Source organism: Pseudomonas sp. CGJS7 (assembly GCF_036961695.1).
Map to the genome: position 1 here is coordinate 57,672 of NZ_JBAMDI010000020.1, position 54,428 is coordinate 112,099.

58 protein-coding genes and 3 pseudogenes (1 of these 61 only partly in view) are annotated in these 54,428 nt (G+C 60.9%); 39 read left to right on the plus strand and 22 right to left on the minus strand.

Annotation, left to right across the window (positions count from 1 at the left end; genetic code table 11):
• Positions 1–522: 522 nt before the first annotated feature.
• Positions 523–2,418 (plus strand): penicillin-binding protein 2, encoded by a 1,896-nt coding sequence (mrdA, locus tag V7787_RS14690; RefSeq protein WP_064493046.1) that lies wholly within the window; start codon positions 523–525, stop codon positions 2,416–2,418.
• A gap of 42 nt (positions 2,419–2,460) precedes the next feature.
• On the opposite strand, the gene V7787_RS14695 is transcribed toward mrdA, so the two are convergent.
• Positions 2,461–3,087 carry a glutathione S-transferase family protein gene (locus tag V7787_RS14695; RefSeq protein ID WP_064493045.1) on the minus strand — a complete coding sequence of 209 codons (627 nt, stop codon included), beginning with the start codon at positions 3,085–3,087 and terminating at the stop codon, positions 2,461–2,463.
• Between the two features lie 281 nt (positions 3,088–3,368).
• Between V7787_RS14695 and V7787_RS14700 the strand changes: the two genes are divergently transcribed.
• A complete protein-coding gene (locus tag V7787_RS14700) occupies positions 3,369–3,686 on the plus strand; it encodes a DUF2388 domain-containing protein (RefSeq protein ID WP_003256154.1) in 318 nt (105 codons plus the stop codon).
• A gap of 60 nt (positions 3,687–3,746) precedes the next feature.
• Here the strand turns inward: V7787_RS14700 and glcC are convergent, their stop codons facing one another.
• A complete protein-coding gene (glcC, locus tag V7787_RS14705) occupies positions 3,747–4,511 on the minus strand; it encodes a transcriptional regulator GlcC (protein ID WP_049586553.1) in 765 nt (254 codons plus the stop codon).
• Positions 4,512–4,705: 194 nt separating this feature from the next.
• On the opposite strand from glcC, the gene glcD reads away from it, so the two are divergent.
• From glcD to pdxR, 6 genes are all read left to right on the plus strand, one after another.
• On the plus strand, positions 4,706–6,205 hold the full coding sequence (gene glcD, locus V7787_RS14710; protein WP_198747304.1) for a glycolate oxidase subunit GlcD: 1,500 nt from the start codon (positions 4,706–4,708) through the stop codon (positions 6,203–6,205).
• Positions 6,205–7,257 carry a glycolate oxidase subunit GlcE gene (gene glcE / locus V7787_RS14715; protein WP_336088565.1) on the plus strand — a complete coding sequence of 351 codons (1,053 nt, stop codon included), beginning with the start codon at positions 6,205–6,207 and terminating at the stop codon, positions 7,255–7,257. The genes glcD and glcE overlap by 1 nt, the downstream gene beginning before the upstream one ends.
• A gap of 9 nt (positions 7,258–7,266) precedes the next feature.
• Entirely contained in the window at positions 7,267–8,502 is a 1,236-nt protein-coding gene (gene glcF, locus V7787_RS14720) for a glycolate oxidase subunit GlcF (protein WP_336088566.1), read from the plus strand.
• Positions 8,495–8,893, plus strand: coding sequence for a heme-binding protein (locus tag V7787_RS14725; protein ID WP_003256164.1), 399 nt, complete (start codon positions 8,495–8,497; stop codon positions 8,891–8,893). Before glcF ends, V7787_RS14725 begins: the two co-directional genes overlap by 8 nt.
• A gap of 139 nt (positions 8,894–9,032) precedes the next feature.
• A complete protein-coding gene (locus tag V7787_RS14730; RefSeq protein ID WP_336088574.1) occupies positions 9,033–9,371 on the plus strand; it encodes a hypothetical protein in 339 nt (112 codons plus the stop codon).
• Between the two features lie 91 nt (positions 9,372–9,462).
• Positions 9,463–10,896 (plus strand): MocR-like pyridoxine biosynthesis transcription factor PdxR, encoded by a 1,434-nt coding sequence (gene pdxR / locus V7787_RS14735; RefSeq protein ID WP_336088567.1) that lies wholly within the window; start codon positions 9,463–9,465, stop codon positions 10,894–10,896.
• On the opposite strand, the gene V7787_RS14740 is transcribed toward pdxR, so the two are convergent.
• The gene (locus V7787_RS14740; protein ID WP_336088568.1) at positions 10,889–12,085 is read right to left on the minus strand and encodes a CynX/NimT family MFS transporter; all 1,197 of its coding nucleotides are present in this window, start codon (positions 12,083–12,085) and stop codon (positions 10,889–10,891) included. The two genes, pdxR and V7787_RS14740, sit on opposite strands and share 8 nt — an antisense overlap.
• Before the next feature lie 200 nt (positions 12,086–12,285).
• On the opposite strand from V7787_RS14740, the gene V7787_RS14745 reads away from it, so the two are divergent.
• Complete coding sequence (locus V7787_RS14745) at positions 12,286–12,723, plus strand: carboxymuconolactone decarboxylase family protein (protein ID WP_064493037.1); 438 nt, start codon at positions 12,286–12,288, stop codon at positions 12,721–12,723.
• Positions 12,724–12,802: 79 nt separating this feature from the next.
• Here the strand turns inward: V7787_RS14745 and V7787_RS14750 are convergent, their stop codons facing one another.
• The gene (locus tag V7787_RS14750; protein ID WP_064493036.1) at positions 12,803–13,891 is read right to left on the minus strand and encodes an AraC family transcriptional regulator; all 1,089 of its coding nucleotides are present in this window, start codon (positions 13,889–13,891) and stop codon (positions 12,803–12,805) included.
• A 168-nt stretch (positions 13,892–14,059) separates the two neighbouring features.
• On the opposite strand from V7787_RS14750, the gene V7787_RS14755 reads away from it, so the two are divergent.
• The 3 genes from V7787_RS14755 to V7787_RS14765 are packed head-to-tail and all read left to right on the plus strand — an operon-like array spanning position 14,060 to position 16,700.
• Positions 14,060–15,244 carry an acetyl-CoA C-acyltransferase family protein gene (locus V7787_RS14755; RefSeq protein ID WP_064493035.1) on the plus strand — a complete coding sequence of 395 codons (1,185 nt, stop codon included), beginning with the start codon at positions 14,060–14,062 and terminating at the stop codon, positions 15,242–15,244.
• A 13-nt stretch (positions 15,245–15,257) separates the two neighbouring features.
• A complete protein-coding gene (locus V7787_RS14760) occupies positions 15,258–16,106 on the plus strand; it encodes a 3-hydroxybutyryl-CoA dehydrogenase (RefSeq protein ID WP_104886205.1) in 849 nt (282 codons plus the stop codon).
• Positions 16,107–16,118: 12 nt separating this feature from the next.
• Positions 16,119–16,700, plus strand: a complete 582-nt coding sequence (locus tag V7787_RS14765; RefSeq protein ID WP_010954588.1) for a TetR/AcrR family transcriptional regulator — start codon at positions 16,119–16,121, stop codon at positions 16,698–16,700.
• A gap of 48 nt (positions 16,701–16,748) precedes the next feature.
• Here the strand turns inward: V7787_RS14765 and V7787_RS14770 are convergent, their stop codons facing one another.
• The 5 genes from V7787_RS14770 to V7787_RS14790 are packed head-to-tail and all read right to left on the minus strand — an operon-like array spanning position 16,749 to position 23,248.
• On the minus strand, positions 16,749–17,126 hold the full coding sequence (locus V7787_RS14770; RefSeq protein ID WP_003256176.1) for a response regulator: 378 nt from the start codon (positions 17,124–17,126) through the stop codon (positions 16,749–16,751).
• A 44-nt stretch (positions 17,127–17,170) separates the two neighbouring features.
• On the minus strand, positions 17,171–18,397 hold the full coding sequence (locus tag V7787_RS14775; protein ID WP_129933632.1) for a hybrid sensor histidine kinase/response regulator: 1,227 nt from the start codon (positions 18,395–18,397) through the stop codon (positions 17,171–17,173).
• Positions 18,391–18,966, minus strand: coding sequence for a chemotaxis protein CheB (locus V7787_RS14780; protein ID WP_010954590.1), 576 nt, complete (start codon positions 18,964–18,966; stop codon positions 18,391–18,393). The genes V7787_RS14775 and V7787_RS14780 overlap by 7 nt, the downstream gene beginning before the upstream one ends.
• Complete coding sequence (locus V7787_RS14785) at positions 18,963–19,784, minus strand: CheR family methyltransferase (RefSeq protein ID WP_010954591.1); 822 nt, start codon at positions 19,782–19,784, stop codon at positions 18,963–18,965. The genes V7787_RS14780 and V7787_RS14785 overlap by 4 nt, the downstream gene beginning before the upstream one ends.
• Positions 19,781–23,248 (minus strand): response regulator, encoded by a 3,468-nt coding sequence (locus tag V7787_RS14790; RefSeq protein ID WP_336088569.1) that lies wholly within the window; start codon positions 23,246–23,248, stop codon positions 19,781–19,783. The genes V7787_RS14785 and V7787_RS14790 overlap by 4 nt, the downstream gene beginning before the upstream one ends.
• Positions 23,249–23,495: 247 nt before the next feature.
• Between V7787_RS14790 and V7787_RS14795 the strand changes: the two genes are divergently transcribed.
• The gene (locus V7787_RS14795) at positions 23,496–23,846 is read left to right on the plus strand and encodes a response regulator (protein ID WP_010954593.1); all 351 of its coding nucleotides are present in this window, start codon (positions 23,496–23,498) and stop codon (positions 23,844–23,846) included.
• A 69-nt stretch (positions 23,847–23,915) separates the two neighbouring features.
• Here V7787_RS14795 and cobF read toward each other — a convergent pair whose 3' ends face one another.
• A complete protein-coding gene (gene cobF / locus V7787_RS14800) occupies positions 23,916–24,665 on the minus strand; it encodes a precorrin-6A synthase (deacetylating) (RefSeq protein ID WP_064493032.1) in 750 nt (249 codons plus the stop codon).
• Between the two features lie 67 nt (positions 24,666–24,732).
• Entirely contained in the window at positions 24,733–26,022 is a 1,290-nt protein-coding gene (locus V7787_RS14805; RefSeq protein WP_064493031.1) for an OprD family porin, read from the minus strand.
• A gap of 361 nt (positions 26,023–26,383) precedes the next feature.
• Between V7787_RS14805 and V7787_RS14810 the strand changes: the two genes are divergently transcribed.
• The 3 genes from V7787_RS14810 to V7787_RS14820 all read left to right on the plus strand — a co-directional run bounded on the left by V7787_RS14810 (position 26,384) and on the right by V7787_RS14820 (position 27,835).
• Positions 26,384–26,743: a histone-like nucleoid-structuring protein, MvaT/MvaU family gene (locus tag V7787_RS14810; RefSeq protein ID WP_010954596.1), complete on the plus strand. Its 360-nt coding sequence runs from the start codon at positions 26,384–26,386 to the stop codon at positions 26,741–26,743.
• 224 nt (positions 26,744–26,967) lie between these two features.
• Positions 26,968–27,495, plus strand: a complete 528-nt coding sequence (gene gloA / locus V7787_RS14815) for a lactoylglutathione lyase (RefSeq protein WP_020192077.1) — start codon at positions 26,968–26,970, stop codon at positions 27,493–27,495.
• 97 nt (positions 27,496–27,592) lie between these two features.
• The gene (locus V7787_RS14820; protein ID WP_003256190.1) at positions 27,593–27,835 is read left to right on the plus strand and encodes a hypothetical protein; all 243 of its coding nucleotides are present in this window, start codon (positions 27,593–27,595) and stop codon (positions 27,833–27,835) included.
• 58 nt (positions 27,836–27,893) lie between these two features.
• Here the strand turns inward: V7787_RS14820 and V7787_RS14825 are convergent, their stop codons facing one another.
• On the minus strand, positions 27,894–28,715 hold the full coding sequence (locus tag V7787_RS14825) for a shikimate 5-dehydrogenase (RefSeq protein WP_064493030.1): 822 nt from the start codon (positions 28,713–28,715) through the stop codon (positions 27,894–27,896).
• Between the two features lie 161 nt (positions 28,716–28,876).
• On the opposite strand from V7787_RS14825, the gene V7787_RS14830 reads away from it, so the two are divergent.
• Together V7787_RS14830 and V7787_RS14835 are read left to right on the plus strand one after the other, a co-directional pair.
• Positions 28,877–29,230 carry a hypothetical protein gene (locus V7787_RS14830; RefSeq protein ID WP_003256193.1) on the plus strand — a complete coding sequence of 118 codons (354 nt, stop codon included), beginning with the start codon at positions 28,877–28,879 and terminating at the stop codon, positions 29,228–29,230.
• 94 nt (positions 29,231–29,324) lie between these two features.
• Complete coding sequence (locus V7787_RS14835; RefSeq protein WP_010954600.1) at positions 29,325–29,507, plus strand: hypothetical protein; 183 nt, start codon at positions 29,325–29,327, stop codon at positions 29,505–29,507.
• 90 nt (positions 29,508–29,597) lie between these two features.
• On the opposite strand, the gene V7787_RS14840 is transcribed toward V7787_RS14835, so the two are convergent.
• On the minus strand, positions 29,598–29,912 hold the full coding sequence (locus V7787_RS14840; protein ID WP_014590512.1) for a hypothetical protein: 315 nt from the start codon (positions 29,910–29,912) through the stop codon (positions 29,598–29,600).
• Between the two features lie 164 nt (positions 29,913–30,076).
• Between V7787_RS14840 and V7787_RS14845 the strand changes: the two genes are divergently transcribed.
• Positions 30,077–30,901, plus strand: coding sequence for a S24 family peptidase (locus V7787_RS14845; RefSeq protein WP_104961397.1), 825 nt, complete (start codon positions 30,077–30,079; stop codon positions 30,899–30,901).
• Between the two features lie 38 nt (positions 30,902–30,939).
• On the opposite strand, the gene V7787_RS14850 is transcribed toward V7787_RS14845, so the two are convergent.
• Positions 30,940–31,263: a DUF1654 domain-containing protein gene (locus tag V7787_RS14850; RefSeq protein ID WP_336088570.1), complete on the minus strand. Its 324-nt coding sequence runs from the start codon at positions 31,261–31,263 to the stop codon at positions 30,940–30,942.
• Positions 31,264–31,497: 234 nt separating this feature from the next.
• Here V7787_RS14850 and V7787_RS14855 point away from each other — a divergent pair, with 234 nt between their 5' ends.
• Positions 31,498–32,172, plus strand: a complete 675-nt coding sequence (locus tag V7787_RS14855; RefSeq protein WP_064493027.1) for a polysaccharide lyase family 7 protein — start codon at positions 31,498–31,500, stop codon at positions 32,170–32,172.
• 860 nt (positions 32,173–33,032) lie between these two features.
• Here V7787_RS14855 and V7787_RS14860 read toward each other — a convergent pair.
• Entirely contained in the window at positions 33,033–33,476 is a 444-nt protein-coding gene (locus V7787_RS14860) for a MarR family winged helix-turn-helix transcriptional regulator (protein ID WP_064493026.1), read from the minus strand.
• Between the two features lie 80 nt (positions 33,477–33,556).
• Between V7787_RS14860 and V7787_RS14865 the strand changes: the two genes are divergently transcribed.
• On the plus strand, positions 33,557–34,723 hold the full coding sequence (locus tag V7787_RS14865) for an aminotransferase-like domain-containing protein (protein WP_012051938.1): 1,167 nt from the start codon (positions 33,557–33,559) through the stop codon (positions 34,721–34,723).
• 229 nt (positions 34,724–34,952) lie between these two features.
• Here V7787_RS14865 and V7787_RS14870 read toward each other — a convergent pair.
• A pseudogene (locus tag V7787_RS14870) lies at positions 34,953–35,123 on the minus strand (FAD-dependent oxidoreductase); the annotation flags it as partial.
• A gap of 510 nt (positions 35,124–35,633) precedes the next feature.
• Here V7787_RS14870 and V7787_RS14880 point away from each other — a divergent pair.
• From V7787_RS14880 to V7787_RS14900, 5 genes and pseudogenes are all read left to right on the plus strand, one after another.
• Positions 35,634–36,176: a redoxin domain-containing protein gene (locus tag V7787_RS14880; protein ID WP_019751018.1), complete on the plus strand. Its 543-nt coding sequence runs from the start codon at positions 35,634–35,636 to the stop codon at positions 36,174–36,176.
• Positions 36,177–36,187: 11 nt separating this feature from the next.
• The gene (locus tag V7787_RS14885) at positions 36,188–36,727 is read left to right on the plus strand and encodes a DsbA family protein (RefSeq protein WP_019751019.1); all 540 of its coding nucleotides are present in this window, start codon (positions 36,188–36,190) and stop codon (positions 36,725–36,727) included.
• Positions 36,728–36,825: 98 nt separating this feature from the next.
• Positions 36,826–37,926, plus strand: a complete 1,101-nt coding sequence (locus V7787_RS14890; RefSeq protein ID WP_336088571.1) for a low temperature requirement protein A — start codon at positions 36,826–36,828, stop codon at positions 37,924–37,926.
• A 228-nt stretch (positions 37,927–38,154) separates the two neighbouring features.
• Positions 38,155–38,457, plus strand: coding sequence for a putative quinol monooxygenase (locus V7787_RS14895; protein WP_336088572.1), 303 nt, complete (start codon positions 38,155–38,157; stop codon positions 38,455–38,457).
• Between the two features lie 194 nt (positions 38,458–38,651).
• Positions 38,652–38,834, plus strand: a pseudogene (locus tag V7787_RS14900) (monovalent cation:proton antiporter-2 (CPA2) family protein); the annotation flags it as partial.
• 38 nt (positions 38,835–38,872) lie between these two features.
• On the opposite strand, the gene V7787_RS14905 reads toward V7787_RS14900, so the two are convergent.
• The 3 genes from V7787_RS14905 to V7787_RS14915 all read right to left on the minus strand — a co-directional run bounded on the left by V7787_RS14905 (position 38,873) and on the right by V7787_RS14915 (position 41,991).
• A complete protein-coding gene (locus tag V7787_RS14905) occupies positions 38,873–39,856 on the minus strand; it encodes an LLM class oxidoreductase (RefSeq protein WP_064493024.1) in 984 nt (327 codons plus the stop codon).
• A gap of 516 nt (positions 39,857–40,372) precedes the next feature.
• Positions 40,373–41,293: a bifunctional helix-turn-helix transcriptional regulator/GNAT family N-acetyltransferase gene (locus V7787_RS14910; RefSeq protein ID WP_064493023.1), complete on the minus strand. Its 921-nt coding sequence runs from the start codon at positions 41,291–41,293 to the stop codon at positions 40,373–40,375.
• A gap of 266 nt (positions 41,294–41,559) precedes the next feature.
• Positions 41,560–41,991 carry a GFA family protein gene (locus tag V7787_RS14915; protein ID WP_012051932.1) on the minus strand — a complete coding sequence of 144 codons (432 nt, stop codon included), beginning with the start codon at positions 41,989–41,991 and terminating at the stop codon, positions 41,560–41,562.
• Positions 41,992–42,032: 41 nt separating this feature from the next.
• Between V7787_RS14915 and V7787_RS14920 the strand changes: the two genes are divergently transcribed.
• Positions 42,033–42,989, plus strand: coding sequence for a LysR family transcriptional regulator (locus V7787_RS14920; RefSeq protein ID WP_012051931.1), 957 nt, complete (start codon positions 42,033–42,035; stop codon positions 42,987–42,989).
• Positions 42,990–43,079: 90 nt separating this feature from the next.
• On the opposite strand, the gene V7787_RS14925 is transcribed toward V7787_RS14920, so the two are convergent.
• Positions 43,080–43,694, minus strand: a complete 615-nt coding sequence (locus tag V7787_RS14925) for a tyrosine-type recombinase/integrase (protein WP_336088573.1) — start codon at positions 43,692–43,694, stop codon at positions 43,080–43,082.
• Between the two features lie 417 nt (positions 43,695–44,111).
• On the opposite strand from V7787_RS14925, the gene V7787_RS14930 reads away from it, so the two are divergent.
• Positions 44,112–44,681 carry a DJ-1/PfpI family protein gene (locus V7787_RS14930; RefSeq protein WP_081273290.1) on the plus strand — a complete coding sequence of 190 codons (570 nt, stop codon included), beginning with the start codon at positions 44,112–44,114 and terminating at the stop codon, positions 44,679–44,681.
• Between the two features lie 107 nt (positions 44,682–44,788).
• Here the strand turns inward: V7787_RS14930 and V7787_RS14935 are convergent.
• Positions 44,789–44,944: pseudogene (locus V7787_RS14935) on the minus strand (DNA polymerase V subunit UmuC); the annotation flags it as partial.
• Positions 44,945–44,961: 17 nt separating this feature from the next.
• Between V7787_RS14935 and V7787_RS14940 the strand changes: the two are divergent.
• Both V7787_RS14940 and pbpG read left to right on the plus strand, forming a co-directional pair.
• Entirely contained in the window at positions 44,962–45,276 is a 315-nt protein-coding gene (locus V7787_RS14940; RefSeq protein ID WP_231114308.1) for a hypothetical protein, read from the plus strand.
• A gap of 193 nt (positions 45,277–45,469) precedes the next feature.
• On the plus strand, positions 45,470–46,396 hold the full coding sequence (gene pbpG / locus V7787_RS14945; protein WP_010954624.1) for a D-alanyl-D-alanine endopeptidase: 927 nt from the start codon (positions 45,470–45,472) through the stop codon (positions 46,394–46,396).
• A gap of 384 nt (positions 46,397–46,780) precedes the next feature.
• On the opposite strand, the gene V7787_RS14950 is transcribed toward pbpG, so the two are convergent.
• Positions 46,781–47,227, minus strand: a complete 447-nt coding sequence (locus tag V7787_RS14950; protein ID WP_020192949.1) for a hypothetical protein — start codon at positions 47,225–47,227, stop codon at positions 46,781–46,783.
• Between the two features lie 174 nt (positions 47,228–47,401).
• On the opposite strand from V7787_RS14950, the gene V7787_RS14955 reads away from it, so the two are divergent.
• The 9 genes from V7787_RS14955 to V7787_RS14995 all read left to right on the plus strand — a co-directional run.
• The gene (locus tag V7787_RS14955; RefSeq protein ID WP_010954626.1) at positions 47,402–48,736 is read left to right on the plus strand and encodes a lysine N(6)-hydroxylase/L-ornithine N(5)-oxygenase family protein; all 1,335 of its coding nucleotides are present in this window, start codon (positions 47,402–47,404) and stop codon (positions 48,734–48,736) included.
• Positions 48,737–48,911: 175 nt separating this feature from the next.
• Positions 48,912–50,105: a PepSY-associated TM helix domain-containing protein gene (locus V7787_RS14960; protein WP_064491483.1), complete on the plus strand. Its 1,194-nt coding sequence runs from the start codon at positions 48,912–48,914 to the stop codon at positions 50,103–50,105.
• On the plus strand, positions 50,102–50,635 hold the full coding sequence (locus V7787_RS14965) for a hypothetical protein (protein ID WP_014590504.1): 534 nt from the start codon (positions 50,102–50,104) through the stop codon (positions 50,633–50,635). Before V7787_RS14960 ends, V7787_RS14965 begins: the two co-directional genes overlap by 4 nt.
• A complete protein-coding gene (locus V7787_RS14970; protein WP_020192951.1) occupies positions 50,632–50,952 on the plus strand; it encodes a hypothetical protein in 321 nt (106 codons plus the stop codon). The genes V7787_RS14965 and V7787_RS14970 overlap by 4 nt, the downstream gene beginning before the upstream one ends.
• Positions 50,949–51,518, plus strand: a complete 570-nt coding sequence (locus tag V7787_RS14975; protein WP_064491485.1) for a DUF6162 family protein — start codon at positions 50,949–50,951, stop codon at positions 51,516–51,518. Before V7787_RS14970 ends, V7787_RS14975 begins: the two co-directional genes overlap by 4 nt.
• 16 nt (positions 51,519–51,534) lie before the next feature.
• Positions 51,535–52,437 (plus strand): metal ABC transporter substrate-binding protein, encoded by a 903-nt coding sequence (locus tag V7787_RS14980; RefSeq protein ID WP_020192953.1) that lies wholly within the window; start codon positions 51,535–51,537, stop codon positions 52,435–52,437.
• Positions 52,434–53,180 (plus strand): metal ABC transporter ATP-binding protein, encoded by a 747-nt coding sequence (locus V7787_RS14985; RefSeq protein ID WP_020192954.1) that lies wholly within the window; start codon positions 52,434–52,436, stop codon positions 53,178–53,180. Before V7787_RS14980 ends, V7787_RS14985 begins: the two co-directional genes overlap by 4 nt.
• Positions 53,180–54,079, plus strand: coding sequence for a metal ABC transporter permease (locus V7787_RS14990; RefSeq protein ID WP_064491487.1), 900 nt, complete (start codon positions 53,180–53,182; stop codon positions 54,077–54,079). Before V7787_RS14985 ends, V7787_RS14990 begins: the two co-directional genes overlap by 1 nt.
• Positions 54,076–54,428 carry the 5' end (the start) of a metal ABC transporter substrate-binding protein gene (locus V7787_RS14995; protein WP_064491488.1) on the plus strand. Its footprint extends 511 nt past the window's final position, so 353 of the gene's 864 nt are visible here — the first part of the coding sequence; it begins with the start codon at positions 54,076–54,078; its stop codon lies beyond the right edge, outside the window. Before V7787_RS14990 ends, V7787_RS14995 begins: the two co-directional genes overlap by 4 nt.

The following is a 54,428-nucleotide window of genomic DNA, read 5'->3' on the forward strand; positions in this document are numbered from 1 at the left end:
GGAACGATGCGCACGCGCAGGCGCAACGGGAGGAACCCTGACGGTTCAGTGCCGCTGGATAGCCATTCATGACTGGACCCTTTTTGTAATTGTTATCGCATACGGCAGGAGGGCTCCGGCCGTTGTCAGGCGCTAATCAACCAGATAATGGATCCACAGACAACGTGACGAAAGCACCGCCTAACGATCAGGCGCGACCAATTTCAGTTCATTGCTAGGAAAAGTCATATTTTTATAAATAAATTCAATAGCTTATAAATTTACAACCAACGAAACTTGATGTTCGGTTACCGAACAGAATCGATTTGTGGATCCACAAATCATCAAAAACCACCCCTGACTCGCCATCATGACTCCGCAATGAACAAATCTTCATATTCCCCCTCAGCGCCCTGATCATGGGGCACACAGCCGATGCCAGCCAGCGGGCAGCCGGGGCTCGTCTTGAGGGTACGGTACGGGTTGCGTAGCATCCGCGGCCCGATCGCGCGCGTATTGCCACCCCTCAGGATCGATTCACAGATGCCGCAACCCATCCCGCTAAAGGACCACGAAAAGGAAAAGCACCTGGTCAACCGTCGGCTTCTGGCCTGCGCTGCCATGGTGTTCAGCCTGTGTGCCGTCCTGGTGGGCCGGCTCTATGTACTGCAAGTGCTGCAGCACGACCAACAAACGGCCGTGTCGGAAAACAACCGCGTGCACGTGCTGCCCATTGCCCCCGAACGCGGGCTGATCTACGACCGCAACGGCGTGGTACTGGCCGACAACAAGCCCAGCTTCGACCTGACCATGACCCGCGAGCGGGCCGGCGGCGACTCGGCCAAGGTGCTCGACACCCTGACGCAGGTGCTGGGCCTGACCGAAGACGACCGTAAGCAGTTCGACAAGGACCTGCGCCGTGGCCGCAAACCGTTCGAGCCCGTAACCCTTATGGTGGGCTTGAGCGAGGAGCAGATCGCCCTGGTAGCGGTGAACCAGTTCCGCCTGCCGGGCCTGGAGGTGGAGCCGCAGTTCATCCGCGAGTACCCACTGGCCGGGCATTTCGCGCATTCAGTGGGCTATGTGGGGCGCATCAACGAGAAAGAAGCCAAGACGCTCGACAGCACTGAGTACCGCGGCACCCAATCGATTGGCAAGACCGGCATCGAGCGCTTCTACGAAAGCCAGCTGCATGGCCACGTGGGCTACGAAGAGGTCGAGACCAACGCTCAGGGGCGGGTGATGCGCGTGCTCAACCACAAGGACCCGACCCCTGGGCAGGATATAGTCCTCACCCTGGACGCCCATTTGCAGATAGCCGCAGAAAAAGCGCTGGGTGACCGCCGTGGCTCGGTGGTGGTGCTGGACCCGGCCAATGGTGACGTACTGGCGATGGTCAGCAACCCCAGCTTCGATCCCAACCTGTTCGTCAAGGGCATCAGCTTCAAGCAGTATGCTGCGCTGCGCGACTCCATCGACCGCCCACTGTTCAACCGCGTCCTGCGCGGCCTGTATGCGCCCGGCTCGACCGTGAAGCCTGAAGTGGCCATCGCTGGCCTCGACAGCGGGGTGATCACCCCTGCCAGCCGGGTGTTCGACCCGGGCTACTACGAACTGCCCAACTATGACCACAAGTACCGCAACTGGAACCGCAGCGGCGACGGCTGGGTGGACATGTACACCGCCATCATGCGTTCCAACGACACCTACTTCTACGACCTGGCGCACAAGTTGGGCATCGACCGGCTGCACGACTACATGGCCGAGTTCGGCCTGGGCCAGAAGGTGTCGCTGGACATGTTCGAAGAAGCCTCCGGGCTGATGCCCTCGGCCGAGTGGAAGCGCGCCACACGACGCCAGGCCTGGTTCCCGGGCGAGACGCTGATCCTTGGCATTGGCCAGGGTTACATGCAGGTCACCCCCCTGCAGCTGGCCCAGGCCACCAGCCTGCTGGCAAGCAAGGGCGTGTGGCACCGCCCGCACCTGGCCATGACCGTGGGCGGCGATACGCCGATCGACCCAAACCCCATGCCCGACATCGTGCTGCACGACAAGCATGCCTGGGACCAGGTCAGCCAGGGCATGCAGATGGTCATGCACGACCCGCGCGGTATTGCCCGCGCCGCGGCCGCCGGTGCCCAGTACCGAATTGCAGGCAAAAGTGGTACCGCGCAGGTGGTGGCGATCAAGCAGGGTGAGCGTTACAACCGCAACAAGACCCTCGAGCGCCACCGCGACAACGCCCTGTTTGTCGGCTTTGCTCCGGCTGAGCACCCCAGTGTGGTGGTGGCGGTAATGATCGAGAACGGTGAGGCTGGAGGCCGGGTCGCAGGGCCGGTGGTGCGGGAGGTGATGGATGCTTATCTGCTGGATGAGCAAGGGCACCTGAAGCCGGAGTATGCGGGCGGCGCACCCACTCGGGGTGTGCCACACACATGATTTCGCCGGGCCGCCGTGGTGGCGGTTTTAGCCGCGAATGGGTCAGGATGCCGTGCGCGGCATCAGCTCATACGGGTGTTTCCACCCCGGCAGCGCCTGGATACGGGCTTTCCAGGCCTCGATGTGCGTGAACGCTGCCAACGGGATACCGGTGTCTTCCGGCATGAACACATACCCGGCCAACGACAGGTCGGCGATGGTCAACCGGCCACCGACCATGAATGGCGTCTTCGCCAGGTGCGCGTCGACAATACGGTAAGCCGCCGTGGCACGCTCGCGCAGGAACCGCGTCACATCGGTTTCGCCGGTGTTCTTCAGGCAGAACAGAAAGCGCAGCGCAGCGTAATAGCTGGTGAACTTATGGTTGTCGAACAGCATCCAGCGCCAGATCTCACGCTTTTCATCTTCATCGCGAGGCCCGAACTGGCCGGTCTGTTCGGCAAGGTATTCGAGGATCAGCGCAGACTGGGTGATGCGCTTGCCAGCGTGTTCCATCACCGGCACCTCGCCCTGCTCGTTCACCTCATCGCGCCAGGTTTGCTCACGCGTCTGGCCATGGAAGAAGTCGACGAACACCGGCTGCCAGTTCTGGCCGGTGAGTTCAAGCATGAGCGCAGCCTTGTAGGCGTTACCGGATTCGGCGAAGCAGTGCAGCTTGTAGTCGGACATGGGCGAACCTTCAGTTTCCTTTGAATGATCGGCAGGGCCCTCTGCGGATTTGCCCGCGAAGCACCATCCACCCAAGCAAATCACGCGCGTCCCGACGCGGTCAATCCATGACACGCTCCGTCGCCAGCTTGCAAACCGCCAGTTCAGCCACATCGTCAGCGGCAGGTGCACCTTATCCCCGACACCCTCCAGCCAGGATAAGGGAACTACCCCAACGCCTCCGCCGTCTTAGACACTGAGTGGTTTATTTCCCTGTGCTTCACGTTACTGGAGAACACGACATGCGCCACCTACTCCTCGCCCCTGCGCTGCTGCTCCTGATGCCTGCCGGTGCTGCCCTGGCCCGCGTCGATGCGGGCGACGTCGCCACCTCGGCCGGTATCTCCGCTTCGCTGTATTCGACCTTCAAGGACGACAAACGGATCATCCCGGCCCGTGACGAACTTTCAGCGTTCGTCGCCAGCGGCGGTGCCATCCGCGGCGCCTATGTGGAGTCGGCGCTTGAACAGGCCCGCAAGGACCATCCAGGGCTGCAGGCCAATGATGAAGAGCTGGCCCGGGCCATCCTGTCGCAAGATGACCCTGTGGCTGACCATTGAGTAGACCTTTACCGGCCCTCTCGCGGCGCCCAGACGCGAGAGGGCCGCTACAGGGCCGCTTCACCCCCAGCCATCCATACGCATGGTCGCCCTGACCAGGCGCTGCTCTTCCTGCTCGATCTCCCGCAAACTGTCGCGTATGCCGTTGATATGCTCACGTGCCGCCCGCTGCGCCTGCTCGGGCAGTTGCTCCATGACCGCGCGATACAAGCGCGCATGCTGCCGATCAATCTGGCGTTTCTGCGCTGGCCGGCAATACAGGTTGTTGACCGAAGCAAACACAGTGCTCAACGTCAGGTCACTGAGCGATTGCAGGGTATGCACCAGCACCGGGTTATGCGACGCCTCACTGATCGCCCGGTGAAAGGCATGGTCACGGCGGGCATGCTCACGGGCATCGAGCGCCTGCGCAGCCTCGTGCGCAGCCAGCATTTCTTCGTAGCGCCGACGGATCAGCAGGCGGTCGACGTCGGTAGCCCGCAACGCCGCCAGCCGCGCCGACTCAGCCTCCAGCAACGCCCGGACCTCCAGCAGGTCGAACAGCGTGCGCGGTTGCGAACTGAACAGGTGCATCAAAGGCGTAGCACCCGCCTGCCCGGTGAGATCGGCGACGAACGAACCCCGCCCCTGTTCGGTGTCGATGATGCCGCGCCCACGCAGAACGCGCAGGCCCTCGCGCAAGGCCGAACGTGAACAGCCAAGCTTTTCCACCAGCCGCCGCTCCGACGGCAGTGCCTGGCCCACCTTGAGCACGCCTTCGACGATAAGCCGCTCGACCCGTTCGGCCACCTGGTCGGCGACCTTGGCCTTGCCTTCAGTACCCACTGCGCACACTCCTGCTGGTAGGACCACTTTGACTTATAGCGCCAATCTAGCCAGACAGAACCGTGAATAGACAGTACTGCCCGAAGAAACTGGTAGGACCAGTCAACATCTCACTCGACCCCGAACGCTAGCACGCGCACGCTGCATCGGTGACCGCTTCGCCAACAACAACAAAAACCGTTGCGAGTGAGCCAATGAATATCCTGTACGACGAACGCGTCGATGGCGCGCTGCCCAACGTGGACCTGGCCGCCCTGTTGCAGGCGCTGCGCGATGCACTGCCGGACCTTGAAATCCTGCACCGCGACGAAGACCTCAAACCGTACGAATGCGACGGCCTGTCGGCCTACCGCACCGTGCCACTGCTGGTGGTACTGCCCGAGCGCCTGGAACAGGTGCAGACGCTGCTGAAGCTTTGCCACCAGCGCGGCGTACCGGTGGTTGCGCGTGGCGCCGGTACCGGCCTGTCCGGTGGTGCCCTGCCGCTGGCCAAGGGCATCCTGCTGGTGATGGCGCGCTTCAACCGTATCCTCGAGGTCAACCCGCAGGGGCGCTACGCCCGCGTGCAGCCGGGCGTACGCAACCTGGCCATTTCCCAGGCCGCCGCACCCCATGGCATGTACTACGCACCAGACCCTTCCTCGCAAATTGCCTGCTCAATCGGTGGCAATGTCGCCGAAAACGCCGGTGGCGTGCACTGCCTCAAGTACGGCCTGACCGTACACAATGTGCTCAAGGTGGACATCCTTACGGTCGAGGGCGAACGCCTGAGCCTGGGCAGCGATGCCCTGGACAGCCCCGGCTTCGACCTGCTGGCATTGTTCACCGGCTCCGAAGGCATGCTCGGTATCGTCACCGAAGTCACCGTCAAGCTGCTGCCCAAGCCCCAGGTGGCGCGGGTGATACTGGCCAGTTTCGACAGCGTCGAGGACGCCGGCCGGGCAGTCGCCGACATCATCGCTGCCGGCATCATTCCTGGCGGCCTGGAGATGATGGACAACCTGGCGATCCGCGCCGCTGAAGACTTCATCCATGCCGGCTACCCGGTGGACGCGGCGGCGATCCTGCTGTGCGAACTGGATGGCGTGGAAGCCGATGTTCACGACGACTGCGCGCGCGTCGCCGCCGTGCTGACGCAAGCCGGGGCCCGCGAGGTGCGCCTGGCCTGCGACGAAGCCGAGCGCGTTCGCTTCTGGGCCGGGCGCAAGAACGCCTTCCCGGCCGTGGGGCGCATCTCCCCGGACTACTACTGCATGGACGGCACTATTCCGCGCCGCGAGTTACCACGGGTGCTCAAGGGCATCAGCGACCTGTCCGCAGAGTATGGACTGCGGGTGGCCAACGTGTTCCATGCCGGCGACGGCAACATGCACCCGTTGATCCTGTTCGATGCCAACCTGCCCGGCGAGCTGGAGCGTGCCGAAGCGATCGGCGGCAAGATTCTGGAGCTGTGTGTGAAAGTGGGCGGCAGCATCACCGGTGAACACGGCGTGGGGCGCGAGAAGATCAACCAGATGTGCGCGCAGTTCAACAGCGACGAAATTACCCTGTTCCACGCGGTGAAGGCCGCCTTCGACCCCCAGGGCCTGCTCAACCCCGGCAAGAACATTCCCACCCTGCACCGCTGCGCCGAATTCGGCGCCCTGCACGTGCACCAGGGGCAACTGCCCTTCCCCGAGCTGGAGCGCTTCTGATGAGCATGGACCGCGACATGAGCCAGACGCTGTTGGAGCAGGTCAACCAGGCGCTGAACGAAGGTACGCCGCTGCGCATCCAGGGCAGCAACAGCAAAGCCATGCTCGGCAACCCGGTGGCGGGCCAAGTACTCGACACCCGCAAGCACCGCGGCATCGTCAGCTACGACCCTACCGAGCTGGTACTCACGGCCCGCGCCGGTACCCCCCTGCGCGAGATCGAGGCAGCCCTGCATGAGGCCGGCCAGATGCTGCCCTGCGAACCACCCCACCTGGGCCCCGAGGCCACCTTGGGCGGCATGGTCGCGGCCGGGTTGTCTGGCCCGCGACGGCCGTGGGCCGGGTCGGTGCGCGACTTTGTACTCGGTACACGGGTAATCACTGGCCACGGCAAGCTGCTGCGCTTTGGTGGCGAGGTGATGAAGAACGTCGCCGGCTACGATGTGTCACGCCTGATGGCGGGCAGCTTCGGATGCCTGGGGCTGCTGACCGAGGTTTCGCTGAAAGTGCTGCCACGGCCTCGCCTGTGCCTGAGCCTGCGCCTGGCGATGGGCCGCAATGAAGCGCTGGCCGAGCTGGCCGAATGGGGTCAGCAACCGCTGCCGATCAGCGCCGCCTGCCATGAAGGCGAAACGCTGTACCTGCGCCTGGAAGGCGGCGAAGGGTCGGTGCAGTCGGCACGCCAGCGGCTGGGGGGCGATACACTCGATAACCGCTTCTGGAGCGACCTGCGCGAACAGCGCCTGGCGTTCTTTGCCGACGCCGCCCCCCTGTGGCGCCTGTCCGTACCCACCGTCACCGGCGAGCTGGACCTGCCCGGCCAGCAACTGATCGACTGGGGGGGTGCCCAGCGCTGGCTCAAGACCTGCGCGTCGGCGCAGGCCATTCGCGATCAGGTGGCCAGGGTGGGCGGCCACGCCACCTGCTACGCCCCCGGTGCAGCCAGCAGCCCGCCGCTGCCGGTTGCACTGATGCGCTATCACCGCGCCCTCAAGCAGCAGCTCGATCCCCAGGGGGTGTTCAACCCTGGTCGCCTGTACCCGGACCTGTGAGGCCAGCCCATGCAAACCAACCTTAGCGAAACATCGCGCCGCCTGGCCCGCGCCGACGAAGCCGAGCGCATCCTGCGCACCTGCGTACATTGCGGTTTCTGCACCGCCACCTGCCCCACTTACCAGTTGCTGGGCGACGAACTGGACGGCCCGCGCGGGCGCATCTACCTGATCAAGCAGATGCTCGAAGGCGAGCCGGTCACCGCCAGCACCCAATTGCACCTGGACCGCTGCCTGACCTGCCGCAACTGCGAAACCACCTGCCCATCCGGGGTGAAGTACCACGATCTGCTGGACATCGGCCGCGCAGTGGTCGAGCAGCAGGTGCCACGCCCGCTCGGCCAGCGCCTGTTGCGCCTGGGCCTGCGTGCGGTGGTGCCGCGCCCGGCACTGTTCAAGGCCCTGACCCGCAGCGGCCAGGTGCTGCGCCCGCTGCTACCGGCCTCAGTCAAACGCAAGTTGCCGGCGCAGGTCACCACACCCGGCCAGCGTCCGGCAGTGCGCCATGCACGCCGGGTACTGATGCTGGAAGGCTGCGTGCAGCCGGCCCTGTCACCCAATACCAATGCCGCTGCTGCGCGGCTGCTCGACCGCCTGGGCATCAGTGTGCAACCGGTCCGGCAGGCCGGATGCTGTGGCGCGGTGGACTATCACCTGAATGCCCAGGAGCAAGGCCTGCAGCGGGCGCGGCGCAATATCGACGCCTGGTGGCCCGCCATCGAAGCGGGTGCCGAGGCTATCGTGCAGACCGCCAGCGGCTGCGGTGCGTTTGTCCGCGACTATGGCCACCTGCTGGAAAAAGACCCCCATTACGCTACCAAGGCCGCCCGGGTCAGCGCCCTTTCCCGCGATCTGGTGGAAATCCTGCGCGATGAGCCGATCGAACAATTGGCCTTGTGCGCCGAACAGCGCCTGGCCTTCCACTGCCCATGCACCCTGCAGCACGCCCTGAAACTGGGCGGCGCGGTGGAAGCGTTGCTGACGCGGCTTGGCTTTACCCTGACCTCGGTGCCCGATGGCCACCTGTGCTGCGGCTCGGCGGGGACCTATTCGCTGACCCAGCCAGAACTGTCACTGCAACTTCGCGACAATCGTCTGAATGCGCTGGAAAGCGGTAAACCGCACCTCATTGCCACAGCCAACATAGGCTGCCAGGCCCACCTCGACGGAGCTGGACGCACGCCCGTGCGCCACTGGGTCGAAATCGTCGAAGCAGCCTTGAACCCGGAGCCCGCCCATGCTTAGCAAGTTCGTTATCGGCCAGACCGAAATCGCCCGCGTACTGACCGCCGCCCGCCAGGAAGCCCAGGCCCGACAATGGAGCGTGACCATCGTCGTGGTCGACGACGGCGGCCACCCGCTGGCCCTGGAACGCCTGGACGGCTGCGCACCGGCCAGTGCCTACATCGCGATGGAAAAGGCCCGCACCGCCGCACTGGGGCGCAAAGAGACGCGGGATTATGAAGACATGGTCAATGGTGGCCGTACGGCATTCGTGACCGCCCCCCTGCTGACCAGCCTTGAAGGTGGCGTGCCGCTGCGGGTGGAAGGCCAGGTGGTGGGCGCCATTGGTGTATCCGGCGTCAAATCCGAACAGGATGCCCAGGTGGCCAAGGCGGGGGCTGCTGCCTTGTAGACCCTGAGGTTCGACCACCTCCCAGCATCTTAAGACGTTTCCTACGCCGCCCTCAGAAGCGCCCTACTTGCTGCCTCTGCCCACAGAAAACATGATCGGCACTGGAGGACACAAGGTCGCGATCCAGAGGAGGCTCCGCATGCACCCGTACGCCCGCCCCATCGCCGAACTGCGCAGCAGCCTGCGCGAAATGCTGGCCCATGACATGACCAACCCCGACAACGACCCGCACTTGTCGGGGGTCATGTTCTTCTGCGCCACCGATGAACACTCCCGGCAATTGATCGAACGCATCGAGTTGCTGGCCAGCGAGGTGTTCTTCGACGCGAACGGGCGGGCCATTTCAGAGCATATGAAAGCTTCGACGGTTGAAGGCGTGCGCATCAAGCGCAACCGCAACGCGCCGGAAGACGAAACCATGATACGCATTGCCCTGGCAGAAAAAGGCTATATCACCGTCAGCACCGCTCGGCTCTGAGCGGTTGGCTCGGCCTCTTCGTAGCCTGTGACAAGCACCTGAGTCGCAGCCAATCCGCTATCCTGAGCAATCCTCCGCTCCGGATCCGCCCATGGAACTGCACATTCGCCTGGAGGGCCGCAAAGGCCTGGCCGATCAGCTTTACCAGCAACTGCGCGACGGTATCGATAGCGGCCACCTGGCCGCCGGCTCCCAACTGCCGCCTACCCGTCTGCTGGCTGAACAACTGGGCGTATCGCGCAAGACTGTGGCCGAGGCCTATTCGCGGCTGACCTACGATAACCTGCTCAGCGGCGTGGTCGGCCGTGGCACATTCGTCACCCCACGCCATCCGCTGCGCAGTAGCGAATCAGCTACCCTCCCCCTGGCCGGTGCCGCCTCCCTCGAGCGCTGGCAGCAGCGCGCCACCGTGCTCAGCCAACGCCAGTTGCAGGCGCCATCGCGCTATGACTTCGTCGGGGGTGCTTCGAGCAAGGCACAGTTCCCGTTCGACCAGTGGCGCAGTTGCCTGAACTACGCCCTGCGCCGTAGCCAGCGCCACCCCGAGCGACAATTCCCGGCCCAGGGCTTGCCGGAACTGCGCGAAGCCATTGCCCACCACATCGCCTACTCGCGCGGGGTGCACTGCAGCGCAGCCGACCTGCTGGTGTGCAACGGCGCCCAGCAGGCGCTGGACCTGATCGCCCGGGTACTGGTCGAACCGGGCAGCCAGGTGGCCATGGAAGATCCTGGCTACCCGCCGGCACGGCAATTGTTCCTGGCCCTGGGGGCACGCCTGCAATCGGTGCCGGTGGACGATGAGGGCCTGTGCGTGGAACAGATCGCCGACGGCACCCGGCTGATCTACGTAACACCCTCGCACCAGTTCCCGCTGGGCATGCCGATGAGCGAGCCACGCCGGCATGCCCTGCTTGCGCGGGCCGCCGAGCTGGGTGCACTGATCATCGAAGACGACTACGACTGTGAGTTCCGCTACCACGGGCCAGCCTCGGACGCGCTGCAGCGTCTGGACCGGCATGGGCTGGTCGCCTACGTCGGGACCTTCTCCAAGACCTTGCTGCCCGAGCTGCGCCTGGGCTATGCCGTATTACCGCCTGCCGTACTGCAGGCCGCTTGCGTGGCCAAGCACCTCAGCGACTGGCACAGCCCAACCCTCCTGCAGTGGGCGCTGGCGCGCTTCCTTGGCGAAGGCCACCTGAACAAGCACATCCGCCGCTGCCACGAGGTCTACAGCGCACGCCGCGAGCGCATCCTGGCGCGCCTGGGCGGCGATCTGGCACCGTGGTTCAGCGCCATCCCCGCCAGCGCAGGCTTCCACCTCAGTGCCTTGGCCAAACCCGGGGTGGATGTGGAGTTGTTGGCCAACCTCGCGCGCAAGGTAGAGGTAGGCCTGTATTCCCTGGCACCCTTCTTCAGCGAGGCACCGGTACGGCCGGGGCTATTGATGGGCTTCGGCGCCATCGAACTGCTGGATATCGACCCGGCGCTGGACCGGGTACGCGATACCCTGCAACGCCTCAGTTGACCGGTGCGGCCTTGCCGGTGGCGGCCGGCCGGGCGATAGCCGCCGCATAGCTGCGCGGGTTGAAGCACGCGGTCACCAGCAGCATTGCCATCACGGTCACGGTCAACAGCGTCCACGAAGCCTGGAAGTCGCCACTGACATCCCGCAGCCAACCCGTGATATACGGCACGATGCCGGTGATGATGAAGCCGATACCCTGTACGAACGCCGCCAGGCTGCCGGCTTCGGCAGGCGTTTTCAGGTGTTCCAGGGTCAACGTCAGGCACTGGCTGAAGCAGGCACCCAAGCCAAAGCCGATCATGGCGACCCAAAGCCCGGAAGCCGCCGCAGGTACCAGCAAAAGCCCCAGGAAGCCCGCCAGCTGGATCGCCAGCGCCAGCCACAAACCCGGGCGCCTGTCTGCCCAACGTCGCAGCAGCAGCGGCAGGCCGAGCGCACCGAGCACCTGGAAGACGGTCATCAGGCCCACCAGGTCGGCACCGCCCTGAGCGCTGCCGCCATGCTCGATGTGGTAAGCCGGCAACCAGGCCACCATGCTGGTGTAGCCGCCGTTGATCAGCCCGAAGTACAGGGCCAGCAACCACGCCCGGCGGCTGCCGAACCAGTGCCCGCCCGTGACCGTTCCCAGCTTCGGCGCCTCCTGCCTTGGCCGCAGCACGGCCCAGGCCAGCACCGCCAGCACGGCCGGGACCGCCCATACGCCCAGGCCCGCCTGCCAGTAGCCGAAATGGCCGCTGATGTGTGGCCCGAGTACTGCAGCCAGGCCGCCGCCGCTCATCAGCGCTGCCGAGTACAGCCCCATCGCCCCGGCCAGACGCCCGGGGAACCAGCGGTTGACCAGCCCCGGCATCATGCCCTGCACCACCGCCACGCCCAGGCCGGCGACCAGCGCACTGGCGATCAGCGCCCAGGCACTGTCCAGCTGCAGGCGCCACAGGCAGGCCAGGGCAATCGCGGCCAGGCCCCCCAGCATGCCGCCATGCTCGCTGACCCAGCGTCGCAGCCACGGTTGCAACAGGGGCACCAGGCCCATGCACAGCACCGGTAGCGCCGTCAGCAAGGCCGCCTGCTGGTAACCCAGGCCGGTGCTGGCGCGCATGGGTTCGAGTAACGGGCCGATACTGGTCAGGATCGGCCGCAGGTTCAACGCCAGCAGGATCACCAGCAACAGGTTCAGTACAGCGCTCATTGTGAGTCGGTTCTCTTGTAACAGGAACTGGCCATTATCCCGGCTCGGCTGGCCTGGCAGAAATGAAGAGATTGGATGCAGGTCAGTGGCCACCTGAATGGACGATTGGCCTCCCGCTTATGCGCAAAATTGGCTATCGGGGTGGCCAATGAGCGGCGCTACAGTAGCGCCATGTCCACCCCACACTTCTGGAGACTGCCATGCACAACCGTATCGAATGGGCCAAACACGCGCCGCAAGCCTACAAAGCCATGGTCGGCCTGGAGCAGGCGCTGGCCAACAGCGGCCTTGAACACTCGCTGCTGGAGCTGATACGCCTGCGCGCTTCGCAGATCAACGGCTGCGCCTACTGCGTCAACCTTCACGCCAACGATGCGCGCAAGGCGGGTGAGACCGAAGCACGCCTGCAGACCTTGTGCGTGTGGCAGGACACCAGCTATTTCACGCCGCGTGAACGTGCTGCCCTGGCCTGGGTCGAGAGCCTGACCCGCTTGCCTGAACGGGGTGCGCCGCAAGAGCAATATGAAGCCCTGCAGGAACACTTCGAGCCGGGCGAGGTGGCCAACCTGACCTTGGCAATTGCCACCATCAATGCCTGGAACCGGTTCGGCGTCGGCTTTGCCATGGTGCCGGCCTGATCCTTTCGGGTGGCCTGTGCTGGCCTATTCGCGGGCAAGCCCGCTCCTACAATTCTGTGCGTGCCCTGTAGGAGCGGGTTTACCCGCGAACACCGGCAGAGCCGGTGCCATCCACCGCGGTGGTTTCTTCGCGGGCATGCCCGCTCCTACAGGTAGAACGCAGGCCGGCCAGCCGCGCCCGGTAGCTCCCTGGGCTCTGCCCGGTCCATTTCTTGAACGCCCGGTGGAACGCACTCGGTTCCTGAAACCCCGCCTGCTCGGCAATTTCGGCAATGCTCAACGCACCGTCGCGCAGCCGTTCGAAGGCCATGGCCCGGCGCACTTCATCCTTGATCTGCTGGTACGAACGCCCCTCCCGCTCCAACTGCCGGCGAAAGGTACTGGCACTGATACCTTGTTGCTGCGCCAGTGCGGCCAATGTCGGCCACTGTCCATAGCGCAATGCCCGCAGGTGCCGATACACCTCAGCCACCAGCCCGTTCTGATTGCGAAAGCGGATCACCAGCCCCTGAGGTGCACTGCGCAAAAAGGTCTTCAGGGCTGCCCGGTCCTGCACCACCGGCAGGCGCAGGTAAGCGCTGTCGAACTCCACCTCGGTGCGTCCGCTGCCCAGGCGCAGGTCCGGGCCCCACAGCAGCAAGTCGTCCTCCTGGGCCGGGCGCGACACCGCGAGCTCCGTGCGGTCGATGGCAATCCGCCGCCCGGCCAGCCAGCACAGCATGCCGATCATCAGCACCAGGTAGGTTTCCTCGGCATAGACCCGGGTCAAGGGGTCGGCAATGTTCGACTGCACGCTGATCACCGCCCGCCCGCCACGTACCGTCAGGCTGCCACGCAGGTCACGCAGGAACAGGCCGAAGCCCCCCATGCACTGGCGCAAGGCCTTTTCCAGGTTCGGCTCGAGGATCAACCCCCGGCAGATCAGGGCAAAACTGCCCAGCGGCATGCCATGGCTGTCGAGGCGAAAGAACTCATCGTCCAGGCGCTGGATCAACGCCAGCCACAGCTGGGCGAACGCCTTGGCCGGCACCCGCGCCTGCGGCTGATCGAGCAGCTGCGGGGCGATGCCCACCGCACGCAGCTGGGCATCACGCTCGGCGGGGGTGTCGCGCAGGGCGTGGAGCATGGCGTTGAGGAAGTACACGGCGACTGAATCGCTTTCGCGCATGGCGGTTTTCGCTGTCTATGCTGAGTGGCAAAAAGTGCCAGGTTGTTTGAACAGATTCGGCATAGGCTGCAACAGAGCCTTTGCCTAGACTCGAACCCACTTCGGGGCCGCCAACCATTCTCGCAGAGCCTGGCCCGGTCCCGCCACGCCTTCGCAATCGGAGCCCTTATGAGCAGCGCAGAAATCTACGTCGTCAGTGCCGTCCGTTCAGCCATTGGTGGCTTTGGCGGTTCCCTCAAGGACCTGCCGCTGGCCGACCTGGCCAGCGCCGTGACCCGCGCCGCCATCGAGCGTTCGGGCCTGGCCGCCGAGCAAGTCGGCCACCTGGTGATGGGCACGGTAATCCCCACCGAACCGCGTGACGCCTACCTGGCACGGGTAGCGGCAATGAACGCTGGCATCCCCAAGGAAACGCCGGCATTCAACGTCAACCGCCTGTGCGGGTCTGGCCTGCAGGCTATTGTCTCTGCGGCCCAGGGCCTGTTGCTGGGCGACACCGATGTGGCCGTCGCGGCCGGCGCCGAGTCCATGAGCCGTGGCCCTTACCTGCTGCCACAAGCGCGCTGGGGTGCACGCATGGGTGACCTGCAAGGCATCGACTATACCGTCGGCGTGCTGCAGGACCCGTTCCAGCACTTCCACATGGGCATCACCGCCGAGAACGTTTCGGCCAAGTACGGCATTACCCGCGAAATGCAGGACGAACTGGCACTGACCAGCCAGCGCCGCGCCGCTCGTGCGATTGCCGAGGGCCGCTTCGCCAGCCAGATCGTTGCGCTGGAGCTGAAAACCCGCAAGGGCAGCGTGCAGTTCAGTGTCGACGAGCATGTGCGTGCTGATGTAACCGCCGAGCAACTGGCCGGTATGAAGCCGGTATTCAAGAAAGACGGTACCGTCACCGCCGGCAACGCCAGCGGTATCAACGATGGCGCCGCCGGCCTGGTGTTGGCCACCGGTGACGCGGTGCGCCGCCTGGGCCTGAAGCCACTGGCACGCCTGGTGGGCTACGCCCACGCCGGGGTGGAGCCCGAACTGATGGGCCTGGGGCCGATCCCGGCCACCCGCAAAGTGCTGGAAAAAACCGGCCTGAACCTGCAAGACCTGGATGTGATCGAGTCCAACGAGGCCTTCGCCGCCCAGGCCTGCGCCGTGGCCCGCGAGCTGGGCTTCGACCCGGAAAAGGTCAACCCCAACGGTTCGGGCATTTCCCTGGGCCACCCGGTGGGTGCCACCGGTGCAATCATCGCCACCAAGGCCATCCATGAGCTGCAGCGCATCCAGGGCCGCTACGCGCTGGCCACGATGTGTATCGGCGGTGGCCAAGGCATCGCCGTCGTGTTCGAGCGCGTCTGAGGGAGGCTGACACATGAGCATTGAACAGATCGCCGTGATCGGCGCGGGCACCATGGGCAACGGCATTGCCCAGGTGTGCGCCATTGCCGGCTACCAGGTGCTGCTGGTGGATGTTTCCGACGCAGCGCTTGAGCGCGGTGTGGCCACCTTGAGCAAGAACCTCGAGCGCCAGGTCAGCAAGGGCACCCTCGACGCCGACAAAGCCGCAGCCGCCAAAGCCCGCATCCGCACCAGCACCGACTACGCCCAGCTCAGCGCTGCACAGCTGGTGATCGAAGCGGCTACCGAGAACCTGCAGCTCAAGCAGCGCATCCTGCAGCAGGTGGCAGCCAACGTTGCCGCCGACTGCCTGATCGCCACCAACACCTCGTCGCTGTCGGTGACTCAACTGGCTGCCAGCATCGAGCACCCCGAGCGCTTCATTGGTGTGCACTTCTTCAACCCGGTACCGATGATGGCGCTGGTGGAGATCATTCGTGGCCTGCAGACCAGCGACCACACCTACGCCCAAGCGCTGGTGGTGACCGAAAAAGTCGGCAAGACCCCGATCACCGCCGGCAACCGCCCGGGCTTCGTGGTCAACCGCATCCTGGTGCCAATGATCAACGAGGCGATCTTCGTGCGCCAGGAAGGCCTGGCCAGTGCCGAGGACATCGACACCGGCATGCGCTTGGGCTGCAACCAGCCGATCGGCCCGCTGGCCTTGGCCGACCTGATCGGTCTGGACACCCTGCTGGCGATCATGGAGGCCTTCCATGAAGGCTTCAACGACAGCAAGTACCGCCCTGCTCCACTGCTCAAGGAAATGGTCGCGGCCGGCTGGCTGGGGCGCAAGAGCGGTCGTGGTTTCTTCACCTACTGAGGACCAAGCGCCATGCCCCCGGTCAATGCCGCAATGCGCTGTGCCAACTTTGAGGAGCGACGTGACCGGGCCATGGCATTGTTTGCCGAAAAGGGCTTTGGCCAGGTCAGCATGCGCGAGCTGGCGGCCCATGTGGGGCTGACCGCCGGCTCGCTGTACCATCACTTTCCCAGCAAGCAGGACCTGCTGTACGACTTGATCGAAGAGTTGTACGAAGAGCTGCAGGCCACCCTGGACCAGGCCCGCCGGGCCATGGCCCGTGGGGCATCGGCGTTGAGCTGCCTGATTGCTGCGCACTGGCAGCTGCATGCCGAGCGGCCGCTGCAGTTCCGGCTGGCCGAACGGGATTTGTGTTGTTTGAGTGAGGCGCAACAGGCGCACCTGGCCTCGTTGCGCAAGCGCTATGAGGCGGGTTTGCTGCGCCTGATCGCACCGCAAGCAAAACTGCCGGGGCAAGCGTTGGACGCCACAGCGCATGTACTGGCGACGCTTCTCAACCAGCTGCCGGGGTTGCTCAAAGCAATGCCTGAAGAGCAGGGCTTGGAGCTGATGGAAAACTTGCTGGTCGGGGGGATTGAGCGGACGCTGCGATAGCCTGCCAGGGCCTCTGCACGGGCTTGCCCCGCGAAGAGGCCGGATGCCTCAGCGCAACAGCGACTGGATCTGCTCGTGCAAGGTATCCAGGTCAAACGGCTTGGCCAGGATAGGGGCCTTGCGGGTGATCGGGCTGCCAGATTCGAGAATCTCCGCCGGGTAGCCGCTGATGAAAATCACCTTCAGGTCGGGCCGCAGCTTCACCGCGGGCTCGGCAATATCCACCCCCGAGATCCCCCCCGGCAAACGGAAGTCCGTCACCATCAGGTCCAGGTGCGGTTTGCTGGCCAGGATGGCAAACGCCTGCTCGCCATCCTCAGCCACCAGGACGTGGTACCCCTCACCCGCCAGGTAGTCGCGCAAAATCATGCGAATCGCCGGTTCATCCTCGACGACCAGAACCACATCTTGTGCATCTTCACTCATGTTAACGCCTTGAAATACTTACAGTTGGCCATCAGACCCCAGGCTTACACAGAGGTTGCCCGCGCCTGGTCGTTTTGTTCTTTGAATGTTGCCAGCGGCAATTGCAGGGTGAATGTGGCACCCTTGCCCTCCTCGCTTTCAACCTGTATCCGGCCACCGTGCGCCTGGACGATCTGCTCGGAGATGTACAGCCCCAAGCCCAGACCTCCGCTGGCCTGCTGGGCAGCGACCCGCTCGAACTGCTGGAAGATCCGCTGCTGGTTGGCGGCGCTGATACCGATGCCGTGATCCTGCACCTGCACCCAGGCCATGCCGCCCTGCTCGAACACCCGCACCTGCACCGGATTGCGCTCGCCGTAACGCATTGCATTGGACAACAGGTTGGCCACTACTTGTTCAATCCGGAATTCGTCCCACTCACCCTTCAGCGCTTCGCAACGCTGCAATTCGATGTGTGTTTCCAGGGCCATGGCCTGCGCTGTGAAGTTTTCCACCAGCCCACGCACCAGTTGGCCCAGGTCAAACAGTTTGGGCCGCAGCGACAGTTTACCGGTCCGGATGCGCGAAACATCGAGCATGTCCTCGACCAACCGGATCAGACTGTTGATCTGCCGTTCGTCGCGCTCGACCATGGCCTGCAGCTTGTCGACACTGAACGCTTCCAGGTTGCCGCGTGCCAGGTGCATCTTGCGCAACTGGGTTTCCAGGATCAGGCCATTGAGCGGCGTACGCACCTCGTGGGAGACGATCGACATGAAGTCGTCACGCATGCGCACGGCGTGCTCCAGCTCACACCGTGCCACCTGCAGCTGGCTGAGCAGCAGCTCCTGTTCCTGGCGGCTCTGCTCCAGGGCTTCCAGCTGCCGGCCAAGCACCTTGCGCTGGCGGAACAGGTCGACGAACACCGAGACCTTGCTTTTTACCGCCAGGGTGTCGAGCGGCTTGTGCAGAAAGTCCACGGCCCCGCTCTCGTAGCCCTTGAAGGCATAATTCATCTCGCGGCCCGCCGCGCTGACGAAGACGATCGGGATGTGCTTGGTCTTGTCGGTACCGCGCATCAGCTCGGCCAGTTCGAAACCGTTCATGCCCGGCATCTGCACATCGAGAATGGCCAGTGCGAACTCGTGCTCGAGCAGCAACGACAAGGCAGCCTCGGCAGACTGTGCCTGGTGCACCTCGCGGTCCTCGCCCTGGATCAGGGCGTCGAGCGCCAGCAGGTTTTCCGGCAAGTCGTCGACAATCAGCAGTTTGGCGGTAGTGTGGCTTAGCATGCGCTGTATTCCAGGGTCGCGAGCAACTGCCCGATACCGCTCAGAGTAAGGATATGGTCGGGCTGGTGCAGGGCCAGGGCGGCCTCCGGCATCAGGGCAACCTGTGCGTCACGAGGGTCCTGGACGATCGTGCGCCCCCCATTGTTCTTGATGTAGGCAAGGCCCCTGGCGCCGTCTTCGTTGGCCCCGGTGAGCAGCACACCCAGCAGGCCATCGCCATAGGCATCGGCCGCCGAGATGAACAGGAAGTCGATCGCCGGGCGCGAGAAGTGCACGGGTTCTTCCTGGCTCAGCGACAGCGTCAGGTCGCGTTCCACCGACAGGTGGTAACCCGGCCCCGCCACATAGATCTGCCCGCTGCTGATGCTCTCCTTGTCACGTGCCTCGCATACCGGCCGATGCAGCCGCCGCTGCAGCACGCCAGCCAGTTGGCTGTGGCGGTCGTCTGGCAGGTGCAGCACGCAGAGCACCGGTATGGCGAACGCCGATGGCAGCGTGCCGAGCACCTGGAACAATGCCGCCACGCCACCGGCCGAGGCGCCGATCACCACTGCGCGTACGCCGCTCATGATTTACGGAAGATCCGTTGGGGCTTGACCAGCGGCTCGAAACGGTCGCTGTAGGCCGAAAAGTCCACCGACTCCTTGCTACCCAACACCAGGAAACCGCGGTGGCAGAGCGACTCATGGAACAGGCCCAGCGCCCGATCCTGCAGGTCCTTGTTGAAGTAGATCAGCACATTGCGGCACGACACCAGTTGGGTCTCGGAGAACACGCTATCGGTGGCCAGGCTGTGGTCGGCGAAGGTCACGTTGTCGCGCAGGCTGCTGTCCATGATGGCGTTGCCATAGGCGGCGGTGTAGTACTCGGCGAAGTCACGGCGGCCACCGGCCAGGCGGTAGTTTTCCTCGTACTCGCGCATGCTCTGCATCGAGTAGATGCCCTGCTTGGCCCTGTCCAGCGAATGCGGGTTGATGTCGGTGGCGTAGATGATGGTGCGTTCAAGCAGCCCTTCCTCACGCAACAGGATGGCCATGGAATACACCTCCTCCCCCGTGCTGCAGCCCGCGATCCAGACTTTGATCGACGGCCAGGTACGAAGCAGCGGCACCACTTCGTTGCGCACGGCAAGGAAGTGGTCAGGGTCACGGAACATCTCGCTGACCGGGATCGTCAGGTACTGCAGCAACTGCATGAACATGCCCGGGTCGTGCAGGACGCGCTCCTGCAGCGCAGACACCGTCAGGCAATCGAACTGACGCAGCGCGTGGAGAATCCGGCGCTTGATCGAAGCGCCGGAATAATTGCGGAAATCGTAGCTGTACTTGAGGTAGATCGCCTCGATCAGCAGTCGGATCTCGATGTCGGTGTTGCGTTCGCTAGTCAAATTCGCTCCAGTTGCGGCAGCCAGACACGGATCAACGAGAACAGGCGGTCCAGGTCGATCGGCTTGGCCAGGTAATCATTGGCACCGGCTTGCAGGCAACGCTGCTGGTCATCCTTCATGGCCTTGGCGGTCACGGCGATGATCGGCAGTTTGCGCCAGCGCGGTTGCTGACGGATCAGGCGGGTGGCCTCGAAGCCGTCCATCTCCGGCATCATCACGTCCATCAGCACCAGGTCGATGTCGTCGTGCTGCTCCAGGCGCTCGATGGCTTCGCGCCCGTTGCGGCCGATTTCGACAATGGCGCCCTTGTGCTCCAGGGCACTGGTCAGGGCGAAGATATTACGCACATCGTCGTCCACCAGCAGCACCTTGCGGCCCTCGAACACCTTGTCGCGGCTGCGCGCGGTCTTGAGCATGCGTTGACGCTCGTTGGACAGCTGCGATTCGACCTTGTGCAGGAACAGCGTTACCTCGTCCAGCAGGCGCTCCGGCGAACGTGCGCCCTTGATGATGATCGAGCGTGAATACTTGAGCAGGTCGGCTTCTTCCTCGCGGGTGAGGTTGCGGCCGGTATACACGATCACCGGCGGGAAGGCGCGGATATCCTCGGCGGTCATGCGCTTGAGCAGTTCGTTGCCGAGCATGTCTGGCAGCTTGAGGTCGATGATCATGCAGTCGTAGATGTTCTGGCGCAACAGCGCCAGTGCATCCTGGGCCATGGCGACGGCCGTGATCTCGACATCGTCGTCGCCGATCAGCCGGGCGATGCTCTCGCGCTGCAGGTCGTCGTCTTCCACCAGCAGGATGTGCTTGAGCTTTTGCGTGAGCTTGGCTTCCAGGCGAGCGAACACCTCCTTGAGCTCCTCGCGGCTGGTGGGTTTGACCGCATACCCCACCGCCCCCATGTGCATGGCCGCCTCGACGCGGTCTTCCACCGAAATGATGTGCACCGGGATATGGCGGGTGCTGGCCTGCTCCTTGAGGCGCTGCAGGACGGTCAGGCCTGAGTGGTCGGGCAGGCGCATGTCCAGCAGGATCGCATCCGGAATGTACTGGGCCGCCAGCTCGAAGCCTTCGTCGGCGCCATGGGCCACCAGGCAGCTATAGCCCAGCTCATGGGCCAGGTCGAAGAGGATGCGGGCAAAGTTGGGCTCGTCTTCGATCACCAGAATGCAGCGGGTATCGAAAGGGGCCCGCTCGCGGTCGTCGGCAAAGGCCGGCGCCGGGCGCGTGACAGCGGCGGCCAGCGGCGCTTGCGGTGCAGGCGGCAACGCATCGACGGCCGGGCGCAGGCTTTGCGGCTCGACGTCTTCGGACTCGGCGGCATAGCGCTCCGGCAGAATCAGGCTGAACACGCTGCCTTGCCCGGGGCTGCTGTCGACATTGATCTGGCCTCCGAGCAAATGCGCCAGGTCACGGGAGATCGACAGACCCAGGCCAGTGCCACCATAACGGCGATTGCTGGTGCCATCGACCTGGTGGAAGGCGCCGAAGATCGCCTGCTGCTGATCGGCCGCAATGCCGATGCCGGTGTCACGGACTGCGAACACGATACCGCTGTCAGCGTGGAAGCTGACGTTCATGCTGACCTGGCCACGCTCGGTGAACTTGATGGCGTTGGACAACAGGTTCTTGAGGATCTGCTCCAGGCGCTGACGGTCGGTGAACAGCGTGACCGGTACATGCGGCTCGACCTTGACCTCGAAGGCAAGCCCCTTGTGACCGGCAAGCGGCTGGAACATGCCGCGCAAGCCTTCGACCAGGCGCTCGACCTGGGTGGTTTCGGGCCGTACTTCAAGCTTGCCGGCCTCGACCTTGGCGATATCGAGAATGTCGTTGATCAGGTTGAGCAGATCGTTGCCGGCCGAGTAGATGGATTCGGCGAACTTGACCTGCTCCTCGCTGAGGTTGCCTTCAGCGTTTTCTGCCAACAGCTTGGCCAGGATCAGCGAGCTGTTTAGCGGCGTGCGCAGCTCATGGGACATGTTGGCGAGGAATTCGGACTTGTACTTGCTCGATCGCTGCAGGTCGTCGGCACGGGCCTGCAGCTCCAGCTGCGCCTGGCTCAGCTCATCGTTCTTGCGGTCCAGCGCTTCGGTGCGTTCCGACAACTGCTCGTTGGTCTGCTCGAGTTCGGCCTGTTGGGTTTCCAGATGGGCCTGAGACTCCTTGAGCACCCGTGACTGCTCTTCGAGCTCTTCGTTGGCAGTCTTGAGCTCTTCCTGCTGCACCTGCAGCTCTTCATTGAGTTGCTGGGTTTCGGCCAGCACTTCCTGCAGGCGCTGGCGATAACGGGCACTCTCGATGGACATGCCCAGGTTGCCGCCAACCCGCTCCAGCAGCTCTTCATCCCGCTCTTGCAAGGGGCGCAGGAAACCCAGCTCGATCACCCCGTTGATCTGCCCGTCTTCGGTCGCCGGCATCAGCAGTGCGCTGCGCGGCAAGCCGCTGCCCAGGCCGGAACTGAAGCGATAGAAATCTTCGGGCAGTTCCTCCAGGCGCAGCAAGCGGCCTTCGCGGACCGCCTGGGCCAACAGGCCATGGTGGTCCGACTCGATCTGCTCTCGGGCCTGCTCTTCGGTACTCAGGCCATAACAGGCCACACGCACCAGCCGGCCATGCTCGTCGCGCACGTACACGGCGCCCACCACGCTGCCCAGATAAGAGGCAAAGAAGCGCAGGATGTTCTCGCCAAGCATGGGCAAGGTCAGCTGCCCGAGTACCTGCTGCGCCAGTTGGGTCTGGCCGGTGCGCAACCAGGCCTGGTGCTCCAGGCGCTGCGCCGAGCGTTGCTGGGCTTGCAGGTTGTCAGCGTAGTTGGCCGAAAGTGCCAGCAGGTCGCGACGGCCCAGGTAGGCCAGCAATGCACTGAGGCCGACAATGAACAGCACGAAAGCCGAAATCGCCGTCACGGTGACGGTACTGACTTTTTCGTTACGGGCCATGCGCAATTGTTGTTCGGTAATGATCAGGTCATCGAATTCCTTGCGGATTTCATCGGTGATGCGCTTGCCCCGGCCATTGCCGATCGAGGCCTGGTAATCGCCCTGGCTGCGGCGCAGGCTGATCATCTCGCTGCCGAAGTCGTTCCAGGCCTGCTGCAAGGCCATCAGCCGGTCAATACGGTCAACCTGCTGCGGGTTGTCCTCGACCATGCTGCGCAGGCTTTGCAGGCTGCCGAGAATACGTGGCTTGGCCACCTCGTAGGGGTCAAGGAAGCGCTCGTCGCCCGTGATCAGGAAGCCGCGCATGCCCGTTTCCATGTCGATCGACAGCTTGACCGCTTCGTTGGCATTGCCGATCACCCGGTCGGTGTGCTCGACCCACTGCATGGCCGAAAGCAGGTAATTGATCACCGCAACGAAGGCCACGGCCCCCAGCAGGCCAACCCCCAGGGGGAGGCCGATGTTGCGGCTCAACAGCTTGCGAAAGCTTCGCTGGTCCATCGAGGCTGCTTGAATCATGAGAAAACGCCCGAGCTAGAAAAGTCCATTGAAAAGAGTGGCCGATCCGTCGTTGTTGTTATCTGCCACTGCCTGTCCTGATATGCGAGTCTAACCAGCTTTGACGGGTCTGGCAGGGCATTGAGCCAGTATTTGAAGGTTGCGTTCTGCAATCGTTCCATCTATTTGCATGGAGCGGTATCCTCGGGAACTTCTGATGCCGCGCGGTACACAGATTAAAGACACTCATTTGTACAGGATTTGAACCATGCACCTTCTGGTAGTCGAAGACGACGACATCGTACGCATGCTGATGGTCGAAGTGCTCGACGACTTGGGCTACAAGGTCATCGAGGCAGAAGACGCCACAGCCGCCCTGCGTGTACTTGAAGACCCCAGCCAGGCACTGGCACTGATGATGACCGACGTGGGTCTACCGGACATGCGAGGTGAGGAGCTGGCGGGAAAAGCGCGCGAACTGCGGCCACTGTTACCGGTGCTGTTCGCCAGCGGCTACGCCGACAGTTTCAATGTGCCGGAGGGCATGCACCTGATCGGCAAGCCGTTCAGCATCGACCAGTTGCGGGACACGGTGGTGGGTATTCTGGGTACCCCTTGAGCACGGCGGAGCCTGTTTCGCTCGTAGGCGCGGGCGTGCCCGCGAAGAGGCCGATACAGGCAACCCACCTCACAGCTCTCTGCGCAGCAGATAGGTATCCATGATCCACCCCTTGCGCGCCCGCTCCCGCTCGCGCACTTCCAGTATCTGCGCCTTCACCGCCTGCAACGGCCCGGCAATCAGCACTTCATCCTCGGTCCCCAGGTACGCGCCCCAGTAGATGGTCAACGCCGGGTCATCGAGCCCGGCAAAGGCGCACTGCCCGTCGAGCATCACCACCACATTGTCGACAGCCCCCTGCTCGGCCAGGCGTCGCCCCGGCAGCACGGTCAGGGGCTCGCCGATGCGGTTGAGCGGCACCTGATGCCGCGCCGCCAGCGCCTGCACACTGCTGATGCCAGGGATGACCTGCAAGCGCAGCGTCACGCCCTGTTCGCGAACCAGGTCGAGTATGCGCAGGGTGCTGTCGTACAGGGTGGGCTCGCCCCACAGCAGGAAGGCACCTGTTTCCCCGTCGCCAATTTCCTCCTCGATAAGGCGCGCATACAGCGCAGCACGCTGCCGGTGCCAGTTCTGCACCGCGCCCAGGTAGTCTTGCGCCTGCGCATCGCGCAACGGGTCGACCACCGGCACCAGGCGATAACCACCTTCGGGGCGATAGCGCTGCAGAATGGCCTTGCGCAGGCGCACCAGTTCATTTTTGTCGTCGCCCTTGTCGAGCACGAAGAACACGCTGGCACTGCGCAGCGCATCGACCGCTTCATAGGTGACCTGGCGCGGGTCACCCGCGCCGATACCGATCAACAACAGGTCTTTCATTGCCCTGCCCTTTGCGGGAACCCGCCACCATTGTCAGGCGGTTACCGGTATTTGGCAAAGCAGCTGCTTAGAAGATCGAGAAGTTGTAGCTGACAATGACCCGCGTCTCATCCATGTCTCGCGCCCACCGTTCATAGTTGCTGCGGTAAGTGGAATTACGCAGGCGTACGCTGACATCCTTGAAGGTGCCACTTTGCACCTGGTATTTGAACTCGGTGTCGCGTTCCCATTCCTTGCCTTCGACACTGCTACCCGGCACCTTGATATTGTCGCCGTTGATATAACGGGTGAAGAAGGTCAGGCCGGGTACACCCAGCGCCTTGAAGTCGTAGTCATAGCGCACTTGCCAGGAGCGCTCCTGTGCAGCGGCAAAATCATTGACCTGGGCGTAGTTGACCAAGTACGGGTTGCTGCCATCCAGGTACGGCATGGCACTGTTGCCATACATGCGCTGCCAGCCGGCGCTGAGCTTGTGGCCTCCGAGGCTGTAGCCAAGCATGCCGCTGAAGGCGCGATGGTCGATTTCGCCCGCACGGGCATTGCCGATGTCATCACTCTTGATCAGGCGCATGTCAGCCGACAGGCTGCCCACCGACAGCGGCTGACTGGCCACCAGGCCGAGGAAGTGCTGGCGGTAGATATTCTCCAGCTTGGCCACTTGGTACTGCGCGCTGAAACGCTCGTTGAAACGGTAGTCGACACCGGCCAGGTCGAAGTGGTCGGCTTCTGTATCGCAGGCATAACGCTTGTTCTTGCAGTGCACGCGGATGTCCTGGCGGTCGGTGGAATCCCGAGCGGTGTATTTGTCCAGGCGAGCCAGGGTGAACTTCAGGTCGTGCAGTTCTTCAGAGGTGAGCATGGCCCCATGGAACAGGGTCGGCAGCAGACGGCCATCGTTGTACTTGAGCAACGGCACATCCGGCATCATCGAACCGTACTTGAGCACGGTATTGGACACCTTGACCTTGGCCGCCAGGCCCATCTTCGCATACTGGTCGGCCGAGTGCCGGGGGTCGTGGCCAGACGAGGGCAGCAATCCACTGTTGCTGTCGGCCGGGCTGGAATCCAGTTTGAAGCCGAACATGCCCAGCGCATCCACACCAACACCTACCGGGCCTTGCGTATAACCGGATTGCACATTGAGGATAAAGCCTTGTGCCCACTCTTCGCGCTTGGATGCGCCCTGGCTGGAACTGCTGTAACCGTCCCGGAAGTCGCGGTTGAAATAGACATTGCGTGCTTCGATCTTGGCACTGGCGTCTTCAAGAAACCCGGCAGCCTGGGCGTTGACACCGGCACACAATAGAAACAGGCCGGTAACACGGTGCCCAGGGGCGAGGGGGAAAGGGGAAAACATGCGAGGAAACATCCAGAATGAAGACGAGTTAACAACCTGTGGCACCTGTTGGCCACGGTACTGCGGCAGGTCCGAACATGAGTCGACCATCATCTGAAATGATCGCGCAAAGGCTCTGGCACGGGCCATTGGACCATGGTCTAGGCCCTCTGTCGTGCAACCGCAGAAAAACCGGAGAATACCGCGCGCAAAACTAGGAAAGTTCCCGCCTTACTTGCAAAAAGTTAGCAGTTTACCCAGTAGCCATGAATGACTACACTCGATATCAGCGAACAGTGAAACCCAACTGCGTGGCCGGCGTTTTTACGCGTCTTCAATGTTCGTCACGCCCTGCCACGACTGACGTACAGGAGTGATTACAGTGTCCAGACTTGCAGAGTTTCGTGCTGCCGAAAAAGCGCTCCAGGAACAGATGGCGCAACTGGAAGCGTTGAAAAAGGATGCCGGCCTCAAACGCGAAATCGAATTCGAGCAGAAACTAGTCGGCCTGATGAAAAGCTATGACAAGAGCCTGCGCGATATCATCGCCATCCTCGACCCGAAGGCTGTGGCCCGCGCTTCCAGCACACCCCCCAAGCAACAACGCCGCCCGCGGGTGGTCAAGGTCTATCAGAACCCTCACACCGGCGAGCGAATCGAGACCAAAGGCGGCAACCACCGTGGCCTCAAGGCCTGGAAAGAACAGTATGGGGCCGCCACGGTAGAAAGCTGGGTACGCTGATGAAATGCCCACACAGGCTTCACACTTTTTTCACAAGGGCTGGCTCAGTATCGAAACAGCTAAAGGACTAGCGACCCCATCACGCGCCCGCACATGCGGGCCTCTAATTTCAGCGCCCTGCCTTTGCAGGGCGCTTTCATTTGCGCAATCGGCGCACTGCCGTATCATGGCCAGCCTGTCTGTTTTGCCGGCGCCCTGCGCCCGGCCCCGTCTCAGGAGTTCCCATGAGCCTGCACGATCTGCAAACCCTGCCTGGCGTCACCGCGCAACCTGACGCCGCCACCGCCCAGTTCGTCTTCAACCACACCATGCTGCGGGTCAAGGACATCGAGAAGTCGCTGGACTTCTACACCCGCGTGCTGGGCTTCCGCCTGGTGGACAAGCGTGACTTCCCTGAAGCCGCTTTCAGCCTGTACTTCCTGGCCCTGGTCGACCCTGCCCAGATCCCCGCTGATGACACCGCCCGCCACCAGTGGATGAAGTCGATCCCTGGCGTGCTGGAGCTGACCCACAACCATGGCACCGAAAACGATGCCGATTTCGCCTACCACAATGGCAACACCGACCCACGCGGCTTTGGCCACATCTGCATTTCGGTACCCGACGTCCGCGCCGCTTGCGCGCGCTTCGAGGAACTGGAAGTGCCGTTTCAGAAACGCCTGCAGGACGGCCGCATGAACCATCTGGCCTTCGTCAAGGACCCGGACGGTTATTGGATCGAAGTGATCCAGCCAACCGAGCTCGAAGGCTAAGCGTTCGTCGCGGCGCGCTCGTCAGGCCGGGAACTCCCGGCCTCTTGCTGTGGTATATGAAGGTAACTGCTTCACATACCACAGCGAGGTAAGGACGATGCAATCTCTTCACTGTGAATACCGCGAGCACACCATCACTGCCAGCGTGATGCCCCATCCCGACTCACCCCTGCCCTATGCCGCCGGCTGCCTGATCACGGCACCTGACGGGCACACCAGCAAGCGTATGTCGATGCCCATGCAATTCTTCTCCGACCTTGAAAATGCGCAGCGTGTGTCGCTGGCCCATGGCCGCGCACTGGTCGACAAACAGCTGGATAACGGGCACGAGGTGTTCTGATCCGGTTTCGCCTGTACCCCCCTTCGCCGCCGGAGCTGCGAAGGGGGGGTAGGATTAACTAGGTAGCCCGCGCGTATGCCACCGCCGCATCCACCTGCTCCTGCGTCGGCCTTACCCCGGTGTACAACACGAACTGTTCCAGCGCCTGCAGCGCAATGACCTCCAGCCCAGTGATCACTGGCTTGCCCAACGCCTGAGCCCGGCGAATCAACGGCGTCTGCACCGGCATCGCCACCACATCGAACACCCGTTCCGCCGCCGCGATGGCGTGCTCGGGAAACGCCAGCTCTTCTGCCTCCAGCCCGCCTGCCATACCGATCGGCGTGACGTTCACCAGCATGGGGGGGCAGATGTCGCCTGTCTCAGGCACCCAGCGATAACCACAGACATCCGCCAACTGACGCCCGGCCTGCTCGTTGCGTGCAACGATGATGCCTTCGGCAAACCCGGCATCGCGCAAGGCGCTGGCCACGGCCTTGGCCATGCCCCCGCTGCCTCGCAGGGCAAAGGCCGTGCCCGGATCGACCTGATGCTGAGCCAGCAATTGGCGCACGGCAAGGTAATCGGTGTTGTAAGCCTTGAGGTGGCCATTGCAATTGACAAGGGTATTGACCGACTCGATGGCCGCCGCCGAGGGATCGATTTCGTCGACCAAGGCCATGCAGGCTTCCTTGTACGGCATCGACACCCCGCAGCCGCGAATACCCAAGGCGCGGATCCCTGCCACCGCCGCCGGCAGGTCATCGGTGCGCATGGCCTTGTAGTAGAAGTCCAGGCCCAACTGCTGGTACAGGTGGTTGTGAAAGCGCACGCCGAACGTGCCGGGGCGACCGGCCAGAGAGATGCAAAGCACGGTGTCCCGGCTGGGAGTTGTCGGCATAACAGGCTCCTTGGTCATGACTGAAACGTTTATTCAGCGTAACAGAGTCAGCCACTGGTCGTCCCTTACACAACCTTTACCGTTCCCCTGTGCTCAGCTGACAGAGACCGGAGTCATAGTAACAGGGCCCCGGACGTGGGGTTTTCCTGCGAGGTTGTTTTATGAACCGTCTCATTCCCGGAATCGTCCTGCTGGTCGGTGCCCTGGCCATCAGCGGGCCTGCAGCAGCTCACGGCGGCTATGGCGGCCATGGGCACGGTGGTTGGTATGGGCCGGGGCCCCTGCTGGGTGCGGCAGTGGTCGGCGCCGTGGTGGGGGCGACGGTTTATGGCGGCCATGACCGTACGGTGTATGTCGAGCGCCAGCCGGTCTATTACGCGCCGCCGCCGGTGTACGTACAACCGCCTCCACAGCCGGTGTACTACCAGCCCTACTACGCGCCTCCCCCGCCGCCACCGGGCTACCGCACCTATTATGGGCCGCCACCGGTGTATTACGGGCCACCGCGCTGGTAAAGGTTGACAGGACCAATGATCACTATCGAGGAAGTTGATTTCAAACAGATCCGGCTGCTGCGTATGGTAGAGCCATGTTTTAAAGGAGGTCCCCATGGCCACTATCCAGATCATGTCCGTTGTCGGTAGCGCCGTTCCCGCCTCACTGCGTGAGCAGGGCCTGCTGGCGTGCTGGTACCTGGTTCGCAACGGCGAAGCCGTGAGCGGCCCGATGCCGACCCGCGCCTCAGCCCAGGCACTGGCCGAACAGTTGCAACCAGGCACTTTGGTTGCCTGAACCGAATTTGTTGTGCGTTGCTCCCTACGCCCTTGTTGCCCGCCAATTTGGCGGGCTTTTTTTTCTTCACGGATTGCCCGGGCTGCCACCTCATGTTTGCCCGCTACTGCCCAGCTTACTGGTCAGCACCATGACCTTGCCTTGCAGCCGGCCTACGGTCATCACCAGCTCGTTTCGCTCCTTGGTGAGCAGATCAGCTTTTGCCTGCGCCTCCCTTCGAGCATCCCGTTCGATGTCCAGCAGCTCTGTCAGGTGGCGGATGACGGCAATTTCTGCGGTGTCCATCGCGCGGTCGACTGCATCCCTCGACAACCATTTACGCAGCCACAGAAACGCACCCAGCAATACAGTCCCCGTACCGCCCAGCCAAGTGACGGTACCCGGGCCGAGGTCGGTCGGATCCATGTGAACCTCATTACAGATGATGATGTGATCAGCCCTGGAGAAAAATGTCTCGTCAGCTTTCCTTGTTTGTGCGCTTAATTTAGCCTACAGCTAACATCACGACAAGAGCAGATTTAGCCATGCGCACATTTAGCAGCAAGCTAAACACTGGCATGCTTCACCCCATGGACATCTACCAAATTCGCAAGCACAACCTGGTGAAACTGATCGGCAGCCAGAGAAAGGGGACCTGCGCAGAGCGCTGGGGGATGGCGCCTGCACACCTGAGCCAGATCCTTTCCGACAAGACCGTGAAAAACCTGGGCGATGACGTGGCCCGTCGCATCGAGGGCATCGAAGGCTTGCCACGGGGCTGGTTCGACGCGCTGTCGCCAGGCGAAAACATGCAAGCGGCTGTCGAGCCAGGAGACAACAAGCTCTCTGCAGCCGACCTGGTCAAACAGATGCTTGCCCGAAGCGGCAAAGGTATCTCCGAAGAAACCCGGCAAAGGCTGCTGGCAGCGGCGCAAGAGCCTGCAGATGCCACGCTGCTGGAAGCCGAGCCGCTGCGCCCCGGCCTGGTCGGTGACGAAGTGTGGATCGCCCACTATGACGTGCGGGCAGCCATGGGTGGCGGCCAGATCCCCCACGACTACCCCGAGATGTTCAAGGACGTTCGCGTCAGCCCCAGCCACCTGCGCGAACTGGGCGTGACGTTCAGCGAGCACCATCACCTGAAGATGGTGACCGGCTGGGGCCAGTCGATGGAGCCGACCATCAGGCACCGCGACCCGCTGATCGTCGACGTCAGCATCCGCGAATTCGTCGGCGATGGTATCTACTTCTTTTCCTGGGGCGACCACATCTACATCAAGCGGCTACAGATCGCGGACGAGGACCACTTCGAGATGATCTCCGACAACTCGCGGCACAAAGACCGCATGATTCGTCGGGAAGAGACCTACATACAGGCCAGGGTCCTGCTGGTGTGGAATGCCCACCTTGTATAAACCGAAGCCCGCCCTGACCAGCGGGCTTTTGCTGAAGCTCAGAACGGTGCAGCCTCCTCGACCTGAGCCTCGCAGTCGCGCTCGACGATAAAATCATCACGCTCTTCCACGCTACTGCGCGCCCATCGCACCGTCACGCTAGCGTCATCATTGAACGTCAGCTGCAACTCGGGCATTTCCAGCAGCTGGCCGATCACCTCCTCCCATTCCGCTTCACCGTCTGTATCCAGACGGTGCACCACTACCCAGCGCTGCGTCTGTGCGAGCGGGTGGTTGATCATTGACGATACCCGCAGGCTAAGCCGCTCTAATCCGGTCATTTCCTGGCGCTGATGGGGTTCCGACTTCATGTGGCTTGCCATATTCTCATCCTGATAGCTGTATATTCGTACAGTGCTCAGCAAAAGCTTATCTCACCGCCAAATCCTGCGTAAAGCCCCCCACTGCGGAAAATTTCGCCAGTAGGTAATTTTCCGTGAAGCGAGATTAATTTAGCCACAAGCTATTGACCATGATTTAGCTTAAGGCTAAGTTTGTGTTCAGCCGTCGCTTGTACGGCGGCTATGCCACTCAAACCTTTTCTCCAGGAGTTCCCCATGGCCGTAGATATCAGCCACCTCACCATCGCCACGCCGGTAGCCGTCTCCTCAACCAACCCCGTTGCTCTGGAGCTGAACGGTGCTGAAGCGATTGCCCGCTTTCCCAGCATCGTGACGGTGCTCAGCGATGGCTCGATCCAGTTCTCAGCCCCAACCAAAGGGGCTTCGAGCAAAAGCACCCGCAGGACACGCTGCGAATGGACGGAAACGCAAGACTGGACGCTGGCCAGCGCCCAGGATCACTGGAATCGCCAGACAATGACGCTGACCAAGGTCAACTCGGCGCAGAAGGTGGTCATCGCCCAGATGCACGTACGCGGGGACGACGGCCCGCCGGTAAAGGTGTTCTGGAACAAGGGCAACATCACCCTGGGGTTTCGGCGCACCTTCAACCAGACCGACCCGGTGAATTCCACAGTCCTGAAGGGGGTGCCACTGGGTGCGACGTTCCACATCAGCATTCACACCACGTCTGAAGGCGTGGTAACCGTGACGGCCGAATGCAACGGGGTATCCGCTTCGTCGGGCGATTTGCAGCTCGACAGTACCTGGGCTTCACGCCTGTTCGAGTTCCACGGCGGGGTCTACAACCAGGTCGACTACACCGACGCAACGCCCGCCGAGGACGGCTCGATCTGCATCATCAGCGAGCTCTCGCTCATCCATCGCTGAACGTCGATGCCCAGCCCTGCTATCAAAATCCCTCAGGGCGTCGCATGAATGCAAAAAGCCCAGCGCGGGGCTGGGCTTCTATCAGCTGGGCTGAACAGTACTTCCGCCAGCCTTTAAACACTGTACTGGCAGTTACTCCAGTGGGCGCTTGTGATAACTATAACGCTCGGCATTGGATGCCCGCGATGGGTCCGGCGGGCCTGATCTCTGCCTGCCTCGAAAGGGCCGATTATGTGCGGAATCGTCGCGATCCTCGGGCTGCTCCCGTTTACCTTCCGAGTCTTGACCGCCTGGCGGACCATTGTTTTCAGCCGGCCTGCTAACCTGCTGATCACAATCCATTCCATCCCTATCTATGGTCATACGCACCTCTCAATGCTCAGAAGCTCTGAGCTACATCAAGTGTGCGCTTACCCTGTCCAGAAAGGTTTTATATCAGATCACCGGACACGGGCGAGAACCTCAATACCGGGACCTTTCGCTGAACTGCATCCCACTATTGGTACAAAAATTGGTACGCGCCGGCTGTACGTCCATCCAGCACATCCCGGCAATGCAGCAGTAGCGTGGGAATCTAGCCTCAGACCGCACCGCAAGCGGCCTGAGCATCTGGCCTGTCTAATAGGGTTCAGCCAGTTTCAGCGACTTTGGCCCAATAAAACCGAGACGCTTTCGGGCGGTTTTAGACAGCTTTATTCCCCCATCCAAGCGTTCAGCCAACCAAGATCCGTCCTGGGTCGTCAGCTACACCCACCTCCCACAGTCCGCTGTCGACCCATTGCGGACAATCAAATCTGCTCAGCATACGCATGTTCCTATTGAAACCGCGTCTACAGAGGCCTTCTTCCGGGTATCCGGGTTCACGCTGAATTTTGTATCTTCCCCAATGCCGCATTGACAGCCAGCCATCCCTCTACCGCCGGCGCTCCGGCCTCACCGAATGCCCGTTCAAGCAGCTTTACTTGTTCACGTCGCAGCATTTCCTCAAGTCGCGAGCCTTCTTTGGTCAACTGAAGCAAACGCATCCGTTTGTCGGTATGCGATGCCACGCTGTCCACTAAGCCCATCTCTGCCAATTGCCGGAGCGGTATGTTCAGCGCCTGCTTGGTCACGCCGAGCAGAGCCAGCAGTTGCTTGACGCTGAGGTGCGGGTGCCGGGCTATGAAAAAAACGATCCTCTGATGCACACGGCCCAAGCCCCTGCGCTCAAGCATCTCGTCGGCCTTGGTGGTGAACGCCTGATAGCCAAAGAAAAACGCCTCCATGGCCTGCTGCTGTGCTTCCTGGTTTTTTAGGTCAATCATATTGACTTATTCTCGACGAGCGCTCTACTTTAGGTAAAGGAGTTTGACCTATATTGTTCGCGCTTGGCCAGAGGTGATCCATGGCATTTTCTGAACGTGTTTCGCGCCTTAAAAGCTCTTTGATTCGTGAAATTCTGGCCGCCGCGCAGCGCCCAGGGATGATGTCTTTTGCAGGGGGGCTGCCGGCAGAGGAGATGCTGCCCTCTGTGGACTGGGCTGAAATGCCCACCAGCATGGGCCAGTACGGGATGAGCGAGGGTGAGCCGATGTTGCGTGAGGCGCTGGCCAGGGAAGCCCGTGCCTTGGGAATCACGTGCGAGGCTAGCCAAGTGCTCATTCTCAGCGGCTCGCAGCAGGCTCTGGACCTGACATCAAAACTGTATATCGACAAAGGAACGCCGGTACTGCTGGAAGCCCCTACCTATCTGGCTGCATTGCAAAGCTTCCAGTTCTTCGGCGCGCACTGCCTTTCGCTGCCGATGGAGCGGGATGGCCCGGACCTGGAGTCGCTGCGCGAACTGCTGAGCCTGAACCGCCCCGCGTTCATCTATCTGATTCCAACGTTCCAGAACCCGTCGGGGCTGCGCTACAGCGACAGGAAAAGGGACGAAGTCGCGGCGCTTCTCGATGAGTTCAACGTCACATTGATCGAAGATGAGCCTTATCGAGAGCTGAGCTTCGACAGCGTCGCGGCCATGCCGGTTGTCAGCCGTCTGAACACGACCAGCTGGATTTATACCGGTACTGTGTCCAAGACCTTGCTGCCCGGCTTGCGGATTGGGTATCTGATTGCCAGCCCCGACCTGTTCCCGCACTTGCTGCGGCTCAAACAGTCGGCGGACCTGCACACCAGTCGGGTTGGCCAATGGCAGGTGCTTCAATGGCTGGGGACAGAAAGGCTTGACCGTCATCTTGAAGAGTTACGCAGCTACTACCGAGGTCGTCGAGACGCTTTCCAGGCGGCATTGGAGACGCACTTCGCCGACCTGGCCGAGTGGCAGATGCCAGAGGGAGGGTTGTTCTTCTGGTTGACGCTCAAGCACCCCATCGATACCCGGGCATTGCTCGAGCCGGCACTGGCGGCCAATGTGGCTTTCATGCCAGGAGAGCCCTTCTTCCCAGAGCCTGACAAACATCCAGGGCACCTGAGGCTGAACTTCAGCCATGTTGATCCCGACAAGCTGGATGAAGGTCTGAAGCGTTTGTCGGATGTCCTGCGTCGGGCTCTGAGCCAGCAGGCGGCCTGACTATCTCTAATGGGTCGAAATCTGCGATTCACGACAGGCCGCTTTCGACCCATAGCTGCCCTTCGCGAAAGGCAGCTACCGGCCAAAAGCGGTCAGTGACAATATTCGCAAAGTCTACCGCTCAGCTTCCCGAAGACCGATCTCGACTATTCGTTAGGTACAGCACCATCGCTGCGCGAGCCGCATTTTTGACTGCTGCTCCGCGCAGTGCTGCAATGGGGTCACGTTATCCGTATAGGATGTTGCTCCATGCGAGTGAATCTCCAAACACTCCCGACGCGATACCTTCAGCCTCAACCAAGGTGATATTCGCGCCTTTATCAGCCAGGTGTTACGCCAGCGAAGCGCCCACGATGCCGGCACTAATGACAACGACTCGTTTGTCCAGAGCATTTCCCATATCAACCTTCATTCTGTAGACCTGAAGGTGGTCTCAGTGTCTGCCTCTGGTCGATTTCTGCTTGTCGTAAGGGGCAGCAGTTGTCGTCTAGAAAGCAGATGTAAATTTGTCTGAAGTGGCGAAATAGCTGCCAAAATCATCGTGTTAAAACGCCGCCTGAAATGGCAGCAAGATAAGCGCGTGAGTGTTGTTGGCACTGGAGGGTAGCGAAAAATCGTTCAGCTACTACGGTAAGCGTCATCAACGACTATAGTCATTGGTGAGCCAGAGCGAATCTGACCATTCCCCTGCCAACCTGGCCTAATCCAATTCCGCGATTACACGGCGGATCTTCTTGTGTTCCTTGATGCGGAACGTGAACGTTTCGCTGCCGAAATCACTCAGGCTCAGGCTGAGATCGAGGCAGCGTTGTCTTTTTTTGAACCCCTTGATGGTGGATGGAGTTATCCCACCGGGCACGTCGCATCCCACTGAGCACGTCCCAACCACCCATCTATCAAGGTTCAAGCAATGAATACTTTAGAGTTCGATGATGCACAAAAAACCAATGGCGACCTGGTTCAGGGGCCGCTGCCGGCCGGCACTGTCGCGCCCGACTTCACTCTTCACGCAACCCCTGATCAACAGTTGTCGCTGCGTGAGCTAAAGGGAAATCCCGTGATATTGGCGTTTTATCCCGCTGACTGGACTTCGGTGTGTGGTGACCAACTGACTTTGTACAACCAGCTGCTACCCACATTCAGAGAATACGGTGCGGCGCTACTGGGTATCTCGGTTGACAGCGCCTGGTGTCATCAGGCCTTTGCCAAAGATCGGAATTTTCACTTCAGCCTGCTGGCCGATTTCGAGCCCAAAGGGGCTGTGGCACGACAGTATGGAGCGTACCAGTCCCAGCTCGGGGTTTGTAAGCGTGCGCTGTTCGTGATTGACAAGGACGGGGTGGTTGCCTGGAGCTACGTCTCCCCGATGGCAATCAACCCTGGTGCGGACGGTATTCTGGATGCGCTGGATGCTTTGGCGAATTCGCCACAAAGCACGCCAACCAAAAATTAACAGGTGATTAGATGGCCACTCTCAAAGTCCCGGTAAGTGCCAACGACCATCGCCAGGGAAGTGCGCATGCCAAGGTCACCTTGGTCGAATTTGGCGACTATGAATGTCCCTATTGCGGTGAAGCTTATTGGATGGTCAAGAATCTGCAACAGCATTTTCGCGATGACTTGCTGTTTGTGTTCCGTAACTTCCCTCTGACCACCGCTCACCCCCATGCATTGGGTGCAGCGGTCACCGCTGAGTATGCCGGGAGTCGAGGATTATTCTGGGAGGCCCACGACGAATTGTACGAAAATCAGGATCGATTGGGCCTGCCGCTGTATCGCGCCATCGTTCTCAAACACGGCCTTTCCAGGGAGGAATTCGATCTTGCAATGCAAGAGGATACTTACATTCCCAAAATACAAGCCGATTTCAATGGCGGTGTACGCAGCGGCGTGAATGGCACCCCAGCGTTTTACATTGACGGGCTTCGCTATGACGGAGTTCCAGAGTTCATCGGGATGAGTCAGATGATTGAGCTTTTGTTAGTGCGTGGACGAAATCGCTAGAGAGCCAAATCGGCTTGGCATCACCCACATCGGAGCCGAGGAAAAACCAACGTTAGCTTCCTTTTACATTAAAGAGGTGGGCACGGAGCCGGCAACTAATGAAATCTTTGAAGTATTATGAAGAAAATCGACACGCCACATGGTTAGAGTTGTTTTTTGACCTGACTTTCGTTGTTACGATAGGCCAAGTTACGCACACTCTCGGACATGTTCATGATGGGCACTTTGAACATAAGCAATTATGGACATTCTTACTGCTTTTTGTGCCGTTGTGGTGGATCTGGTCCAGTCACACGATTTACTCCAACAGGTTCGATACAGACAGCAATCTTCACCGTTTGGCAACATTATTCATAATGCTCCTGCTCATTGTGCTATCGGCACGGATCGGGGAAGACTTGGAAGTGAACTACCCGCTCATTATTGCCTGCTATTTTGGTATACGTGCAATCATCAGTGTTATGTATATTTCATCCATTAGTAAACTCGATTCTCGCGGCGAACTTTCCTCAAGGCTTGGCTTCGCCCTATTAGTTAGCGCAGTTATTAGCCTTTCATCCGTTATTTTTGACCCGCCCTTGCGTTACCTTGTTGCTTATATTGGGATTGTTCTTGATATTCTGTTTCCTGTATTTTTCTGGACTAAACTAAAACCGTTGCCAGCACACACAGAGCACTTGGTTGAGCGCATAGGCCTACTCACCCTAATCTTATTGGGGGAGTCAATTATTAGCCTTTCCGGAGGCTTATCTAACATTCAATGGGGTTATTATAATGTGATGGCAGCCATCACCGGATTTATCATGATTTGCAGTATCTGGTGGATCTATTTTGATAGTTTTTACTTGCTGAACAAACATCAAAGCAGGATGAGTGGGCACGCCTTAATCTACTCGCACCTTTTTCTTTTTATGGGGCTGGCACTTCTGGCAAATTTGATTAGGCATGCGATCCTGAACGACATTGCGATACGCGATTTCCAGATTATGTCGATCACCGGCATGGCCTTGTTTTTCCTAGGTAAGCAATATGGCTATTTCATAGCCGTGAGTAGAATAAGAAAATACATCCTACAAAACACGTTGATAGTGTTTTCTTTGGGCGGGTTAGTCGTGTTTTTACCCCGCGTCGAGTACATATTGGTCGGCCTGACAGCAACCATGATCTCTTATGTTTTTCTAAATTTCAGATATCGTTGAATCATCATTATCAGACCAGAGGGTGGGACCAAGTGAGCAAGTGGCTGACTTGCGGTTACATGCTGCCCACTACGTCGGTCTCACTGCTCGTGCGCTACTCGCCGCTACCCTTGGTCTATTTGGGTTTGTAATCCTGGTATCGTCGACCATAGTTAAGAGTCTCGGATGCCCCTCTTAGCTATCGCGATCTGATAGCGCCAGCCGCATCGTAACAACAGGAGCCACATCATGGTCAAAGTAGCGTTGTTCGTTCGCCTAGAAGCAAAACCCGGGAAAGAAAAGGATGTAGAGAGCTTTCTTTTGGGTGGCCTTCCGTTAGTGGAGGAGGAGCCAGCCACTACAGCCTGGTTTGGAATCCGCTTGGGGCCGTCCACCTTTGGCATCTTTGACGCATTCCCGGATGAAGCGGGCCGGCAGGCTCATCTTTCGGGCAAGGTCGCGGCGGCGCTTATGGCAAACGCTGCCGAGCTATTTGCCGAACCGCCATCAATCGAGAAGGTTGACGTCCTTGCGGCCAAGCTACCCAGCTAAGCAAACCCAATAGGAAGCTCCAGTCAGTACTGGGAGGCCCACGATGTATTTTGTGAAAATCAGGATAGCTTGGGCCTGCTGCTGTTCCGGGCGGTGATCAATCAAAACACTTGTATTGAAGATAAATGTCATGGCTAAAGTGCCGTGTCCAGGATTCATGCCATGCTTGCGCGCTCGGTATAAGTGAAAGGATACGCGCGCAAATCGTGTCCAGGGACGGCGTGGAAGCCGCACAGAATCTGCAAGGCAACGTGCTCATCACGGGTTTAGGCTGGGTAGGGTAGATTGTTTGCCGGGCACCGGTCGCTCATGGCGCGAAGATCTCCATCATTGATATAGAACCGGAGGTCATCCGCGCCGTGACACCTTATGGTTTCGTCAAGTGAGCATTCGTCGGCGTAGCAGTGACCGATGTTCAATGAGCTGCCTGACGCGGCTGCACTCCGAACTGCGCAACGATGTGCGTACCCAATTCCTCAATAACTTCCACCGCAGGGCGCTTGCCGTATTTGAGATTGAGAATGACGTGGTCCACGCCGATTTCCTCAAGCGACTCCAGCAAAAAACGTAGATGGTAACGTCCAAGTCTGAACCCCAAATGGATACGTGTGGGTGGCGTTGACGGATTCTCATCGAGATCGATGTACAGCGACTGAGTAAAGGGCTTATACACAGAACCACATTGTTTCGTGACCTCCAGTCGCCAATCTTCCACGACCAGCCGCTGCATGTTCGGAATGCGTGGATAGTTGATCCATCCGTTGCTCTCACGCGCGATCCAATCCAGTGACTGGCGACTGTTGCCGGTCACGAGCATTGGAATGAATTGGGTGGTCGGTTTCGGAATCAGGTCTGCGCCTTGCATTTCACCAGTGCTCCAGTGGATGGGCTCAAAACTGGTGCTGTGGGCGCGGCGAATCACTTCGTAGTGTTCTCGAAAGATCTCTCCACGCCTTTCTGGATCGACGCCAAACGCCGAAAACTCCACTGGCCGATCTCCCGAAGCAACCCCCAGAATCAAGCGACCAGTGCTCAACTGATCTAAGCTGGCTGACGCCTTGGCCGTGTGCAGGGGATGGTGCAGCGGGATGGCGATGGAGGCGGTGCCAAGTGCAATCTCCGAGGTATGGGCGGCCATATAACCCAGGTAAACCCAGGGGTCGAAGACTTGGCCGACATCGCCGAAGCCAGGGTCGCGAAGCGGCACGTCGCGAAACCAGAGCGCGCAGAAGCCCAGCGCCTCGGCTTGTTTAGCCAGTGTGACCTGGTTGAGCATGCTCGGAGTGTCCCCGTCGAACGCCTCCATGGGAAAGAATAATCCAAGGCTCAAATGCCCCTGAGTGAAGGTTCGGCTGAACCCTCGATGCTTCTGGTAAGGAATCGTGCTCGGCCGATACATACGGATTGACCTCATGGCAGAACGTGAACAGCGCCCCCGTTTCCAGAGGTGCTGCGGCATCGGTCGCTTTTGAACGGCAGTGGGGGGACTGGGTCTGGCTTTTACCCGTTGCGCCGTACTGCTGGTCGTGTGGACCGGACTCAGGGGGCAGTTGCTGGCGATAGGCGCGGGTTGGTCCGGGTGGGTGTTAAGCGGACGGTCAAAGGAAGTCAGATCTCTCGGTTCTATACCACCAGATGGGCAAGGCGTTCGAGGAATCATTCTATAAGCGTAGGCGGTTTTGCAGCTCTCCGCCATATTCTTACAATCGAGCCGCTGGCGGGCGAAAGTCGCGTATCGAAGGCCGTTATCGGTCGTTTCCTGCCATTCCAGAACGGCCGCTATTGGCCGGTAGCTGCCCTCCGCCAAGGGCAGCTATTGGGTCGAAAGCTGCCGGTCGCGCCTAACCGCTATCGACCCATTGCAGCCGTTCAGCACTGGCAGAATTCGATCCCTCGCGGCCAGTGCTCCCGACACTTACAGTTCCCGAGCCCAAGTCTGGCTGACGAGGTCTTTTCCGAAGCTGTGTACCTGTTCTTCTTCGACCAAATGGAAACCTGCTCTCTGATAGAGCTTTCGGGCATCGACAAGCACACTGGTTGTCCAGAGGATCATGTGCTTGTAGCCCGCGAGCCGCGCAAACCGAATACTCTCTTCCAGCAACCGATTGCCGATTCCCATGCCCCTGGCGCTCGCGTCAACGTAGAGCATCCGCAGCTTGGCGGTCGTCTGGTCATGTTTGACGACAAAGACCGAACCGATAACTGTGCCCTCTTTTTCCGCGATCCAGCATCGCTCGCAGGACGGGTCGAACTCACGAAGGTAGTTGGCGACGATTTCCGCCACCAGCGCTTCGAACTCCATATTCCAACCGTATTCGCGGGCATAGAGTTGCGCTTGTTGCTGAACAACGATACCCATATCGCCCGCTTGTGGATCGCGCAAGATGTAGGAATGATCACCGTCGCCCAATTGAGTCTGGATCTGTCTCATGGCTTGGATCAATTGCTCTTGCTGGCGCTCAGGCAAGCCTTGCAACATCAACACGACTTCTTCACGAGCGGCTTGCTCCAGCGAGGCCAGCACCTGACGACCTGGCTCGGTGAGCTGGATTTGAGAGGCTCGGGCGTCGATTGCCGACCGAGCTTTGCTGATCAGCCCTTTTTTCTCGAAGCCACCGATGACTCGGCTGAGGTAGCCGGCGTCCAGGCCGAGCAAATGGCAGAGATCTGAACTCTTCAGGCCAGCACTGGCCGCCCCTAATTCAAAGAGGATACGTGCCTCGGTCAAGGAAAATTCAGCCTGAAGCAGGTGCTCTTGCAGTGCGCCGATCTGCCGGGTGTAGAAACGGTTGAAGCGGCGGACCGCGTCAGCGCGCTCCCTGATGGTTGCTGTCATGAAAACTCTCAATTAGTTGCTTTTGGCAAGCATAATATTGCCCAAGGCAACTATGTCAATCCTCCGATACTCACGTGCGCAGTGTACGGTGAACAAAGGTCCTGGCTGGCCGACCGCTTTTGGCCGGCTGCCGCTCCATCCGAAGGGCAGCTATGGGTCGATAGCGGTCAGTCGTGAGCGGCTGCAATCGACCCAAAGCGGACGTAGTCAACCCTGATAATTTGCCGCTCGGCGAGCGACATCTTCACTTATGGAAGAGCAAGCTCTTACCCTAATGCGGCGGCAAATGCTTCTGGCGTGGGGCTCTCCTGCCATTGTGCGATTGCTCCCGGCAGCACCAGCCATGGCTGCTTGCGCCGAGTCCAGATATGCGCAACCGGCTCGAAGCGCTCAGCCCCTTCCAGGATGCCGGCCCGTACCACTCGCATGCCGGGTGCTGCCGTCGTCTCGTTGAACAGCCGGGTATGACATGTACCGCAGGCATGTTGGGTAGACGTTTGACCTTGGTGTTCATGCTCAAAGATCGCCGTTTCGCCAGACACCTGAACAGCCGAAGCCGCGCTCAGCATGTGCAGACCAAACGCACTGCCGCTCCAGCGCTGGCAGTTCAAACAGTGGCAGGCATACAGCGGCGGCAATTGCCGCGCCACGATCTCAAGGGTGACTTGCCCACATCGGCACTGACCGGTGATTCTCATGCGTTAGTTCCTTACAATGACGCCCGGAAAAATGTGGGCGAATGATCGCTTTTCACGGGCTCGGGCAGAAGATCAAATTAGGAGCAACTGTTGGCCAAGAATGTATGAGCGGTATTGAATGGGAAAGCCAGCGTGTATTTCTCGCCGTGTTGCGCTCTGGTAGCCTGAGCGGCGCGGCGAAGCTGCTGGGTATCGCCCAGGCCACTGCGCGCCGGCGCCTCGACTGTCTTGAACACGCTCTCGGTGTGAGTCTGTTCACCCGCACACCTCAAGGACTGACGCCTACTGCCGGAGCGCAGCGCCTGATCGAACATGTGGAGGCCATGGATCTGGCCGCGCAAACCTTCAACCGCATGGCCAGCTCTGAAGCGTCGATGGATCACGGTACAGTCCGGCTGACCTGTGGCGAGTTGCTTGGCGTCGAAGTCTTGCCCGACCTGCTGCGCCCTTTCCATTACGAACACGTCGGACTCAAACTTGAGCTGAGCATAAGCGATGCCCTTGAAGACATCGCCAGGCTGCAATCGGATATTGCGGTGCGGCTGATGCGGCCCAATGAAGCGGATATCACGGTGCGGCGTGTCGGCAGTTTGCAGATTGGCATCCATGCCAGTGCCGGGTGCCTGGAGCGCTACGGTAACCCAACCTCCCTGCTGTCGCTGCGCCAGCGACCGCTGATCGGGCCAGACAGACGCTCAGCGGATTTGCGTCGGTTTATCGACTCTGGTCTGTGCGATGCCGACCAGCATTTCGCCATTGCCTCTGATCATCACCTTGCTCAGCTGGCCGCTCTGAGAGCGGGCTTAGGCTTCGGGCTCTGCCCGACTCAAATCGCAAAATCGCACGGACTGGTACATGTACTACCACACGATTTTGGCTTTGAGGTTGAGGTGTGGATCGCAATGCACAATGACCTGCGCAAAATTAACAGGATCGCTCAGGCGTTCGAGGTTCTTGGAGAGCAGTTACATCAGTATCTATGCTTAGCCGATCAGTGAGCAGCGTAGGTCGTGGCATCCACTGCTTTGTCTAAACGGCTGCAATGGGTCGAATCGCGACGGTCATACCTCGACCGTCGCTGGACGCTGTCAGACCTCCGTCTGCTCTGCCATCTCCAATGCGTCATCGACTTCAATGCCCAGGTATCGCACCGTGCTTTCAAGCTTTGTATGGCCGAGCAGGAGCTGAACTGCTCTCAAGTTCTTTATCCTGCGATAGATCAGCGATGCCTTTGTACGTCTCATCGTGTGGGTGCCGTACATAGCAGGATCTAGCCCAATAGACTTTATCCACGCTTTGACGATTCGGGCGTACTGCCGGGTGGAGAGATGCACTGAGGCGTGTAGCCGGCTTGGGAAAAGACAATCCTCGCTGTGGAGTTGGGCTTGATGTATCCAGGCCTGTAGGGCCAGCCGCATTTGCTCTGTAATTTCAAACTGTACGGGACATTGGGTTTTCTGCTGCATCACTATCGCCCGCGATGACACGTGCTCCCCATGAGCAACGTCGCGAAGCTTGGTCAGATCGCAGGCTCGTAGTTTGCTATCGATGGCCAGATCGAAAAGGGCTAAATCACGAGTTTCCTCCGCGATTTGGAGCCTTACCCGAATGGCCCAGATATCTTTCAGTCGGAGCGGAGCTTTCTGCCCGACCAATTTTCCTTTGTTCCAAGGCTGATGGCTGCTGGTCGTAATGGCGTTCATGGCTTGTCCTCCATGTGAGGTAGGACAAGGATGGTCAACCCAATCCAGAGGCGCTAACCGACCCATTGTTGTCCTTCGTGGAGAACAGTTATCGGCCAAAAGCAGTCACTTACTGAAGACAAAGTCTGAGGGGCTCACTAAATGCCCCCGACGGTCTGGAGTCAATTGCGTGTTATCTAAGATGCGTCAGCTTCGCTTTCGCCCTCATAATCGTAGTCAATCAAGCTTGCCGACACTTGACAAATTTCAAATTGCTCTAAGGCCCTGGTGCCAGCAGCACAGTATTCTTAATTTCGATATTGAATCCAATATCGCGACCGGGAACATCATCCTTCCTTCTATGAGCACCGCTAGCTGAACCTTGATGTCTGTTTGAAGCCGCCGTACGCTATCGGCATTCATGGAGGAATCTGGCTGATGGCACGCGTGGGTTTGATACTGACACCGGGTTTTGCTGACTGGGAATACGCATTCATTGCTGGAACTGCGTCTCCATTTTATGGGATCGACGTCAGGTTTTTCGCACCTGTTACAGGGCCGCTCCACTCGCAGGGCGGATTGGCTGTAACTGTCGATAGTGGCTTGCAACAATGCCTGGACTGGAAACCGGACGTTGTTGTCGTGATTGGAGGAATGGTCTGGGAGCGTACAGATGCTCCGGATATTCGAGACTTTCTTCATGCTAGTCGTTCAAGTGGAGCGACAATTGCTGGCATCTGTGGTGGAACGCTGGCACTTGCGAGAGCTGGGCTACTCGACACGGTTCCTCATACCTCGAACAGCGCTGACTTTCTGCAAAAAAATGCCGTAGGTTATGACGGGCGCACACGCTATCGAAGCAGTGCAGTAGCTGTGGTTGCAGACCGCATCATAACTGCTCCAGGCCCTGCACCCGTTAGCTTCACCTGCGCAGTGTTCGAAGGTGCCGGATTATCTTCAGCGCTCATCTCTCAGTTCAGATCAATGCTAGCAGCGGAACATGGATGACCGCCTCGTTCCACAAATCAGCCCATCAGGTAATGTCTTCGACGGTCCTCTTCTGGCCGTTAGCTGTCCTTTTTTAAAGGCAGATGTAGGTCGAATGCAGCCACTCATTGCTTGAGCGCAAACAAGTCCTCTGCCAACTCACCGGGTTGCCGCAAGTCCATCAGCAGCACCTCTGCCTTGCTGTACCGAAAACCGGGCCTGAAGATACGGTCGACCGCCTCTGAGGCAAATCGGGTCATCAGCAGCGTGTCGCAGGGTGGGTATGCGCACAGGCGAGATTATGTCGCTGCGCTGGGATGAGGTCGACGTCGAGAAAAAGACGGCTCACATCTGCCGGATCGTGGTTGAAAAGCAGGCAGTGGAGCGGACCAAGACGAAATACACCCGCACCGTAATGTTGAACAGCCGGGCTCTTGGCGCACTGGCAAGGGCCAGAGAGATCGCGCAATACCGCTCGAAGCAGAAGCGCCGCGTCTCGACGGAGTCGCCATTCATCTTCCAACCTTCTGGCTCGTCACCACGAATCCAGCGTTCATTGCTTGGCAGCTTGGGCGCTCGGTGCAGGTGCTTCTCTCGACCTACGCCAAGTGGTTGAATTCTGCCAACGATTGGACGGAACTGGCGAAGCTGGAAAAGAACGTAATGGGTACAGGATTAAATATCGTTCACCTTGCGCCCTTTAGTCATAAGGCATTCGACAGCAATTCAGCCATACTCCAAAATGCATCGGTTTTAGGGGGAAAACCCTTGCACAGCCAACGACATACCAACTTTTAGTGAGCCTCAACGTGAAAACATCCCTGTCCATCCTCAGCCTGCTGCTGTTGCTCACAGGTACCGCGACCCTTCCGTCGACTGCTGCTGCACAACCCCCGGCCCAGGTTCAACGTGACCCATCCAAACTGCATCTGGCTTCGGGCAGCGCTCTGCTGATAGACCTGAACAGCAACCAGGAGCTGTATTCAAGCCATGCCGACCGCGTGGTGCCGATCGCTTCGGTGACCAAACTGATGACGGCGATGGTGGTACTGGATGCCAAGCTGCCCATGGATGAAATGCTCACCATGACCATTGCCAACAACCCGGAAATGAAAGGTGTGTACTCGCGCGTGCGCCTGGGCAGCCAGCTGGACCGCCGCGAAACCCTGCTGATTACCCTGATGTCGTCGGAAAACCGTGCGGCCAACAGCCTGGCCAACGCCTACCCCGGCGGCTATCCGGCGTTCATCAAGGCAATGAATGCCAAAGCCCGCAGCCTGGGAATGGCCCATACCCGCTATGTTGAGCCGACCGGCCTGTCGACGCAGAACGTATCCACTGCCCGCGACCTGGCCAAGCTGCTGATGGCCTCGCGCAAGTACCCCATGCTGAGCGAGCTGTCGACCACCCGCGAAAAGACCGTCGCCTTCCGCAAGCCCAACTACACCCTGGGCTTCCGTAACACCGACCACCTGGTGAACAAAAGCAACTGGGATATCAAGCTGACCAAGACCGGCTTCACCAACGAGGCCGGGCACTGCCTGGTACTGCTGACCCGCATGGACAACCGCCCGGTGGCCATGGTCATTCTCGATGCCTTTGGCAAGTACACCCACTTCGCCGATGCCAGCCGCATGCGTCAATGGCTGGAAACCGGTAGCGCCAAGCCGGCACCGGCGGTGGCCATGCAATACAAGGCCGACCGGCAGAACAAGGGGCGGTTGGCGGCCGAATGACCGCCATTTCCTGGAACGTGCGGGCTTGTTGGCGAAACAGACCACGCGGTGGATAGCACGGGCTTCGCCCGTGTTCGCGGGTAAACCCGCTCCTACACGACGGCCTGCGCCCAATCACCAATGTGTGTCCACCCTCGATAGGTGTAGGAGCGGGTTTACCCGCGAATAGTCGCGGCGGCAACGGTGAACGGCGGGTGGAAATTGGCCCGCAGGGCCGGCCCATTCGCGGGTAAACCCGCTCCTACAGCGGCCTGTGCATGTGTAGGAACGGGTTTACCCGCGAATACGGTCGCGGCGGCAACCGTGAACGGCGGGTGGAAATTGGCCAGCAGGGCGGCCCATTCGCGGGTAAACCCGCTCCTACAGCGGCCTGTGCATGTCCAATCAGGCCGTAGCGCTGACCATACCGCCCGCACTGCTGCCGCCCTCTTGCTGCAACAGCTCCAGCAACTGCGCCGTGGCCGCCATGATCTGCCCGTTGAGGGTGGCAATGCTCGCCTGCTTGGCACCTATCGCTGCCGCCTTGGCAGCCTCGTCCATCTTGCTGTTCTGCAATGCCGCCAATTGTTTCTGCTCTTCTGCCAGTTGCTTCTGCAGATCCTTGATCAACTGACGCAGCTCGCTCACAGCCCCCGATTCGCCACTGCCTTCAGCGTCGGTGGATTGCGCCTGGCTACCCACCGACACCTTCATGCTGTCACTGCTGACGCTCAACGGCCCCACCGCCTCACCGGCCTGTTTCGCCTGTTCACGCTCGGTTGCTGCGTTCGCGCTCAGCGTCTGCGCTGAAACACCATTGATCATCAGGTTGCTTGCCGTGATGCCGCTCATGTCGATTCCCTGCCTGAAAGATTGGTCCTTGCCGTAACCAACACATCGGCCGCCTCACGCTGTTCTTTAGCCCGCTTAAATTCCCCCTCGGCTGGCTCGTTCCAACTCATGTACTTGCGCAGGAGCCGGAGCCCCGGCGGGCGTCCATATTCGACCATTCAGGGAATCGCAGCCATGAGCCAGTCCTCACAGCAGGAAACCATCAAAGACATGATCGGCGTGGGCTTCGGCCCCTCCAACCTAGCCTTGGCCATCGCCCTGGAAGAACTCGCCGAATCCCGGGGCCATGCGCTCGACGCACTGTTCATCGACAAGCAGCAAGACTACCACTGGCACGGCGAGACCTTGGCTACCCAGAGCGAGTTGCAGATCTCGTTCCTCAAGGACCTGGTGTCGCTGCGCACCCCGACCAGCCCGTACAGCTTCGTCAACTACCTGCACCAGAAGCAGCGCCTGGCCGACTTCATCAACCTCGGCACCTTTTACCCCTGCCGCCTGGAGTACAACGACTACCTGCGCTGGGCCGCCGAGCATTTCACCTCCCAGGCGGTGTATGGGCAGGAAGTGTTGCGCATCGAACCGCACGTGCATGCAGGCCGGGTCCAACACCTGTGCGTAATCACGCGTGACAGACAAGGCCGCGAATACAGCCGCCCCACCCGCTCGGTGGTGGTGGGCAGCGGTGGCACACCGAAAATTCCGGAAAACTTCGGCGCCTTCAAGGACGACCCGCGAGTGTTCCACCACTCGCAGTACCTGAGCAGCCTGACCAAACTGCCGTGCACGGCTGGCAAGCCCATGCGCATTGCCGTGATCGGCTCAGGCCAGAGCGCCGCCGAGGCATTCATCGACCTCAACGACAGCTATCCGTCAGTCAAGGTCGACATGATTCTGCGCGGCTCGGCCCTCAAGCCCGCCGACGACAGCCCCTTCGTCAATGAGATCTTCTCGCCCGACTATACCGACCTGGTCTACAACGAACCGGCCGACCAGCGCAGCAAACTGCTGGGCGAATACCACAACACCAACTACTCGGTCGTCGACCTCAACCTGATCGAGCGCATCTACGGCATCCTCTACCGGCAGAAGGTTGCCCATCAGCACCGCCACAACGTGCTGTGCCGGCGCCAGGTGGAAGCAGTGGTGGCCACCCGCGAAGGCCTGGAACTGACCCTGCGCGACCTCGCCACCGGCCAGCAGCAAACCCACCGCTACGATGCCGTTATCCTCGCCACCGGCTACGAGCGCCGCTCGCACCGTGAATTGCTGGCGCCGCTGGCCGATTACCTGGAGGACTTCAGCGTCGACCGCAACTACCGCGTACTGGCCAGCCCTGACTTGCAAGCCTCGGTGTACCTGCAGGGCTTCTGCGAAAGCAGCCACGGCCTGAGTGACACCCTGCTTTCGGTCCTGCCAACCCGCGCTGCGGAAATTGGCCGAGCGCTGTACCAGGATCTGGAGCAGCTGCACGAAAAACCCCAAGCAGCAGTGGCGCTGACCCGCGCCTGACCCCTCTGCAACCCGCCATCAAGGCCGGACTGATGCCTCGTGCGCAGTCCGGTTTTTGTGCTTTGAAACATTTAGTTTCATTTTAACCTGCAGGTTTTCAATTCTCATTCGTCCTTATCAGTACAGCACTCTTTGGTTGGCACACGCTCGACCACCAATAGCAGAAGACCGTCTGATGGCCAAATCACCGAAAAAATCCAAATCCAGGCTGTGGTTCCTGGTCCACAGCTGGCTCGCCTTGCCGATCTGGTTCTTTGTCCTGATCGTCTGCTTCACCGGCATGCTCGCCGTGGTCAGTCAGGAAATCGTCTGGCTCGCCGATCCGGCGGTGCGCGCCAACAAGCCAGACGCGGACACCGAGCGCATGAGCTTTCAGCAGGTACTGGAGGCCTTGAACAAGGCCGAGCCGGACATGGTGGTGGAGCGCCTGAGCCAGCCGGATGGTTCGCACTTCGCGGTAAAAGCCAATGTCACGCTGCCTGACGGCACCAGCCCGACGCTGTATGTAAACCCCTACACCGGAACCATTCAGGGCAGGACCCCAGACTTCAACTTCGAAGCCTTCACCCGCGCCCTGCACGGCTGGTGGCTGGTGCCGTTCACCAACGGTTTCAGCTGGGGCTGGTATCTGGTATCGCTGCTCGGCCTGCCGATGCTGGCCTCGTTGGTCACCGGCCTGGTGGTTTACAAGAAGTTCTGGAAAGGCTTTTTCAAACCCGTGCGTACCGGCCATGGTTCGCGAATTTTCTGGGGTGACCTGCACCGTCTGTCCGGGGTGTGGTCAATCTGGTTCATTGCGGTCATTTCCGTCACCGGCACCTGGTTCCTGATCCAGGCGATCCTGTCTGACAACCACATCACCCTTTCCAGCCAGCCCATCGTGCCGGTGATCGCCCGTGAGGAAGTGCCACAAACGCCAGATGGCAGCCCCGCCTCGCGCATCGACCTGGATGAGGCGGCACGCCTTGCCGGTCTGGCGATCCCAGGGCTGGAAGTGACCTCCATCTCGCTCCCCGCCACTGCCTACAGCCACGTCACGCTGTCTGGCCCGGGCTGGTACCCGTTGATGTTCCAGAGTGCTTCGGTGAATCCGTACACACGCAATGTCGACAGCCAGTTCCTGATCAGCGACCGTTCGGCGCTGGAGTTCGTCACCGAGTCCATGCGCCCGCTGCACACCGGCGACTTTGGCGGTTTGCCGATCAAGCTGGTGTGGTTCTTCTTCGGCCTGATCCTGACCCTGATGGTGCTCAGCGGCCTGCTGATCTGGACCAAACGCACCGCCCAGGCCACCGCCGCGGCCCTCAAGCGCAGCGAGCGCGCTCCACGTGCGGCACACAGTGAAACCACCGTGGAGATCCACTCATGAGCCAGGCCCTGCCCGCCAGCCCGCTGAAGCAGCTTTGGCTGAAGTGGCGTTTTCATCTGAACATCCTGCTGATCCTCATCCCGCTGGGCTTCATGCCCAAGTACTTCGCCGACGCCAGGCTGTTCCGCGGCGAGGCGGGCCTTGGCGCCAACGTGATCAGTGACATCCAGGTCGGCCCCTACAGCCTCGACCTTGCCGAACTGCGTGACGAGGCGCCACGCGCCGACGGCCCGGCCGGCTACTTCAAATCGTTCAATGCAGCGTTGTGCAAGGCCTGCATAAAGGACGTCAAGGCCGCCTACCTGCGCATCGGCAAGCCACGCAGCCTGCGCGCCGCCGGCACCATTTTCTTCGGTGCACCGTACAACATGGGCACCTCGTTGCCGATCCCGCCGCGCACCAAACCCGATGCGCACATCTGGATCACCCTGGAAGGCTGGGACGGCAGCATGCACCAGGCGTCGATCCCCCTGGCCAAGGCATCGCCAGCCACCGTTGCATGGCTCGAGAAACAAGGAGGCAACAAATGAAATACCTGATGCGCACCCTGACGCTGCCCTTCCTGATACTGGCTGCCAGCCCGGCGCTGGCGCACAACCCGATGTGCGAATGCGAGGAGCTGGCCAACGGCCAGGTCAAGTGCACCGGCGGTTTCTCGGACGGCAGCGGTGCCCCCGGGGTGACCCTGGACGTGATCGGTTATGACGAACAGGTGCTGGTCGGCGGCAAGCTTGGCGACGACTCGACGCTGACCTTCAAGCGCCCGGACGGCGAATTCTATGTGCTGTTCGATGCCGGCCCCGGGCACGTGGTGGAAGTGGACTACGCCGATATCGCCCAACCATGAGCCGCGCCCAAGTCATTCGCCCGGCTGGTGCCGGGCACGAAACCCTGTACGTGCTGCTGGCAAGCCTGCTGATCGTGGTGCTCGCCGCCAGCGTGGTGCTGCTGCGCGGTGAGCGCGAGGACGAACAGGCCATCGCCAGCCACCAGATCGACGCCCGCCGCGACCTCACCGCCGCCGAACAAGGCCTGTACACCGACCTGCGGGTAGCCTTCGACGAGATCCAGCTACTGCGCGAAGAAAACGCCGTCACGCCCAGCGTAAAGGCCCTGGCCGAAGAAGGCCTGCCGCCGTTCGTGGTCGATGCCGGCAGCCAGAGCCGTGGCGGCCACCAATGGTCATGGCTGGAACCCGGCGCCTACCTGGGTCGCAGCCAGGCCCCGGAAGTTGCCGGCAGCCTGCTGCTGATCCTGCCACCCGACAGCACAGGCCAAGCCGATGTCTGGCTGCGCCGCGACAGCGCCGCCGTGATCCCGGACGACCTCGGCCAGGCCGCCCTGATCGCCGCTGGCTGGCAGCAGGTGGTCAGCCACTACGACGCCGGTGTTACCCGCGAACACCGTCACTGAACCCAAGGACCCGCCCATGTTTCGCTCCGCCCTCGCCCTGCTCCTGTCCCTTGCCCTGCCGGCAATGGCCCTGGCCGATAACAGCAAGCCGCTGCGAATCGGCATCACCCTGCACCCCTACTACAGCTACGTGAGCAATATTGTCGGCGACAAGGCCGAGGTGGTTCCCCTGATTCCGGCGGGCTTCAACCCGCACGCCTACGAGCCGCGGGCCGAGGACATCAAGCGCATCGGCACGCTGGACGTGGTGGTGCTCAACGGTGTTGGCCATGACGATTTCGCAGACCGCATGATCGCCACCAGCGAAAAACCCGACATCGCCACTATCGAAGCCAATCAGAACGTGCCGCTGCTGGCGGCCACTGGCATCGCCGCGCGCGGTGCCGGCAAGGTGGTCAACCCGCACACCTTTCTGTCGATCAGCACCACCATCGCCCAGGTGAACAACATCGCCCGTGAACTGGGCAAGCTCGACCCGGACAACGCCAAGCTTTACACGCAGAACGCCCGTGCCTACGCCAAGCGCCTGCGCGCCCTGCGTGCCGAGGCCCTGGCCAAGGTCACCGAAGCCCCTGGCGCAACGTTCCGGGTCGCTACCATTCATGCCGCCTATGACTACCTGGTGCGCGATTTCGGCCTGGAGGTGACCGCTGTCGTCGAGCCGGCCCATGGCATCGAGCCCAGCCCGGCGCAGCTGAAAAAGACCATCGACCAGCTCAAGGCGCTGGACGTGCGGGTGATTTTCTCGGAAATGGACTTCCCGTCGGCCTATGTCGAAACCATTCAGCGTGAGTCCGGTGTGCGCTTGTATCCGTTGACGCATATCTCCTACGGCGAGTACACCAAGGACAAGTACGAGGTGGAAATGAAGCGCAACCTCGACACGGTGGTCCGCGCCATTCAGGAGAACCGCGCATGACCGCTGCCGCCAAGCTGGCGACAGCCTGCGGGCCGCGCATCGAGTTCACTGGCATCGATCTGACCTTGGGGCGCACGCGCATCCTCGAACAGGTCAGTTTCAGCGTGGCAGCAGGCAGCGTGCACGCCATCGTCGGCCCCAACGGCGGTGGCAAGAGCTCGTTGATCAAAACCCTGCTCGGGCAGATGCCACACCAGGGCCAGCTGACCTTGCATTGGCCAGGTGAGCGCGAAGTGATTGGCTACGTGCCGCAGGCACTGGAGTTCGACCGCGGCCTGCCCATGACCGTGGACGATTTCATGGCCGCCATGTGCCAGCGCCGCCCGGCCTTCCTCGGCCTGTCGCGGCGCGTGAAGCCGGCCATTGATGCAGCCCTGGTAAAGGTTGGCATGCTCGACAAGCGCACGCGGCGCATGGGGGCACTGTCCGGCGGTGAGCGCCAGCGCGTGCTGCTGGCCCAGGGCCTGATCCCCGAGCCGCAATTGCTGGTGCTGGACGAACCGATGTCGGCCCTCGATGAAGCCGGAATCCAGGTGTTCGAACAGTTATTGCAGGGCTGGCGCCAGGCCGGCACTACCGTTCTATGGATCGAGCATGACCTGGAAGCCGTGTTGCGCCTGGCGGACCGGGTAACAGGCCTGAACCGCCAGGTGCTGTTCGATGCGCCGCCTGCCCAGGCCCTGACCCCGGAGCGCCTGCTCGGCCTGTTCTCCGTTCACCCGCGTAGCGAGAGCCTTGCCTGATGAGTTTTGAAATCTTTCGCCAAACGGTCCAGGACTGGGCCACTGCCGGCTATCTGCCCGAGGCGTTGGCCTACGGCTTCGTGGTCAACGCCCTGTTGGCCGGCCTGATGATCGGCCCGGTGTTGGGTGGCCTGGGCACCTTGGTGGTGGTCAAGCGCTTTGCGTTCTTCTCCGAAGCGGTGGGCCATGCGGCGCTGACCGGCGTGGCCATCGGTATCCTGCTGGGTGAGCCCTATACCGGCCCTTACGGCAGCCTGTTCGGCTACTGCCTGCTGTTCGGCATCCTGCTCAACTTCCTGCGCAACCGTACCGGGCTGTCGCCGGACACACTGATTGGCGTGTTCCTGTCGGTGTCGCTGGCGCTGGGCGCCAGCCTGCTGCTGATGCTGGCGGGCAAGATCAACGTGCACATCCTCGAAAACGTGCTGTTCGGCTCGGTGCTGACCGTTAGCGCCCAGGACCTGGTCGTGCTGGGCATCGTCGCAGTGCTGGTGCTGGCCTTGGCGCTGCCGCTGTACAACCGCATCATGCTGGCCAGTTTCAATCCGCAGCTGGCGGCTGTGCGCGGGGTGGCGGTTAAGACCCTGGACTATCTGTTCGTTGTGCTGGTGACATTGGTGACCGTGGCTGCGGTGAAGGTGATCGGGGCCATCCTGGTCGGTGCACTGCTGGTCATCCCGGCCGCCGCCGCTCGCCTGGTCAGCCAGTCGCTCAAGGGCTTTTTCTTCCTGTCGGTGCTGATTGCCACCATCAGTACCCTGTTCGGCATCCTGCTACCGATCGTTTTCGACCTGCCAGTGCCGTCTGGGGCCGCGATCATCCTGGTTGCCGGCATCTGCTTTGCCCTGGCCGCCCTGGCCCGCGCGCTCGTTCCCCGCCTGCAAGGAAATCCGGCATGAACTTCAAACACCTGACCCTGGCGCTGGCACTGGCCGGCCTACCGTCCCTGTCTTTCGCCACGCAAGTGCTGACGACCCTGCCGGTCACCCACAGCCTGGCCAGCGCCTTGCTCGAAGGCACTGCGGTGCAGCTCCAGCGGGCGGCACCGGCCAACCTGCCTGCCAGCCGCCAGCCGTCGTATTTCAGTGGGCGTGGCGGCGCAGGCCTGCACAAGGCCGCCCAGCAGGCAGATGCGGTGATCGCCGTGCGTTCGATCTGGCGTGACGACCCGCTGTACCCGATGGCTCGGCGCAGCAATATCCGCATTGTCGAGATCGATGCCGCACGACCGGTGGATGGTGCCCTGCC

What these genes read in the sequence shown, in the direction of transcription:
- mrdA (WP_064493046.1), top strand. Translation starts at nt 523, where the DNA reads ATGCCGCAACCCATCCCGCTAAAGGACCACGAAAAGGAAAAGCACCTG.
- V7787_RS14695 (WP_064493045.1), bottom strand. Translation starts at nt 3,087, where the DNA reads ATGTCCGACTACAAGCTGCACTGCTTCGCCGAATCCGGTAACGCCTAC.
- V7787_RS14700 (WP_003256154.1), top strand. Translation starts at nt 3,369, where the DNA reads ATGCGCCACCTACTCCTCGCCCCTGCGCTGCTGCTCCTGATGCCTGCC.
- glcD (WP_198747304.1), top strand. Translation starts at nt 4,706, where the DNA reads ATGAATATCCTGTACGACGAACGCGTCGATGGCGCGCTGCCCAACGTG.
- glcE (WP_336088565.1), top strand. Translation starts at nt 6,205, where the DNA reads ATGAGCATGGACCGCGACATGAGCCAGACGCTGTTGGAGCAGGTCAAC.
- glcF (WP_336088566.1), top strand. Translation starts at nt 7,267, where the DNA reads ATGCAAACCAACCTTAGCGAAACATCGCGCCGCCTGGCCCGCGCCGAC.
- V7787_RS14725 (WP_003256164.1), top strand. Translation starts at nt 8,495, where the DNA reads ATGCTTAGCAAGTTCGTTATCGGCCAGACCGAAATCGCCCGCGTACTG.
- V7787_RS14730 (WP_336088574.1), top strand. Translation starts at nt 9,033, where the DNA reads ATGCACCCGTACGCCCGCCCCATCGCCGAACTGCGCAGCAGCCTGCGC.
- pdxR (WP_336088567.1), top strand. Translation starts at nt 9,463, where the DNA reads ATGGAACTGCACATTCGCCTGGAGGGCCGCAAAGGCCTGGCCGATCAG.
- V7787_RS14740 (WP_336088568.1), bottom strand. Translation starts at nt 12,085, where the DNA reads ATGAGCGCTGTACTGAACCTGTTGCTGGTGATCCTGCTGGCGTTGAAC.
- V7787_RS14745 (WP_064493037.1), top strand. Translation starts at nt 12,286, where the DNA reads ATGCACAACCGTATCGAATGGGCCAAACACGCGCCGCAAGCCTACAAA.
- V7787_RS14750 (WP_064493036.1), bottom strand. Translation starts at nt 13,891, where the DNA reads ATGCGCGAAAGCGATTCAGTCGCCGTGTACTTCCTCAACGCCATGCTC.
- V7787_RS14755 (WP_064493035.1), top strand. Translation starts at nt 14,060, where the DNA reads ATGAGCAGCGCAGAAATCTACGTCGTCAGTGCCGTCCGTTCAGCCATT.
- V7787_RS14760 (WP_104886205.1), top strand. Translation starts at nt 15,258, where the DNA reads ATGAGCATTGAACAGATCGCCGTGATCGGCGCGGGCACCATGGGCAAC.
- V7787_RS14765 (WP_010954588.1), top strand. Translation starts at nt 16,119, where the DNA reads ATGCCCCCGGTCAATGCCGCAATGCGCTGTGCCAACTTTGAGGAGCGA.
- V7787_RS14770 (WP_003256176.1), bottom strand. Translation starts at nt 17,126, where the DNA reads ATGAGTGAAGATGCACAAGATGTGGTTCTGGTCGTCGAGGATGAACCG.
- V7787_RS14775 (WP_129933632.1), bottom strand. Translation starts at nt 18,397, where the DNA reads ATGCTAAGCCACACTACCGCCAAACTGCTGATTGTCGACGACTTGCCG.
- V7787_RS14780 (WP_010954590.1), bottom strand. Translation starts at nt 18,966, where the DNA reads ATGAGCGGCGTACGCGCAGTGGTGATCGGCGCCTCGGCCGGTGGCGTG.
- V7787_RS14790 (WP_336088569.1), bottom strand. Translation starts at nt 23,248, where the DNA reads ATGATTCAAGCAGCCTCGATGGACCAGCGAAGCTTTCGCAAGCTGTTG.
- V7787_RS14795 (WP_010954593.1), top strand. Translation starts at nt 23,496, where the DNA reads ATGCACCTTCTGGTAGTCGAAGACGACGACATCGTACGCATGCTGATG.
- cobF (WP_064493032.1), bottom strand. Translation starts at nt 24,665, where the DNA reads ATGAAAGACCTGTTGTTGATCGGTATCGGCGCGGGTGACCCGCGCCAG.
- V7787_RS14805 (WP_064493031.1), bottom strand. Translation starts at nt 26,022, where the DNA reads ATGTTTTCCCCTTTCCCCCTCGCCCCTGGGCACCGTGTTACCGGCCTG.
- gloA (WP_020192077.1), top strand. Translation starts at nt 26,968, where the DNA reads ATGAGCCTGCACGATCTGCAAACCCTGCCTGGCGTCACCGCGCAACCT.
- V7787_RS14820 (WP_003256190.1), top strand. Translation starts at nt 27,593, where the DNA reads ATGCAATCTCTTCACTGTGAATACCGCGAGCACACCATCACTGCCAGC.
- V7787_RS14825 (WP_064493030.1), bottom strand. Translation starts at nt 28,715, where the DNA reads ATGCCGACAACTCCCAGCCGGGACACCGTGCTTTGCATCTCTCTGGCC.
- V7787_RS14830 (WP_003256193.1), top strand. Translation starts at nt 28,877, where the DNA reads ATGAACCGTCTCATTCCCGGAATCGTCCTGCTGGTCGGTGCCCTGGCC.
- V7787_RS14835 (WP_010954600.1), top strand. Translation starts at nt 29,325, where the DNA reads ATGGCCACTATCCAGATCATGTCCGTTGTCGGTAGCGCCGTTCCCGCC.
- V7787_RS14840 (WP_014590512.1), bottom strand. Translation starts at nt 29,912, where the DNA reads ATGGATCCGACCGACCTCGGCCCGGGTACCGTCACTTGGCTGGGCGGT.
- V7787_RS14845 (WP_104961397.1), top strand. Translation starts at nt 30,077, where the DNA reads ATGGACATCTACCAAATTCGCAAGCACAACCTGGTGAAACTGATCGGC.
- V7787_RS14850 (WP_336088570.1), bottom strand. Translation starts at nt 31,263, where the DNA reads ATGGCAAGCCACATGAAGTCGGAACCCCATCAGCGCCAGGAAATGACC.
- V7787_RS14855 (WP_064493027.1), top strand. Translation starts at nt 31,498, where the DNA reads ATGGCCGTAGATATCAGCCACCTCACCATCGCCACGCCGGTAGCCGTC.
- V7787_RS14860 (WP_064493026.1), bottom strand. Translation starts at nt 33,476, where the DNA reads ATGATTGACCTAAAAAACCAGGAAGCACAGCAGCAGGCCATGGAGGCG.
- V7787_RS14865 (WP_012051938.1), top strand. Translation starts at nt 33,557, where the DNA reads ATGGCATTTTCTGAACGTGTTTCGCGCCTTAAAAGCTCTTTGATTCGT.
- V7787_RS14880 (WP_019751018.1), top strand. Translation starts at nt 35,634, where the DNA reads ATGAATACTTTAGAGTTCGATGATGCACAAAAAACCAATGGCGACCTG.
- V7787_RS14885 (WP_019751019.1), top strand. Translation starts at nt 36,188, where the DNA reads ATGGCCACTCTCAAAGTCCCGGTAAGTGCCAACGACCATCGCCAGGGA.
- V7787_RS14890 (WP_336088571.1), top strand. Translation starts at nt 36,826, where the DNA reads ATGAAATCTTTGAAGTATTATGAAGAAAATCGACACGCCACATGGTTA.
- V7787_RS14895 (WP_336088572.1), top strand. Translation starts at nt 38,155, where the DNA reads ATGGTCAAAGTAGCGTTGTTCGTTCGCCTAGAAGCAAAACCCGGGAAA.
- V7787_RS14905 (WP_064493024.1), bottom strand. Translation starts at nt 39,856, where the DNA reads ATGTATCGGCCGAGCACGATTCCTTACCAGAAGCATCGAGGGTTCAGC.
- V7787_RS14910 (WP_064493023.1), bottom strand. Translation starts at nt 41,293, where the DNA reads ATGACAGCAACCATCAGGGAGCGCGCTGACGCGGTCCGCCGCTTCAAC.
- V7787_RS14915 (WP_012051932.1), bottom strand. Translation starts at nt 41,991, where the DNA reads ATGAGAATCACCGGTCAGTGCCGATGTGGGCAAGTCACCCTTGAGATC.
- V7787_RS14920 (WP_012051931.1), top strand. Translation starts at nt 42,033, where the DNA reads ATGATCGCTTTTCACGGGCTCGGGCAGAAGATCAAATTAGGAGCAACT.
- V7787_RS14925 (WP_336088573.1), bottom strand. Translation starts at nt 43,694, where the DNA reads ATGAACGCCATTACGACCAGCAGCCATCAGCCTTGGAACAAAGGAAAA.
- V7787_RS14930 (WP_081273290.1), top strand. Translation starts at nt 44,112, where the DNA reads ATGGCACGCGTGGGTTTGATACTGACACCGGGTTTTGCTGACTGGGAA.
- V7787_RS14940 (WP_231114308.1), top strand. Translation starts at nt 44,962, where the DNA reads ATGTCGCTGCGCTGGGATGAGGTCGACGTCGAGAAAAAGACGGCTCAC.
- V7787_RS14950 (WP_020192949.1), bottom strand. Translation starts at nt 47,227, where the DNA reads ATGAGCGGCATCACGGCAAGCAACCTGATGATCAATGGTGTTTCAGCG.
- V7787_RS14955 (WP_010954626.1), top strand. Translation starts at nt 47,402, where the DNA reads ATGAGCCAGTCCTCACAGCAGGAAACCATCAAAGACATGATCGGCGTG.
- V7787_RS14960 (WP_064491483.1), top strand. Translation starts at nt 48,912, where the DNA reads ATGGCCAAATCACCGAAAAAATCCAAATCCAGGCTGTGGTTCCTGGTC.
- V7787_RS14965 (WP_014590504.1), top strand. Translation starts at nt 50,102, where the DNA reads ATGAGCCAGGCCCTGCCCGCCAGCCCGCTGAAGCAGCTTTGGCTGAAG.
- V7787_RS14970 (WP_020192951.1), top strand. Translation starts at nt 50,632, where the DNA reads ATGAAATACCTGATGCGCACCCTGACGCTGCCCTTCCTGATACTGGCT.
- V7787_RS14975 (WP_064491485.1), top strand. Translation starts at nt 50,949, where the DNA reads ATGAGCCGCGCCCAAGTCATTCGCCCGGCTGGTGCCGGGCACGAAACC.
- V7787_RS14980 (WP_020192953.1), top strand. Translation starts at nt 51,535, where the DNA reads ATGTTTCGCTCCGCCCTCGCCCTGCTCCTGTCCCTTGCCCTGCCGGCA.
- V7787_RS14985 (WP_020192954.1), top strand. Translation starts at nt 52,434, where the DNA reads ATGACCGCTGCCGCCAAGCTGGCGACAGCCTGCGGGCCGCGCATCGAG.
- V7787_RS14990 (WP_064491487.1), top strand. Translation starts at nt 53,180, where the DNA reads ATGAGTTTTGAAATCTTTCGCCAAACGGTCCAGGACTGGGCCACTGCC.